This window comes from Gallibacterium melopsittaci (assembly GCF_042433085.1).
GTDB lineage: Bacteria > Pseudomonadota > Gammaproteobacteria > Enterobacterales > Pasteurellaceae > Gallibacterium > Gallibacterium melopsittaci.
The window spans coordinates 1-40,453 of the sequence record NZ_JBHLWA010000039.1 but is presented as its reverse complement, the minus strand read 5'-3'; the positions used below and the strand labels follow the sequence as shown (position 1 = coordinate 40,453).

Here is a 40,453-nt window from a genome sequence, read left to right as displayed (position 1 = left end):
AATAATTACCAACTTTTTTGTCCTATAGACAATGAAAATAGATAAAGACCAACTTTTTTGTCCTATATGCCCAGCATTAGTGGTTTTAGTAACACCGCCTTTAGTTGATAAAATAGTAATGATTTGCATAGGGTAACTCTTTGTCAAAAGTGAAAAAGTAATACCAAATACAAAGTAAAAAGGACTGCTTATAGTTTTGGAGGCGTGTACCGGAATCGAACCGATCTACATGGATTTGCAATCCAGTGCATAACCGCTTTGCTAACACGCCATAATTGAGATATTGATGGGTTTCAATTTTGAATGGTGCCCGAAGCCAGACTTGAACTGGCACGCCCCGAAAGGCGAGAGATTTTAAATCTCTTGTGTCTACCGATTCCACCACCCGGGCAGTTTGGAGCGGGAAACGAGGCTCGAACTCGCGACCCCGACCTTGGCAAGGTCGTGCTCTACCAACTGAGCTATTCCCGCAAAATATTTTTTAGTTTTAAAATGGTGCCCGAAGCCAGACTTGAACTGGCACGCCTCGAAAGGCGAGGGATTTTAAATCCCTTGTGTCTACCGATTCCACCACCCGGGCAGTTTGGAGCGGGAAACGAGGCTCGAACTCGCGACCCCGACCTTGGCAAGGTCGTGCTCTACCAACTGAGCTATTCCCGCTTTGATTAATTTTGCTAACAGCATCGCTAATCAACGAGGCGCATTTTACGGAATTGAATTTTTTTGTCAAACGATAATTCTCACTTTTTTGCTTGATTGATGAAAAAAAAAGCTTATTACCAATAAAGAGAGGAATAATGCTGTTTTTTTATGCGTAAATAGCTGAAATTTTGTGAACTATGGTGATTTGCTTTTCTGTCATTAAAGTTTATGCAAGAATGATAGCTTTCGTAATATAAATAATGATAGGAATTATTATGGCACAACAATCAATCGATACTTTATTAGTTCAATTAGGAAATCGTACTGATTCTAGTACAGGTGCGGTTGCTACACCAATTCATCTTTCTACTGCATTTGGTCATACTGATATTAAAGGAATTTCAACAGATAATTTTGATTATATTCGTACAAAAAACCCAACCAGAAATGTATTAGAAAATGGTATTGCGTTATTAGAAAAAGGCGATCGTGGGTTTGCTTGTTCTTCTGGTATGGCGGCAATTCAATTAGTAATGAGCTTATTTACGAGTCCAGATGAATGGATTATTTCCAGTGATGTCTATGGGGGAACGTATCGTTTATTAGATTTTTGTTATAAGAATAACCATGGCGTGAAGCCAGTTTATGTGAATACCGCTTCATTAACAGCGATTGAAGAAGCTATCACTCCTAATACTAAAGCGATTTTTATTGAAACTCCATCAAATCCATTAATGGAAGAGTGTGACGTTGATACGATTGCGAAAATTGCAAAAGCACATAATTTGTTATTAATTGTAGATAATACTTTTTTAACACCAGTATTATTCCGTCCGATTGAACATGGTGCGGATATTGTGATTCATAGTGGTACAAAATATATTGCTGGTCATAATGATGTGTTGGCGGGATTGATTGTGGCAAAAGGACAAGAACTTTGTGACAAACTCTACTATATTCAAAATGGTGCTGGTCCTGTATTATCTCCGTTTGATTGTTATTTAACCATTCGTGGATTGAAAACGTTGGCATTACGGATGGAAAGACATCAACAAAATGCACAAAAAATTGCAGCATTTTTAGCAGAACAAGAAGAAGTGGCGGATGTTTTGTATCCTAATAAAGGTGGTATGCTTTCATTCCGCTTACAAAAAGAAGAGTGGGTAGTGCCATTTTTGAAAGCATTAAAATTAATTACTTTTGCTGAAAGCTTAGGTGGAACAGAAAGTTTTATTACCTATCCAGCGACCCAAACACATATGGATATTCCTGAAGCAGAACGGATTGCACGCGGTGTTTGTAACCGTCTTTTACGTTTTTCTGTTGGCTTGGAAAATGTTGAAGATATCAAGGCAGATGTATTGCAAGCTATTCAAGTTGCAAAATCACCCCGTTAGGTGAAAATAGTTGGCGTGCAAAATAGAATAAGCACGCCATTATTTTATGAATAACAAGATTAAGAAAGGCTTAGGTTTATGTTAAACTTAGCCACTTTTTGCAAAGTCATTTAGTATTTAGTATTTAGTATTAATGAAAAAACTTCTTACGCTTTTAATTTTATTATTAGTTGGTCTGGGCGGAGGTGGTGCTTATGTTTACCACCATCTTAGTCAATTATTAACCTTACCTATTACTCACACCGCAGAACAGTTGCTTACTATTGAAAAAGGCACGAGTAGTAAGCAGTTTGCCGATAAATTAGTTCAGCAGGGACTGTTAAAAAAATCAGTTTGGGGATTGCCATATTTATTTAAATTACATCCAGAATATACATTAAAAGCCGGAACTTTTTCGTTAGAAAAAATAGAAAATTTACAGCAATTACTAATGTTAATTCACAGTGGTAAAGAGGCACAATTTGCCTTAACGTTGCCCGAAGGAAGTACATTTAATCAATGGCGTAAAGTGTTAGCAGAAGCACCTCATTTGCAACATACTTTAAAGGATAAAAGTGAGGCTGAAATTTATCAATTATTACATTTGCCAACGGAATCAGTAGTAAAAGATAAAATGGAAGGATGGCTTTATCCAGATACTTATTACTATACGGTTAATTCCACTGATCTTGCTCTATTACAACGTGCTGCAGACAAAATGCAAAAAACGCTACAACAAGTTTGGCAACAAAGAGAGCAAACTTTACCATTAAAATCTGCATATGAATTATTGATTTTGGCATCAATTATTGAAAAAGAAAGTGCGGTTGCAAGTGAGCGTCCTGAAATTGCGGCAGTGTTTATTAATCGTTTACGCAAAGGTATTAAGTTACAAACCGATCCAACAGTGATTTATGGCATGGGTGAAAAGTATCAAGGAAATATTACAAAAAAAGATTTAAATACAGATACACCCTATAACACTTATATGATTGATGGTTTACCACCAACACCAATTGCAATGCCCGATAAAAGTTCATTAGAAGCTGCTGCGAATCCTGCGAAAAGTGATTATTTATATTTTGTTGCAGATGGTAGTGGTGGACATAAATTTAGTCGTACATTAGCTGAACATAATCGTGCAGTACAGGATTATCTACGCTGGTATCGTAATTGGAAAAATCAACAGGAAAATAAATAATGAAAGGCAAGTTTATTGTGCTTGAAGGGCTAGAGGGTGCAGGGAAAACCACTGCAAAAAATGTTGTTGTTGAGAAATTACAACAACTAGGGATAAATGAATTTGTCTTTACGCGAGAACCTGGTGGTACACCGTTAGCGGAGCAGTTGCGTCAATTAATTAAGCAAGGTGTGGGTAATGAGTTTGTAACAGATAAAGCAGAATTGTTGATGTTATATGCAGCTCGTATTCAATTAGTTGATAATGTGATTAAACCAGCATTACAACAAGGAAAGTGGGTAATTGGTGATCGCCACGATCTTTCTTCACAAGCCTATCAGGGCGGTGGTAGACAAATTGATGCACAATTATTAACAACATTGAAGCAGACTGTTTTAGGAGATTTCCAGCCTGATTTAACGCTTTATTTAGATGTAGAGCCAGAAATTGGCTTGGCTAGGGCAAGAACACGCGGTGCCTTAGATCGAATTGAACAACAACAAATTGAATTTTTTGAGCGAACTCGGCAGCGTTATTTACAACTCGTAGCAGCTGATCCAAACAGTATTACGATTAATGCTAATCTGTCAGAAACAGAGGTAGCGGAGCAAATTAATCAGGCAATAACACAATGGTTTCAACAGCAGAATTAACGCATTTAACGTGGTTGTATCCAGTTTATCAACGGATTACACAGGCTTTTTTAGCTGGACATGGGCATCACGCTTTATTGTTGCGTAGTCCAAATGATAATGGGGCAGAAATATTCTGTCAGATATTGGCACAATGGTTGTTATGTGAACATAAACAAGCAGAGCAAGCATGCGGTCATTGTCGGCAATGCCAACTTTTCCAACATCAATCTCATCCTGATTTTTATTGGATTAGTGCAGAAAAAGGCAAAAAAATCAGTATTGAAAATATTCGTGACGTTATAGATAAACTTTCGCGTCATAGTCAGCAGTCAACAGCAAAAGTAGTTTATATTCAAGGGGTTGAGCAGCTTACAGAAGCCGCCGCAAATGCCTTATTAAAAACATTAGAAGAACCAACAGAAAATTGTTATTTCTTATTGCAAACGGATGTTGAACATCAGTTACTCGCGACAATTTACAGTCGTTGTCAACTTTGGGCATTGCCACTACCAAATCAAGCTCAGGCAGTAAAATGGTTAACTGAGCAAGGTTTTCCTCAGACGGAAGAATTGCAAATTGCATTGACGATGAATTATTATCGCCCTTTTGCCACAATCAATAGTTTGAAGCAGGGAGAAGTCGCACAGCGATTAGCTTTTTTACGCCAATTTTGGAAGTTTTATCGTAGCAAGAATATTTTGATGTTATTACCTTATTTTCAGTTAGAAAATCCAATCACACAGTTAAATTGGTTAGAGGCTTTTTTGATGGATACATTAAAAGGTGCATTAGGTATTCATACAGGTTGGCAATGCCAAGATTTACGACAAGGTGTGGAAACATTAGTTCAACAATTACCTGCATTAAAACTTTATCAAGGCTTATCCATTATTCGTCAGATGCGGACAGATTTATTGTCAATTAATGGCGTAAATCAAGAGTTAATTGTGGCTGATGGTTTAATTAAAATGATTGAAGAAGTATTTGAAGGTTAAAAAGATGTTTATTGTAGATTCACATTGTCATTTAGATGCATTAGATTATGAAAATTTGCATAAAGATGTAGATGAAGTATTGGCCAAAGCAAAACAGCGAGATGTGAAACATTGTTTAGCGATTGGGGTAGGGATCGCAAGATTTCATCAGTTACAACAGATGTTAGGACAGCGAAAAGATGTTTCTTTTTCTTGTGGCTTACATCCATTAGATATTGAAGATGAGGTTTTCGATCCTGTTAAATTACGTGAGATTATTGCATTGCCTGAAGTGGTTGCAGTAGGCGAAATTGGTTTAGATTATTATTACAGTGCGGAAAATAAGCAGGCACAACAGGCGTGTTTTGCTGAACAAATTAATATTGCGAATGAATTTAACAAACCAGTGATTATTCATACACGCTCGGCGAGAGAAGATACAATACAGATATTAAAAGCACAACAGGCAGAACGCTGCGGAGGAGTAATTCATTGTTTCACGGAAAATCAGTGGTTTGCAGAACAAGCACTGGATTTAGGCTTTTATATTTCCGTATCAGGCATCATTACATTTAAAAATGCAGAAGATATTCGAGATGTTATCCGTTATGTCCCATTAGATCGTTTATTAGTTGAAACAGATTCACCTTATTTAGCTCCTGTTCCTTATCGAGGAAAACAAAATCAACCTGCTTATGTGAGAGAAGTTTGTGAATATGTTGCAACCTTAAAAGGTGTATCTGTTGAAGCATTGGCAGAGATCACAACACAGAATTTTAGTCAGTTATTTGGCGTTAATTTGTCACAATAATATGCTAGGATAAGAAAACTTTTGGAATAAAAAGAGGAAATAACCATGGCGCAACAATCTACTATTCGACGCTTTTTTATGTGGTTCTTTATTGCTGTTGCATTAGGTGTACATGTGATATTGGCAGCTGGTGTGAACTATGTTTTTCCAAGTTATGCAGTTGCTCAAATCACAGGGGTAGAAGTAAAACGTGTTGATAAAGATGGTCCTATTAGTAAAGCAAACCCAGCAGATGGTCCAACACGAGATGTTTATTATATTTATACCCAAGATCCAAAAACAGAAAAAGTAATGGTTTATCGTAATGAAGATACACGTTGGGGATTTCCATTCTATTTCAAATTTGATTCCGCTAATATCCAAGCAAAAGCGCAAGCGTTAGCCAATGAGAAAGCATTAGTTGAAGTGAAGTATTATGGTTGGAGAATTACGATGTTAGATGAGTTTAGTAATGTCGTTTCAGTAAAAGAAACGACAGCAGACGCTTCCGTCTCTCATCCAATTGTGAGTTATATTCTCTATGTTGTATTACTCTTAACGCTATTTTTATCAATTCAATTTGTGCGTGGTTGGTTTGATAGTGAGTAAACAAGGAGTCATTAAAAATATGAACAAGCGATCGTTATTGGGGCGAATTTGTTTGGTAGCAGGAATGTTTTTTATTGGACAAGTTCAAGCTGATAATAGTGTATCAACTCAGTCAGATACTTTAAGTAAAGTAAGTTATCAAGTTACAACAGAATCTGTGGTTAAAGAAGATAAGGTTCAAGTTGTATTAAATACTCAAGTGCAGACAAATAAACTGACAAAAAAAGCAAGACAAGCACTCGAACAACGTATTGATGAATTGATACCTCAGTTAGCAAAGCATTATCCTGCTTTAAAAGTGGTAGGAAATCAACGTAATAGTTATGCAAATTATAATAATGAGGGTAAGGTTGTTGGTTGGACATTAGAGGCAAGTCTTACATTAGAGAGTGATGATTTTGCTGAAGTGTCTATTTTTATTTCTGAATTACCTAATGAGTTTAGGGTACAAAATACAAATTTCTTTGTTTCTACAGAAATGCGTAAACAGCAAGAAGCAGAAATGGTAAAAACATTATTAGCGTTAGCACAACAGCAAGCAGAAGTTATTAAAACTGAATTGCACCGTGAGCAATATCATATTATCAATATTAATTTAAATAATTCGGGATATATGGCGACTAGAGCTACACCTATGCGTTTAGCGAAAGCACAAGATGTTGAAAATAACTTAGGATTTACACCTGGTGAAACTCGACTCACAATGAGTGCTGATGTCGTGATTTCACTATCAGAAAAATAGAAATTCCGTTACAATTTATTTCCTTTGCGTAACTTATTGGAGAAATGAATGAAAGTTGCAAAAAATCATGTGGTAGGCATTGCTTATCAAGTTCGTACAGAAGATGGTATTTTAGTTGATGAAGCGCCTGCTAACCAACCATTAGAGTATTTACAGGGTCATAATAATTTAGTGATTGGTTTAGAAAATGCACTAGAAGGTAAAGCTGTTGGTGAAAAATTTGATGTAAAAGTTAAGCCAGAAGAAGCCTATGGTGTTTATAACGAAAATTTAGTGCAACGTGTGCCAAAAGATGTCTTTGTTGGTGTTGATGAATTAAAAGAAGGTATGCGTTTTATTGCAGATACTGATCTCGGACCGTTACCTGTTGTAATTACTGAAGTGAGTGATGAAGATGTTGTGGTTGACGGTAATCATATGTTAGCTGGTCAAACTTTATTATTTACCGTAGAAGTGGTTTCTGTGCGTGAAGCAACTGCAGAAGAGATTGCCCACGGTCATTTACATCAAGAAGGTGAAGGTTGTTGTGGTGGTCATCATCATGATCATGATGATGAAGACGGTTGTTGTGGTGGTGGCCACGGTGGCTGCGGTTGTGGTGGACATCATCACCACCATTAATCTTAACGATTTACATAGGACAAAAAGGAGCAAATTTAAATGCTCCTTTTTTTGTTGATATTAATTAATATGTTTTCAATATAGTTAAAATTTCGTCAGGAATCACTTTTGGAGCAGTAATAAAAATTTGTTTATGCCGAGCTAACTCCCCTTTACGTAATTCAATTTGGTTTTTAGCAACTTTGAATTGCTTACTAAGAAATTTAATGAGATGAGCGTTTGCTTGCCCATCGATTGGTGGGGCAGTAATGGTGATTTTAAGTTCATCACCATGTAAACCGATGATTTGATCTTTGCTAGCTTTGGGCTGGAGATAAATATTTAACAACAGCCCTTGTGCAGTTTGTTGAATTGCCATTTATGCAATTAACCAAAGTTGTCCAAATATGTCGAACAAGACATTATTTAAAAGAATCAACAAGATACCAAGAACCATTACAGAAAAATCTAACATTCCTGTGCTTGGTAAAATACGGCGAATTGGGGCAAGTAGTGGTTCACTGATTTGATAAAGTACATAATCCAGTGGATTATTACCACGGCTGAACCAACTCATAATTGCACGTAAAAAGATTGCCCAGAAGATCATCTCGCCCCAAGCCTTAGCAATGGATAAAACACCTAATAATACGATATAAATTAGATCTAGTGAGAAGCGTTCGGACATTAACCAATAAAGAATTGGTAATTTAAGTGCTCCTAAGACAAACGCAACAAATAATGCAGAAAAATCAATATTGAATTTCATTGGAATAACTTTGCGTACAGGTGCTAATACTGGTTGTGTTAGTTTGATTAGCGTTTGTGAAAGAGGATTGTATGCATTAACACGACAATACTGTAACCAAGTTTTGGCAACCAAAATAAACAAATAAACTCCAATGATGGTTTGTATTAGGAATTGCAATGTATTCATTAAATCTCCTGTTGGTTAAATAATGCGTGAAAATTGTTGACGTTTAGCTTGTTGACGTGAATAGGTGTCAAAACACATACAAATATTACGAATTAATAAACGCCCTTTAGCTGAAACGGTAATATTGTCTGCATTAATTTGTAATAATCCGTCTTCAACTAGTGGAGCTAGTAATGCTAAATCTTCGGTAAAATGTTGTTTAAAATCGATATTATATTGTTGTTCAATCGCTGCAAATGGCAATTTGAAATTACAAATTAAGGCTTTAATTACATCACGACGTAAGCAATCTTCATTGGTCAACACTAAACCTTTATGCAGTGCAATACCACGAGTTTCTACATCTGCATAGTAACTTTTGAGTTCTTTTTGGTTTTGTGCATAAGTATCACCTAACAAACTAATCGCAGATACACCTAAGCCGAGTAAATCACATTCTTGTTGTGTGGTATAACCTTGGAAATTGCGATGTAATTCACCTTTTGCTTGAGCGATGGCTAATTCATCATCTGGTTTTGCAAAATGATCCATACCAATAAATTGATAACCAGATTGTTGTAGGAACTCAATAGTGTTTTGCAAAATAGCGAGTTTAGTTTCTGGTGAAGGTAACTGTTCATCTTTGATTTTGCGTTGTCCTGCAAAGCGGGTTGGTAAGTGAGCATAGTTAAAGACACTCAAACGATCAGGATTTAATTCAATCACTTTTTGTAATGTGAACATAAAACTATCGAGCGTTTGTAGTGGTAAACCATAGATTAAATCGATATTAGTCGATTGAAAACCAAGCTCTCTTGCACGTTGCATTAAGGCAAAAATAAAGTCTTCATCTTGCTCACGGTTGATTGCTTTTTGTACATCTTTATTAAAATCTTGGACTCCCATACTAATACGGTTGAATCCGATATTATGTAGATGTTCAAGCATCGAGAGTTCAATCTCACGAGGATCCATTTCAATGCTAATTTCGGCATCATCACTGATAGTAAAATTACTGCGTAGCATAGCCATTAAACGAGCAGATTGTTCTTCAGTGAGATAGGTTGGTGTACCACCACCCCAGTGAATTTGCGTTACGATCCGCTGTTTAAATAGTTTGGCTCGAGTGTTAATTTCTTTTTCTAAATAATCTAAATAGATGTCTGCCTTATGCTGATGACGTGTAATTACCTTATTACAGGCACAGAAGTAACAAAGTTTATGGCAAAAAGGAATATGCACATATAAAGATAATGGGCGAGATGGGTAGCGTTCTGCTGCCATCACAAAATCATCATTGTTATAAACTTCATTAAATTCTAATGCAGTTGGATAAGAGGTATAACGAGGCCCTGATTGGTTATATTTACGAATCAGATTATGATCCCAGAGTATTTCAGACATAATTCATTCCCCACTATTAATTATTTGATAGCCTCAAGTAATTGAGGTAACTCCAATTTAATTTGTTGTTCTAATTTTGCTTCGCTACTTTCGCGTGTTAAATCCAATTTACGACGTTCTTTTTTGGCTAATGCTTGGCGTTCTTCTTTAATCGGCATATCTCTTACGGTGAGATAAAGCTGATTCATTGCAGGATAAGCATTCAGTTGGATTTTTCCATAGGCTTCAAGTAGCGGTTTCAATCGTAATACCCCTTCTGAATGATTACATTCATCTGTCATCATTGCTTTTGCAATAATAATAATGCTTTCTTGCAAACGATCTAGGCGTTGTTGATAAGCTGCTTGGATAGTACGTTTTTGTTTTTGAATGGCAAGAAGTAACCAAATTAGATAACTAACCATGCCAATGACAATTAAACTGCCAACACTAAATAATAAAACAGAAAAATTCATAATTATTTAAATTGATTAATATTGATGTTTTCAAATTGTTGATAGAGATCTTGGTCTTCATCCTCTTCTTCAATACCTAACTCTTGCATTAATTCTTCTATTCTTGCTAGGCATTGATCAACAAATTGTTGATCTTGTTTTGATAATGTTTTACCTGCATCTAATTGATCGAGTAATTCATTGAGAGCAAGATTATTTTCTAATTCAAATAACTCCTGTTCTGGTGAAATAACTTTTTTCGTTGCTTTTACACTCTGATCGACAACAACAGTTTGACGATTCACTTCTTCAATAATAAGAGGTATTTTTTTACGGCTACCAACACGAGGATCTTTAGCAACTTGGAGATTATTATCCTGTTTTTCGCTTACTGGGCTGTAACGGTTACCCGCAGGACGTCCTTTATGTTTTTTCTTACGTTTTTCTTCCCATGCTTTATTATCTAATTCGTAGCGAGTTGGTTTTTTCCCTTTTTTTGCTAAGGCAGGCTCTTTTTTATCCTGCTTGCGTACAGGCATTAAATCACTAATTTTGCGTGTTTTCTTTTGACGACTCATAGTAAATATTAATAATTAAACAGTTATAAGATAATGATATAGGTTGCGATTATAGCATTGAATTGTAAAATTTAGCATCTACTGCTTTAGGTATATTGCTTGAAATCTATTGAATAAAAGGATCAAATGATGATGAAAAAAATAGGTTATCTGATGTTGGTTTTAGGTTTAACAGCTTGTACCAGTAAAACTGTCAATAAACCTGTTATTGAATTAACGCCAGAACAGATTGTACAAACTTCCTATGCACCAGCGTATGAAGCCACTCAACAAACTTATCAAGGGCGTGTGAATGATAAATTTAATGTTGACTCTTTTGCTCATGGGGTTGTTGATTGGTTTAATGGTAAATATAAACAGCCAATCTCGGAATTAAAGCATCAGTTATATGATCAAGGCAAAGGCTTTGATGCATATGTCTATGATTATTATAGTGGTATGATTTTTGCAGCGGATTTACAAACTAATTTCCAACATTTGAATTGTTGGCAAGGTGTGAATGTACCAAGTTTGCAGCAAGGAATTTATGATGCATTACGTGATTTACAAGCACAGCGTTCCGCAAAAAATATGGATTGGATTGCACAAGGTAGTGAAAAATTTGCAAGGCAATGCCGTCCATAAAAAACGATTAAATGGCGAAATTTACTGCGAAAAGATGCGAGATAACTAGAGGTATTTTCTAGGATTTAATGCCCTTTTCTGCTATAATTTCGCCCAATTTTTTGAGCAAAAACTAGAGAATAAAAATTATGTCAGATCAAACATCAAATTCTTACGATTCATCAAGTATTAAAGTATTAAAAGGGCTTGATGCCGTGCGGAAACGTCCAGGAATGTATATCGGTGATACAGATGATGGAACTGGGTTACACCATATGGTGTTTGAAGTGGTTGATAATGCGATTGATGAAGCATTAGCAGGCTATTGTAAAGATATTGTGGTAACAATTCACGAAGATAATTCTGTTTCTGTACAAGATGATGGACGGGGAATTCCTGTCGGTATCCATGAAGAAGAGGGCGTATCAGCAGCAGAAGTTATTATGACTGTGCTTCATGCAGGCGGTAAGTTTGATGATAATTCTTATAAAGTATCTGGTGGCTTGCATGGTGTAGGTGTGTCAGTTGTTAATGCGTTATCTGATAAATTACAGTTAACAATTCGCCGTGAAGGACACGTTCATGAACAATTCTATTGTTTAGGGGAACCTCAAGCACCATTAGCTGTTATTGGTGAAAGTGACAAAACGGGAACAACCGTACGTTTTTGGCCAAGTCCAACTATTTTTAGCAATGTTGAATTCCAATATGAAATTTTAGCGAAACGCCTAAGAGAACTCTCTTTTTTAAACTCAGGAGTTTCGATTAAATTATTTGATAAACGGACAGATAAATCTGATCATTTTCATTATGAGGGCGGGATTCAAGCCTTTGTTGAGTATCTTAATCGTAATAAAAATCCAATTCACCAAAAGCCATTCTATTTTATGACTGAAAAAGATGGCATTGGTGTAGAAGTCGCATTGCAGTGGAACGATGGCTTCCAAGAGAATCTCTACTGTTTTACCAATAATATTCCACAACGAGATGGTGGTACGCACTTAGCTGGTTTTCGTGGTGCGATGACCAGAACATTAAATAACTATATGGAAAAAGAAGGGTATAACAAGAAAACCAAAATTTCGATGGCTGGTGATGATGCACGTGAAGGGCTAGTGGCGATTGTTTCCGTGAAAGTACCAGATCCGAAATTCTCTTCCCAAACAAAAGACAAACTTGTTTCTTCTGAAGTAAAAGGTGTGGTGGAATCCACAATGGGAGAGCGTTTACAAGAATACCTATTAGAAAATCCAGCAGATGCCAAAATTATTGTCGGTAAAATTATCGATGCAGCAAGAGCAAGAGAAGCGGCTCGCAAAGCAAGAGAAATGACACGCCGTAAAGGTGCATTAGATTTGGGTGGTTTGCCAGGTAAATTAGCCGATTGCCAAGAACGTGATCCCGCACTTTCTGAACTCTATATCGTGGAGGGTGATTCTGCTGGGGGTTCAGCGAAGCAAGGGCGTAACCGTAAGAATCAAGCGATTTTGCCATTAAAAGGTAAAATCTTGAATGTTGAAAAGGCTCGTTTTGACAAGATGCTTTCTTCACAAGAAGTGGCAGCATTAATTACTGCCTTAGGTTGTGGTATTGGGCGAGATGAATACAATCCAGATAAATTGCGTTATCACAATATTATTATTATGACGGATGCGGATGTTGATGGATCGCATATTCGTACATTGTTATTGACATTCTTCTATCGTCAAATGCCAGAATTAATTGAGCGAGGACACGTCTATATTGCTCAACCACCGTTATATAAAGTGAAAAAAGGTAAACAAGAGCAATACATCAAAGATGATGATGCAATGACACAATATGAGTTATCAATTGCTTTAGATGGGGCAGCGTTATATGTACACCCAGATGCACCTGCAATGCAAGGTTTACCATTAGAAAATTTGGTGGCGGAATATAATCGTGTGAATAAAATGATTCAACGTATTGCACGTCGTTATCCAGCACCAATTTTACAAGCATTAGTTTATCATCCAGATCTAGATAAAGCATTAATGCAACAAGAACAAGCTGTGCAACAATGGGTAGAAAGTTTGGTTGAAACCTTAACCAAGAAAGAGTTGCACGGTAATCATTATGCAGCAAAAGTACAATATAATGCAGAACGTCATCTGTATGAGCCTGTGATTACGGTACGTACTCATGGTATTGATATGGATTATGCACTTGATTTCCATTTCGCCGAAGGTAGTGAATATGCGTTAATTTGTAAATTAGGTCACCAGTTGCGTAATTTACTTGAAGATGGTGCTTATGTGATGCGTGGTGAACGTCGTCTGAATGTGACAAGTTTTGAACAAGCGATTGAATGGCTTGTGAAAGAATCTCGCCGTGGCTTATCAGTACAACGCTATAAAGGATTGGGGGAAATGAATCCTGAGCAGCTTTGGGAAACAACAATGGATCCAGAAGCACGCCGTATGTTAAAAGTGTCAATTCGTGATGCGGTAGCAGCAGATCAAATCTTTACTACCTTAATGGGAGATGAAGTTGAACCTCGCCGCGACTTTATTGAAACTAATGCATTACACGCAAATTTAGATGTTTAAATTTGAGTGAGTTTATTTGAAAAATAACGCCCTTGTTTGGGCGTTATTTATTTATGAGTACATGAGGTAAATGTACTCTATGCTCTAAAGTTATAAAGTAACACCACTTTTGAAAATGGCTAACTCACGGAATTCATTGATCTCATTTTTGGCTGGTTTGCCATTTACAATTTCAATGACTTTCTCAATAAAATCATTAAGTAATTGCGACATACTAACATCTTCAACTAAACGCCCAGCATTGAAATCAATCCAGTTTCGTTTGCGTTGAGCTAATTCACTATTTGTTGCAATTTTCATGGTTGGAACAAAACCACCATATGGGGTACCACGTCCCGTAGTAAATAACACCATATGACATCCCGCTGCTGCTAAAGCACTCGTTGCGACCGCATCATTGCCTGGTGCCGTTAAGAGATTTAAGCCTGGCTGAGTTAAACGCTCACCATATTTCAACACATCAACGACTTGGCTATGGCCTGCTTTTTGAGTACAACCAAGCGATTTATCTTCTAAGGTTGTGATACCACCTGATTTATTACCTGGTGAAGGGTTTTCGTAAATTGGTTGTTGATGTGAAATAAAATATTGTTTGAAGTCATTGACCATATTCACTGTTTTTTGGAATGTAGCGTGATCACGACAATGACTCATCAAAATTCTTTCTGCACCAAACATTTCAGGCACTTCTGTCAAAACCGTTGTTCCACCATGAGAAGTAACGTAATCAGAGAAATTTCCTAATAATGGATTAGCGGTAATACCTGATAAGCCGTCAGAACCACCACATTCTAAACCGAATTTAAGTTCACTTAGTTTACCGCTTTCACGTTGATCATAACGCATCGCTTCATAAAGTTGTTGTAACAAGGTTAATCCTTGCTCAACTTCATCTTCAAAGTGTTGTGAAATCATAAATTTCACGCGATTAGGATCATATTCGCCTAAGGTTTCTCGAAAAATATCAACTTGATTATTTTCACAACCTAATCCAATTACCAAAACTGCACCAGCATTAGGATGCTTTACCATATTTTGCAGAATGATTTTGGTATTTTGATGATCATCGCCTAATTGAGAACAGCCATAGCTGTGAGCAAAGGTAAACACGCCATCAATGTCTGTAGCAGGATTTTTAGCTAAAAAACGTTGACGAATTTGGTTGGCAATTCCGACAACACATCCCACAGTTGGAATAATCCAAAGCTCATTGCGAATTGCAACATCACCATTGGTTCGACGATAAATTTGTACTTCACGATCTGCTGGTTGTGTAGCGACTGTCGTGGTTTCTGGCTGATAAGTATAATCGTTAATATCACTTAAATTGGTTTTTACATTATGGGTGTGTACATAATCACCAATTTGAATATCTTGGGTCGCATGACCGATAGGATAACCGTATTTCACTACATTTTGTCCATTTGCAATCGTTTGTACAGCAAATTTATGCCCTCTAGGGATATCCTGATTTAACGTAATAACGATATCATTAAGCTCAATTTGCTGCCCTACAGATAAATTTTGTAGAGCAACGGCGACATTGTCTTGTGTTTGAATTTGAATAAATTGCTTCATATTTACACCTGACAATATTGAGTTAAGGCAGGACGCATACCATTTTCCAAAATCACAGCAAGTTTTTCAGTTACATCATTTACGAGATGTGGTAACTGTGTTAAATCTTGCTGCCAATGTTCAGTTTGACTCAGTACATTGTGGACTAACTGGGTTAAACTTAATTGTTTTTGATCGAATTTTGTCCACCAATCGGCAAAATTATCTAACCAAATTTGATCATCCTGCAAAGGAATCGTTTGTTCATCTCGTTGACCACGATAAAAAGCAATTAATGCAGCTAATGCAAATGTTAAACGTTGTGGTAAACGTTGATATTTTTGTTGATATGTTAAAAGTTGAGGCAAAATCCGTGTACGATATTTAGTCATACTGTTTAAGGCAATGGAGAGTAGAGCATGTTGAATAAATGGATTTTGGAAACGGCTAATCACGGCATCAGCAAAATGTTGTAATTCTTCTTTTGGTAAAGATAGTGTTGGAATAATTTCTTCTGCTAATGTTTGCATGACAAATTGGCAAAGCTGTTGGTCTTGCATAGCATCGCCAACGTAGTCAACGCCAGCCAAATAAGCAACAGGTACTAATGCGGTATGTGCACCATTCAAAATAGCAACTTTGCGTTCTTTATAAGGCTTGATGTCATCAACAACTAAGATATTCAGTTTTAATTGATCAAGATGGAAAAGTTTTTCTAATGATTTTGGTCCTTGAATAACAAAGAGATAAAAATATTCGGCTGTATCTAAGAAGGTATCTTGATACCCTAATTCAGTAGTTAGTTGTTCAACTTCATTACGAGGATAACCAGTTACAATTCTATCCACTAAGGTGGAGCAGAATGTATTTGCTTCATTTAACCAAGTAATAAAATCTTCAGTAAGATGCCACTCTTGTGCATAGCGTAGCACTAAGTCTTTAAGTTGATCACCATTATAGTCAATTAACTCACAAGGAATAATGGTAAAGCCTTGTTGTTTATCACCATTTGTGAATAGAAAACGTTCATATAATAATTGGGTAAGTTTTGCTGGGTAACTGATTGCAGGACGATCAGTTAATTTATCACCTGCATGATAACTGATGCCTGCTTCAGTTGTATTAGAAAAAATAATTTTAATATCAAGGTTATGGGCTAAATTAATATAATCATCAAAATTTTGATAAGGATTAATTTCATTATTAACCGAGCGAATAATACGTACTTGTTTTACGGCTTCACCTTGTTCATTTAACCCACGAATAATCGTAGTATAAAGTCCATCTTGTGTATTGAGGAGTGGTGGAAAATCCGTATTAATCGGGCGAACAATAGTTACACCACTATTAAAATCAGTTTTTTCATTAAGTAAATCAATTTGCCAGTCGATAAATGCTCGTAAAAAATTACCTTCTCCAAATTGGATAATTTTGGTTGGATATTGATTTCCTGGGAAAGTTGTACGGTTGAGTTGTTGCATAGTTCAATCCTTGTTAATTTGCGATACCATAGACGAGGTTAGGTAACCAGGTTGAAATAGTAGGGATATAAGTGAGTAGTAATAATTCGATTAAGAGTAGAGCCCAGAAAGGAATTACATCTTTAATAAATTTTTCAATAGGTACTTCAGTGATGGAACAAGTAGTAAACATTACGGTTCCTAAAGGCGGAGTAATAGTTCCAATTGCACCATTGAAGATAAATACAATACCGAAATGAATTGGATCAATTCCATATGAGTTAGCTATTGGAGCTAACAAAGGAGCAAGCACGATCATAATAGCATTACCTTCTAAGAACATACCAAGAATCAGTAATGCGACGTTGACTAACATGAGGAATGTAATTGGGCTATCGACAACAGTAGTCATCCATTGAGCAAGGGCTTGAGGTACTCTTTCCCATGTTAAAAATTTAGAGAAAGCTACAGCCATACAGATAATCAGTAATACATTAGCAGCTCCTAATGCAGATTCTCTTGTTGCTAACCATAATTGTTTTAAGTTCATATTACGGTAGACAAGAGTGCCTAAAATGATTGCATAAATAACAGCAACGGCACCAGCTTCTGTTGGAGTGAATACTCCCATACGGATGCCACCAATGATGATAATTGGTAACAAAAGTGCTAATACAGCATCTTTAGCGGATAGTACTACTTCTTTGCAAGTAGCTCTTTTTTCTCTAATTGGTAAATACCCACGTTTTTTAGAAATAATTGAAACTAAAATCATCATTAAGATGCAGAGCATTGTTCCTGGAATAACGCCTGCAAGGAATAATCTACCAATAGATACATTATTCACATAACCATAGATAATCATTGCGATTCCAGGTGGAATAATAGGCGTAATTAATGAGCCAGCAGCTGTTACGGCAGCAGAGAATGAAGGACTGTATCCTCGAGCAACCATTTGAGGGACGAGTAACTTGGAATTCATTGCAGCATCAGCGATATTTGAACCTGATAATCCTCCCATTAATGTACTTAAAGCAACATTGACTTGTGCTAATCCACCATTCATATGTCCAGTAAGTACTTCACAGAATTTTAATAATCTTGCACTAATACCAGTATGATTCATGAAAACACCAGCCATAATGAAAAATGGTATTGCTAAGAGTGTAACTGATTCAAGTCCTCCAGCAAGACGTTGAATAAGCATAATCATAGGTTGGTTACTCATTAAGAAATAGCTTAATGTTGAGATAAAGATACAAAATGCGACAGGAGTGCCAATGATGAAAAGTATCAATAGAATCGCAATAGGAATAATAACACTCATGATCTATTACCTCTGTTAATTTTGAAAAAGTAGTAAATTTTTCTTATTTCATAAAGGAACATGAAACAAGCACTGATAGGAATAATGGCGTAAATAGCTAAATAAGAAATATGCAAAGTAGGAGTAAAACGAACTTTTGACATTGGTAATAGTTTAAAACCTAAATACATCATGAAAATTAAGGCAAAAATCATAATGCAAGGTTGAATAACACCATCAATAAAGTTTGCAACTTTATGGGGAAGTTTAGTTAATAAAAAATCAATTCTAATTAATTCGTTGTTTTTGCATAAAGCACTTGAAGCTAAGAAAGTAAACCAAATAAAAAATACAATGCATATTTCTTCAACCCAAGCACTAGGGGAGTTAAGAAAGTAGCGCATTACTACACCATAACCAGAAAGTAATACGATAAGTGCAAGGAAAAAAGAAGCAAGAATTTCATCAATATCACTGAGCCAAAATTTCTTTTGTTGAGGTTGTGAATTCATTTATACATTCCTCCTGGAATAATTCTTATAGCGTGTAAATACACGCTACAAGTTGTTTTAATATTTTTCTAATTGAGCTTGAATGTTTTTATATAGATTAGGTGACCATTCAGGAAAAGCTTTTTGGATAGCTTCACCAACAACATTAGAAAATGCTTTGATATCTACTTGGTTAATAGTTACTCCTGCTTTTTTAAGTTTATCTAAAGCATCTTGTTCGGCTTCTTGAGCTTGTGAAGCTCCATAGGCAACCATTTCATTACCAGTTTCCAAAATAATTTTTTGTTGTTCTGGAGTTAAACTTTCCCAAAAAGCAGTACCAGTAACAAATGGGGACATATGTGTGGAATGGGCGGTTAAATCTAAGTTTTTTGCGACTTCAAAAAATTTACCGCCATAAAGAACTGCTGGAGGATTTTCTAACCCATCAATAATACCTTCTGATAAGCCAGGGTATACATCAGCTAAAGACATTGGAGTGGGCACACCACCCATGGCTTTAATGGTTTGTAATGGTACTCGTGAGTTCTGAACACGGATCTTCATACCCTTTAGATCCTCAGGTTTGGTGACAGGTTTTTTAGTTAATAAATGGCGAGTGCCATAGATAACATCAGGAATAACTATATGAATATTTTGTTTGTCCAATTGTTGGCTTAATCCTTTAAACCAGTCTGAATGAAGAAGTTTTGATTTCTTTTCAAAAGATTGTGAGAGGTATGGGGCATTAATAACACCTAGATCAGGTACTATATCCATTAATGCACCATAATCGCCAATAGTTATAATATTGGCTCCAAATCTAGCTTGTTCTAAAACTTCTGTTTCACTTCCTAATTGGCTAGATGGAAAAAGTTTAAAAACAATGTCGCCATTAGATTTTTCTTTGACTTTATCAGCCCAAAAGTGCATTGCTTTATCAATTGGTTCACCAGGCTGGTTACCATAAGCAATCATAATTTCAGTTGCAGCTAAAGAATTAATTGAAAGGCTTAATAAGCCTAAGGATAGGGTTATCAAAGATTTTTTGAATAAACGCATGGTTTTTACCTCGCTAAGTAGTAGTAGAAAGAATTACAATGATATTCACTGTAATAGGGTTAAATAACTATCAAAAATAAATTGATAAAAATAACTAAAGCTGCAGCATGGGCAGATTTTTAACTGTTTTTTATTTAAAAGTAATAACACTCTTGATTAAAGATTTGTTATTAACGACTTGTTCAGCATAAATTTCAGCTAGTTGTTCAAAATCAAAAGTATGCGTGAGCATCATAGATGCTGATAATTTCTTTTGAGCCATAAGTTGTTGCACTTTAGAGAAATCTTCGTAAGTAGCATTACGACTGCCTAATAAAGTTGTCTCTTTTTTATGAAAATCTGGATCGGAAATTGAAAAATCACCTTTAAATAGGCCTACAAAAACAATTCTTCCTCCATGGCGAATTAGATTGACAGCATTATTCATTGCTTTTTGATTACCTGTTGCATCAATAACGACGAGAGGAAGTTTTCCATTAAAATAGTTTTCAGCTTTCTCTGTAATAGGATCAAATGAAGGGAGTTTTAATTGTTGTTCAATATGCTGTCTTCGTTCTGCACTTGTATCTGCAATAACAACATTCGCTCCATCTGCAGCAGCAATTGCTGCTGCTCCTAATCCAATTGGACCAGCTCCAACAACTAATACATCGTCATGTGGTTGTATATTTGCTCTTCGAACAGCATGAGCACTGATAGAAAATGGTTCAATCAGTGCGGCACTAATATCATCAACGTTATCATCAATAGCTAAAATATTCTTTTCTGGAACTGAAAGATATTCTCTAAAACATCCATCTTCATGTACCCCAATAACTGAAATCTTTTCGCAACAATTTGTCTTACCACTTCGACAAGCATCACATTGATCGCAAGAAACATAAGGAATTAATGCAACTCTTTGCCCAACTTTCCAATTAGTCACATTATTACCAATAGCTGTTATTGTTCCACTAGCTTCGTGCCCTAATATACGAGGGTATGTAAAAAATGGCTGATTACCAGCAAAAGCATGAATATCTGTACCACAAATACCTACAGCAGAAACTTTTAATAAAACTTGGTCTTCTTTTGGAGTAGGTATATCTACGTTTTGGTAAGAAAATTCAAAGGGCTTATTACAAATTAATGCTTTCATTTTATCTTTCCTTTTTTAATATGCTTAAATAGTGAAAGTATTATTATGTGGATTTAGTAAAAATTTCTGATAAGGATTGTAGTAATGTGAATATGAAAATGTTTTAATGTTTTTTATATGTTTTTTATTAGTAGGGATAAGAATATGAGTAGAGATTTTGAATTAAGACAAGAAGTAAGTAATCAAATGATAGATGCATTAATTGAAAATGTTTTATCTTCTCCGTTACCCTCTCAGATGATTTTAGCATCTTTATATAATGTTAGCCGCACAACAATTCGACACGTTTTATCATATCTTTTGGAAAGAAAAATTTTAGAAAAACAAGGAGATACATATATTGTTATACGACTACCAACAGAAGAGGATAAGTTTCAAAAGTTTAAGACAAAACGACATGATCCAAAATCAGCAAAGAAAATTGAAACATATTTTAAAGGTGCAGTTCAATCAAAAGTTATAAAACCAGGAGATCAAATATCAGAATTATGGTTAGCAAAAAATGCAAATGTTGATATTTTTTCTGTAAGAGAGTATTTAATTCAATTTTCTCGTTTTAATTTAATTAAGAATTTAGGTAGAGGTAAATGGCAGTTAGTTTCTTTTACGCCACATTATGCTGATAAATTATTTGAATTGAGAGAAATGTTAGAGTGTCATGCTTTGAATTGTTTTATGAACTTACCTTTATCAGATGTTCGATGGAGTAAAATGAAGATGCTTCTACAAGAACATCGTATGTTACGAGAAAATATCTCTGAACGATTTACTGATTTTTCTAAGTTAGATCATGAATTCCACTCATTGATCTTATCTGCGGCAGATAACCCATTTATTAATGATTTTATTGAATTAATATCAATAATTTTTAATTTTCATTATCAATGGGATAACAGGGATTTGAAAACAAGAAATATATTAGCGGTAGAAGAACATTTGGCTGTACTAGTAAAAATTATTAGTCGAGATGATTTAGGTGCAATTACTGAATTGAAGCATCATTTAAGTACTGCTAAAAAGTCATTAATGAATAGTATTGATAAAGTCACTCAGAATTAATTAAAAATCCGATCTCCCCTTTAATTCGTTAATATCAACCTATCAGATTCAAGAATCTATATGGATACTATTTTTTAAGTATTCTATTTGACCAAAATGCCTTGTTAATGGGGATATTTTTTATCTCTTTTTCTATTTTATTTCCACAGGATTCAGTGAGTTAAATCACAGTTTTTTATTTAAATCGCTCTGTTTAGCTATTTATTGTATTTAAAGGGTAAAAAACAGAAGGAATCACTTGCAATCCTCTATTTCAGAGAATAGACTAACGAAAGTGGTAAATTGTGGTAAATAGTGGTAGAAAATTCTTCATTTCAACTAATTAGTGGGTAACGAGTTATGTTTCGAGGAGCATCGTTGATTAATCTTGATGCAAAGGGTCGTTTAGCGATCCCAACTCGTTATCGCACCGAACTCCAAGATAAAGAACAAGGGCAACTTATCTGTACAGCAGATATTCGTCAGCCTTGTTTGTTGTTATATCCCCTTTCTGAGTGGGAAATCATAGAGCAGAAATTATTACAATTACCGAATTTTGATGAAACTGGACGACGTTTACAACGTGTTATGTTGGGATATGCAACGGAATGCGAATTGGATAAGACTGGTCGAATTCTACTTAGCCCCGCATTAAGACAACATGCCGCCCTAGAAAAAGAGATTATGCTTGTTGGCCAACTTAATAAGTTTGAAATTTGGCAAGCTGAAAAATGGCAACGGCAAATTGCAGAAGATATTCAAATTGGTAGCAGTGGTACGATGGCGACGTCTGATGAGTTAAGAACTTTGTTTTTGTAAGCGAGTTTTATTCATATGGAACAAGTAACCTATTCAGATCCTGCACACTTTACTGTTTTATTAAATGAAGCAGTAGAGGGATTGTCTATTAAGCCGAATGGTATCTATATTGATGGTACTTTTGGTCGTGGTGGACATTCTCGAAAAATTTTATCTGAATTAGGTGAAAATGGGCGTTTAATTGCGATTGATCGTGATCCTGAAGCAATTTTGGCAGCACAGGCGATCAGTGATAAGCGTTTTTTGATTGAGCATAATACCTTTTCTGAAATTAAATCAATCTGCGAAAAACATAATTTAGTTGGCAAAATTGATGGCATTTTGCTTGATCTGGGTGTGTCTTCACCTCAACTAGATAATGCGGAACGTGGATTTAGTTTTATGCAAGATGGTCCTTTAGATATGAGAATGGATAGTTCTAAAGGATTGTCTGCTGCAGAGTGGCTGCAACAAGTATCAGAAAGTGATTTGGCATGGGTATTAAAAACCTTTGGTGAAGAACGTTTTGCTAAGCGTATTGCTCATAATATTGTTGAGTACAACCGTCAGGCTTTGTTAAATCAAACGGAACCGCTAACCAGAACATTACAATTAGCACAATTAATTGCACAATCCATTCCAGTAAGAGAAAAACATAAGCATCCAGCAACTCGCAGTTTTCAAGCTATTCGTATTTTTATTAATAGTGAATTAGAAGAGTTGGAAAAAATCTTAAATTCGGCAATCGATGTATTGGCACCAGAAGGAAGATTAGCCATCATCAGTTTCCATTCTTTAGAAGATCGTCTGGTAAAACGGTTTATCAAGAAACAGAGTAAAGGTGATGAGATTCCAAAAGGGTTGCCTTTAACAGAAGATCAAATTGAACGTAATCAAAAATTAAAAACGATTGGTAAAGCCGTAATGCCAACAGAAGCAGAAATTGCAGTAAATAGCCGATCAAGAAGTGCCGTATTACGTGTGGCGGAGAGATTAAAATGATTTTTAAAACTTATGATCGTTATCCGTTATGGCGAATTATTGTCGATGATATTTTCCAAGCAAATAAGACAGTAATGTTGCTATTGATTGCTTTGTTAGTAACAGCAGTTTCTACTATTTGGATAACTCATTTAACCCGTTTAGCGATTAATGAAAAAAATCAGTTACAAACGGAATATCAAGCATTACAAAGTGAAGCCTTAAATCTACGTTTAGAAGATAGTGCATTAAGTGATCGTACGCGTATTGAAGGCATTGCTCGTCAATTAGGAATGCAATCAACTCAGGATGACCAAGAAGTATTAATTATTGAATAAAAATGAAATAACTAGGTAACACAATGGCTCGAACAAAAAGTAAATCATTACAACAAGTAAGTAGTTTTTCTAAGGGACGCTATGTTGTCACTATTGTACTCATTATTGCTGGTTTGATCGCATTAATCGCACGTGCTGCCTATGTTCAATTAATTAATTCTGATTTTTATATTGCAGAGGGAAATAAACGTTCATTGCGTACTGAACAAATTCCGTATATTCGTGGCGATATTTTGGATCGTAATGGTGAACTATTGTCAGTGAGTGTAGAAAATTATTCCATTATTGCTGATCCGAAAGAGATTTTTGAAAAGAATTCATTAATGGAAAAAGAACGTTGGCAGCGTTTAGCTGAAACGCTCAATATGTCATTATCAGAGTTGATTGCACGATTAAATAAAAATCCAAAATCTCGTTTTGTCTATTTAGACCGTCAAATTTCTCCAACTATGGCGAAATACATTCACGATCTAAAGATCACAGGTATTTCAATGCGCAAAGAGTATCGCCGTTTCTATCCAACGGTGGAAGAGTCTGCACAGTTATTAGGCTATACCAATATTGATGGTCAGGGAATTGAAGGAATCGAAAAGAGTTTTGACTCTTTATTAATTGGTAAAGCAGGTTCAAAAACTTATCGTCGTGATAAATCAGGCAATATTATTGAGAATATTTCTAGTACACAAAAGTATGATGCACATGATGTAACCTTGAGTATCGATCGCCATTTACAATCAATGGTATTCCGTGAAATTAAAAAAGCCGTTGCAGAAAATAAAGCTGAATCGGGAACAGCAGTGCTAGTAAAAATTAGCACAGGTGAAATTTTGGCAATGGCAACCGCACCATCTTATAATCCGAATAATATTTTTGGTTCACAAGCAGAATTACGCCGTAATCGTGCGATTACTGATACGTTTGAGCCAGGTTCAACAGTAAAACCATTTGTTGTGTTAACGGCATTGAGTCAAAAAATTATTTCACCAGATACGGTGATTAATACTAAACCATTTGTTGTTAATGGACATACTATTCGAGATGTTGCACCTCGTAATGAATTATCTATTACAGGGATCTTACAAAAATCCAGTAATGTTGGGGTAAGCCGTTTATCCTTACAAATGCCAATTTCAGTATTGATGAACACTTACCATAAAGCTGGTTTTGGAATGCCAACTAATTTAGGATTAGTGGGTGAACAATCAGGAACATTACCTCTCAATCGTAAGCGTTGGGCAGATATTGAACGTGCGACAGTTGCTTATGGTTATGGTTTAACAGTGACTCCATTACAGCTAGCACGAGCCTATGTTGCTTTAGGTAGTTTCGGTATTTATCGTCCTCTTTCTATTACCAAAGTTGATCCACCTGTTATTGGCGAGCGTATTTATTCAGAAAAAATCACACGTGAAGTCGTGCATATGATGGAAAGTGTGGCACAACCTGGCGGTGGTGGTATTGCTGCAGCGGTTCCTGGATATCGTGTCGCAATTAAAACCGGGACAGCGAAGAAGCTAGAAAATGGGCAATATGTGGATAAATATATTGCTTATACAGCAGGAATTGCACCAGCAAGTGATCCACAATTTGCATTAGTGATTTTGATTAATAACCCAACTGCCGGTAAATATTACGGTGGGGCGATCTCTGCACCTGTCTTCTCAAAAATTATGGGACATACTTTACGTGCTAAAAATATTACTCCAGATGGTATTGAGGGTGATGTGAAGAGCGCAAAACGTATTGTACGTATTGATACTCCTAAGAGTGAAAATCAACGCAACAATTAAGGAAAATATAGCATGCAGCGTTTAAGCCGTTACTTTGGTCTAACTTTACCAGAGCAGAAGTTGCATACGATGCAATTAGATAGTCGAGCAGTAACAAAAGATGATGTTTTTGTTGGTTTAATTGGACATCAAGTTGACGGCAGACAGTTTGTTCCCCAAGCGATAGCAGCAGGTGCAGCAGCGGTTATTTTAGAGAGCGAAGATCCACAAGATAATCCTCGTTTAAGTTGGCAAGGGAATGTGCCTGTTATTTATGTTTATCAATTAGCAAATCAGCTTTCAAAATTAGCAGGTGAGTTTTATCAACAGCCTTCTAGCCGTTTGAGTTTAGTGGGTGTAACAGGGACAAATGGTAAAACGACAGTTGCTAATTTATTGACTCAGTGGAATTACCTCTTAGGCAAGCGTAGTGCTGTAATGGGAACCATTGGTAATGGGTTTTATCAACATATTCAACCAGCAACCAATACCACAGGATCGGCAGTAGAAATTCAACGTAATTTAGCCGAGTTTGTTGCACAAGGTGCGGAATTTGTTGCAATGGAAGTATCTTCACATGGTTTAGTTCAACAACGTGTAGCTGCGTTGCAATTTAATGCAGCGGTATTTACTAATTTAAGCCGAGATCATCTTGATTATCACCATACTTTAGAAGCCTACGCAGCAGCGAAAAAAACACTTTTTACCGATCTTTCAGTACAACAACGTATTATTAATGCAGATGATGCAGTAGGTAAACAGTGGTTACAAACATTGCCAACAGCTGTTGAAGTGAGCTTAAATCCAGCTTTCCAACCACAACACCAACAATGGTTAAAAGCAGAGAAAATTGAATATCACCCACAAGGTGCCACTATCTCTTTTACGTCCAGTTGGGGAAGTGCCGTTTTCCATTCTCAATTAATCGGTGAATTTAATGTATGTAATTTGCTACTAGCGACGGCAGCATTATTATCACTTGGTTATTCATTAACACAACTAGCAGAAACCGTAAGTAAGCTAGAAGGTGTTTGTGGCAGAATGGAACGTTTTACCGCTCCACATAAACCAACAGCAGTAGTAGATTATGCTCATACACCAGATGCACTAGAAAAAGCGTTATTAGCTTCTCGTTTACATTGTCATGGGGAACTATGGTGTATTTTTGGCTGTGGTGGGGATCGTGATAAAGGGAAGCGTCCACAAATGGCGAAGATTGCAGAGCAACTCGCTGATAAAGTAATTATTACAGATGATAACCCTCGAACTGAAGATGCCGCTGCAATTATAAATGATATTGTTCAAGGGCTAGACTTTCCAAATAACGCTACTATAATTCATCGCCGTGAACAGGCATTAGCGTATGCATTTTCTCATGCTAAAGAGAACGATTTAATTTTAATTGCTGGTAAAGGGCATGAAGATTACCAGATTATTGGGCATACCAAGCATCATTTTTCTGATCGTGAAATTGTTTCACAATTACTTGAACTGACTTAATTGATAAAGAAGAATAACAATGATCAAAATTAATTTTTCTACTTTACAAAGTGTATTAGCTGCACAGATAGTAAATCCTCCTCAAACAGATTTTGAAGTAGAAAGTGTAACAACCGATAGCCGCACAAATTGTTGCGGCAGTATTTTTTTTGCTTTACGAGGAGAAAGTTTTGACGCTCACCAATTTTTAGAGCAGGTGTATCAACAAGGTGCAAAAGTTCTGGTTGTCGAGCAAGCGAATCCAACTATTCCAGTGCCACAATTAGTGGTTAGCGATACGAAGAAAGCACTAGGAAAATTAGCTGAGTGGGTGAGATTACAGGTTAATCCTAAAGTAGCCGCAATGACAGGATCATCAGGTAAAACAACCGTAAAAGAGATGACCGCAGCGATTTTACAGCAAACAGCAGGTTCTGAAGATGAGGTGTTGTTCACTGCTGGTAATTTTAATAATGATATTGGTGTGCCATTAACTTTATTGCGTTTAACACCAGTACATCGTTATGCGGTGATTGAACTTGGTGCTAACCATGCAGGAGAAATTGCTTATACAACACAATTAGTTCATCCAGATGCGGCGTTAGTGAATAATGTCGCTCCAGCACACTTAGAAGGCTTTGGTTCTGTTGAGGGAGTGGCGAAAGCAAAAGGTGAAATTTATCAAGGTTTAACTGCGAAGGGTATGGCGATTGTGAATGCAAACTGCCAATATCTCAATATGTGGCAAGCAAATATTGGTACACACTCAATTCAGCAATTCTCATTGAATAATGCTCAAGCAGATATTTATGCAAAAGCGATTGAACCTGATGCCGAAGGTTATCGTTTTACCTTATGTACACCACAAGGTGAAATTGAGATCAATTTACCTTATTTAGGTGAACATAATATTAGCAATGCGTTAGCGGCAACCTCTTTAGCAATGGCATTGGGGGCTTCATTAGAAGATGTGAAAGTTGGACTGTCATTGGGAAAACGTGTGAAAGGGCGATTATATCCAGTAAAAGTGAATTCACAATTTACAATCCTAGATGATACCTATAATGCCAATGTAGATTCATTAAAAGCAGCGATTGCGGTATTACAACATTCTGCACAAACCGTCAAAATTCTTGTGGTTGGTGATATGGCAGAGTTAGGGGAGAGTACAGCACAATGCCATCAGCAAGTTGCTGTTGCTGCACAACAAGCAGGTTTAACACAGGTATTGAGTTTTGGGCATCATAGTAAGGTCATCAGTGCAGCTTGTGGTGGTGAACATTATCAACAAAAAGCAGAATTAATTTCAGCATTACAACAATGTATAACGACACAATTACAAGCAGGAAAAACAATTCTATTATTAGTGAAAGGCTCTCGTTCTATGAAAATGGAAGAAGTCGTTGCAGCATTTAAAGGTTTTGAGCAATGTTAGTTTGGATTAGTGAATTTTTAGTTAAGTACCATACATTTTTTAATGTTTTTTCTTATATTACTGTTCGAGCGATTTTAGCATTATTAACTGCGTTATTGTTCTGCTTATGGATTGGACCTAAAGTGATTACACGTTTACAAATGTTGCAAATTGGGCAGGTCGTGCGTGATGATGGACCGCAAAGCCACTTTAGTAAACGTGGTACGCCAACAATGGGCGGTATTATGATCCTTGCTTCTATTGGGGTAAGTACATTACTTTGGGCAAATTTAGAAAACCCTTATGTTTGGTTTACCTTATTTGTGCTATTTGGTTATGGTGCAGTAGGGTTTATTGATGATTATCGGAAAGTGGTACGCAAAAATACGGATGGCTTAATTGCTCGTTGGAAATATTTTTGGCTCTCTTTTATTGCATTAATTGCTGTGTTCGGTATGTACTGGATTGGCAAGGGAACGAATGCGACAGTATTAGTGGTGCCATTTTTTAAAGAAATTATGCCACAACTCGGCGTGTTTTATATCGTTCTTGCCTATTTTGTGATTGTGGGAACCAGTAATGCAGTAAATTTAACGGATGGCTTAGATGGATTGGCAATTATGCCAACCGTCTTAGTTGCAGCAGCTTTTGCCTTGATTGCCTGGGCAACAGGGAACTTTAATTTTGCTGATTATCTGCATATTCCATATATCAAATTTAGTGCAGAGTTAGTGGTCGTTTGTACCGCAATCGTAGGGGCAGGATTAGGTTTTCTTTGGTTTAATACCTATCCAGCACAAGTCTTTATGGGCGATGTGGGGTCGTTATCATTAGGCGGAGCGATTGGTACGATTGCAGTATTAGTCAGACAAGAGTTTTTATTAGTGATTATGGGTGGGGTATTTGTGATTGAAACCTTATCTGTAATTTTACAAGTAGGGTCATACAAATTGAGGAAACAACGTATTTTTCGTATGGCACCTATTCACCATCACTTTGAATTAAAAGGTTGGCCAGAACCACGAGTAATTGTCCGTTTTTGGATTGTTTCCTTGATTTTGGTGTTATTAGGATTAGTAACGTTAAAACTACGTTAAACATTGGGGGCAAAGATGAATGCTCGTGGAATAGATTACACTGGTAAGAGAGTAACCATTGTTGGATTAGGCAAAACAGGACTTTCTTGTGTCGATTATTTTTTAAATAAGTCAGTTAAATTACAAGTAATGGACACTCGTCAGCAGCCAGCTGGCGTAGATCAATTACCTAGTGATGTGCCTGTGCATACTGGTGGGCTAAATGCAGAATGGTTAGTGAATAGTGATTTAATTGTATTAAGTCCAGGAATTGCATTGAAGACACCTGAAATTCAACAAGCGATTGCAGCAGGTGTTGAAGTAGTTGGTGATATTGAACTTTTCTGCCGTGAAGCGAATGCTCCTATTGTGGCGATTACTGGTTCGAATGGGAAAAGTACCGTTACCACATTGGTTTATGAAATGGCGAAAGCGGCCGGTATGAATGTGGGTATCGGTGGTAATATTGGTATTCCAGCTCTTTCTTTATTAGATAAAAACTGTGAGTTATTTGTACTGGAATTATCCAGTTTCCAATTAGAAACCACTTATAGCTTAACTGCTGCAGCGGCAACTATTCTCAATATTTCAGAAGATCATATGAATCGTTATCACGATTTAGCAGATTATCGCCAAGCGAAATTACGTATTTATCACCAAGCTAAAACATTAATTGTTAATCATGAAGATCGTTTAAGTTATCCAGATAATCAAGAATCTGGACAACAAATACTTAGTTTTGCAGAGCAAGATGCAGACTACTATTTAACAAAAGAACAGGATAAAACCTATTTAACTACGCCACAAAAACGATTATTGGCTGTTGATCAGATTAAATTGAGTGGGCGACATAATTATATGAATGCATTAGCAGCGATTGCATTGGCTGAGGCAGTAAATATTCCTGAAATGGGAGTCGTGAAAGCATTAAAAAACTTTGGTGGATTAGATCATCGTTTTCAAACGGTACATGAGGAAAATGGCGTACGTTGGGTAAACGATTCAAAAGCGACTAATGTAGGTAGTACCCAAGCAGCATTAAATGGGTTAGAAGTTGCAGGACGATTATATTTATTGCTAGGTGGTGATGGTAAGGGTGCTGATTTCAGTGAATTGAAACCATTAATTAATAAACCAAATATTTTTTGTTACTGCTTTGGCCAAGATAAACAAGCCTTAGCAGCGTTATCCACACAAAGTGTAATCGTTGATACGATGGAACAAGCTATTCAAGCAATTCGTCCATTGTTAAAGGCTGGGGATATGGTCTTGTTATCACCTGCTTGTGCAAGTTTAGATCAATTTGCAAATTTTGAAGTGCGAGGGCATGAATTTGCTCGTTTAGCCAAACAATCCACATAAGTAGATAGGTTAGATGTAATGTTAGCGAGAATAAAAGATGGGTTTTGGCGTTGGGGTCGTATTACACCACAATCGTCTTTATATGATCGTACTTTATTTTTACTCTTTATCATTTTGCTTTTCATTGGTTTTATTGCAGTAACTACGGCTTCCTTTACTACTGCAGCCAAGCTCTTTGATGATCCACTCTATTTTGCAATTCGTGATGCAATTTATATTGTAGCTGGATTAATCTGCTTCTTTTTTGTATTACAAATCCCAATGGAAAAATGGGAAAAATGGAGTACATGGCTCTATCTAATTGCTTTAGCCTCACTTATTGTAGTGTTAATTGTCGGACGTAATATTAATGGGGCAACGCGTTGGATTTCATTAGGTTTTGTAAACTTTCAACCAGCAGAATTAGCAAAGTTAGCTTTAATCTGTTATTTATCAAGTTTTTTTGTACGTAAATATGATGTGGTTACGACCAGACAACTTATTTTTATCCGACCAACTATTGTTTGTGGTGTATTGATCTTATTTTTATTATGCCAGCCTGATTTAGGAAGTAGTGTTGTTCTATTCGTCATTACCTTCGGTATGTTGTTTGTTGTTGGGGCAAAAATTTTCCAATTCTTTTTATTAATCGGTATGGGAGCGAGTATGTTAATGTTTTTAATCATTATCTCGCCATACCGAATGAAACGGGTAACATCATATATGGATCCCTTTGCGGATGCATTTGGAACGGGTTATCAGTTATCTAATTCATTAATGGCTTTTGGGAATGGTGAATTCTGGGGACAAGGTTTAGGGAACTCCGTTTTAAAATTAGAATATCTTCCAGAAGCACATACCGACTTCGTATTGGCAATTATTGGTGAAGAGTTTGGTTTTATCGGTGTTTTAGTTATCGTATTCTTACTATTTGCATTAGTATTTAGAGCCTTAAAAATAGGCAAAGAATCTTTAAAATTAGAACAACGTTTTCGCGGTTTTTTTGCTTTTGGTATTGCTTTTTGGATCTTTTTCCAAGGATTTGTGAATCTTGGTGTAACTATCGGCTTATTACCAACGAAAGGTTTAACATTTCCACTTATTAGTTATGGTGGTTCAAGTTTAATTATTATGTGTATTGCAATTGGTATTTTAATGCGAATCGATCATGAAAACCGATTAGCCAGTGGCCATGCACATCTACGGGATGATTAAGAGTAAGGTATGACAAAACGTTTATTAGTGATGGCTGGTGGTACTGGTGGTCATGTTTTTCCTGCGATTGCGGTGGCACGAGTTTTACAGCAACAAGGTTGGGAAATTGAATGGTTAGGTACAAAAGATCGAATGGAAGCTCAATTAGTGCCAAAACATGGTATTCCTATTCATTTTATTGAAATTTCAGGATTGCGTGGTAAAGGCATAGCTGCGTTATTAAAAGCACCTTGGCGCATTTTTAAGGCAGTGCTGCAAGCTCGTAAAATCATTAAAAGCTACCGTCCAGATGCAGTACTTGGAATGGGAGGTTATGTGTCAGGACCAGGCGGTGTAGCAGCAAAATTATGTGGTGTGCCAGTCGTTTTACATGAGCAAAATGCTGTTGCAGGGTTAACAAATAAATGGTTAGCCAAAATTGCTACTCGTGTGTTACAAGCCTTTCCGACTGCATTTTCAGATGCTGAAGTGGTAGGAAATCCAGTAAGAGCAGATATGTTTTCTTTACCAGTACCTACACAGCGTTTTCAAACTAGAGAAGGTGCATTGCGTGTGTTAGTGGTGGGAGGTAGCCAAGGCGCGAGGGTGTTAAATTTATTAATGCCACAAGTTGCTGCACAATTAGGTGACAAAATTACGATTCGTCATCAAGTTGGGCAAGGGAATAGTGAGGCTATTAATAAGTTATATCCAGAACAAGCACAGGTTAAAGTGACAGATTTTATTGATGATATGGCAGAAGCCTATGCGTGGGCAGATGTTGTGATTTGTCGTTCAGGAGCTTTAACTGTCTGTGAAATTGCTGCTGCTGGCGTACCAGCCATTTTTGTGCCATTTCAACATAAAGATCGCCAACAATATTTAAATGCTCGTTATTTAGCGGATGCAGGTGCAGCGGAAATTATTGAACAAGCTGAACTTTCTGCTGACAAAGTGGTGACGTTATTAAAACAATGGGATCGCCAGCAGTTATTAGTTATGGCAGAGAAAGCACAAACTAAAGCTACTCCACAAGCGGCACAACAAGTCGCAGAAACCATTATTTCAGTTACAAAGTAAGAGAACAACATGGACGATAAGATTAAACAAAATTTTCAACATCAAGTGCGTATGGTTATCCCTGAAATGCGCCGAGTCAAACAGATTCATTTTGTAGGTATTGGCGGTGCTGGTATGGGCGGAATTGCGGAAGTATTGTTGAATGAAGGGTACCATATTACAGGATCAGATATTCAAGAGAATGCTGTAACGTTACGTTTATCAAGTTTAGGGGCAAAGATTTTTTTACAACATGCTGCAACTAATATTGCAGGGGCAAGTGTAGTAGTGGTGTCTAGTGCCATTAAGCCAGATAATCCAGAGGTTATTGCTGCACATGAAGCACGTATTCCAGTGATTCAACGAGCACAAATGTTAGCTGAGATTATGCGTTTTCGTCATGGAATAGCGGTAGCTGGGACACATGGCAAAACAACAACAACAGCAATGATTGCGATGATTTATGCGCAAGCAAAATTAGATCCAACCTTTGTGAATGGTGGGTTGGTGAAATCGGCTGGTACGAATGCACATCTTGGCTTAAGTCGTTATTTAATTGCAGAAGCAGATGAAAGTGATGCATCATTCTTACATCTCCAACCAATGGTATCTGTGGTAACAAATATTGAACCAGATCATATGGATACTTATCATGGCGATTTTGAGGAAATGAAGCAAACTTATATTAATTTCTTACATAATTTGCCATTTTATGGATTAGCGGTGTTATGTGCAGATGATCCTGTGTTGCAAACACTTCTCTCTAAAGTTGGGCGACAAGTGATTACTTATGGTTTTAGTGAACATGCTGATTATCGCATTGAAAATTACAGTCAGACAGGTTTTCAAGGGCACTATACTGTAATTTGTCCAAATGGAGAAAGGATCGAAGTGTTGCTAAATGTGCCTGGACGACATAATGCATTAAATGCTACGGCAGCATTGGTGGTGGCTAAAGAAGAAGGAATTGATAATGAGGCGATTTTAGCTGCGTTAGCTGATTTCCAAGGGGCGGGCAGACGTTTTGATCAATTAGGTTCGTTTATTCGTCCAAATGGTAAAGTGATGTTAATTGATGATTATGGCCATCATCCAACAGAAGTGAATGTAACCATTCAAGCCGCTCGACAAGGTTGGGAAAATAAACGAATTGTAATGATTTTCCAGCCACATCGTTATAGTCGTACCCGTGATTTATTTGATGATTTTGTGCAAGTATTATCACAAGTTGATGTATTAATTATGTTAGATGTTTATCCAGCAGGTGAAGCACCAATTACTGGTGCTGATAGTCGCTCTTTATGCCGTTCAATTCGTAATTTAGGTAAAATTGACCCAATTTTCCTTGCTGATCCAGCCCAATTACCAGAAATTATGGATCAAGTATTACAAGATGGTGATCTTATCTTGGCACAGGGTGCAGGTAGTGTAAGTAAACTTTCTCGTCAGCTCGTAGAATTATGGAGTAAATAATGGATATTCAACAATTAAAACAAGAAAAAATTGCCGTATTATTGGGCGGAAATTCTGCGGAAAGAGAAGTGTCATTAGTATCTGGTGCAGCCGTATTAGAAGCATTACGTTCAGAAGGATTTGATGCTCATCCTGTTGATCCTAAAACCTTTCCAGTAGAAGAGTTAAAAAAACAAGGATTCCAACGTGTGTTTAATATTTTGCATGGACGTGGCGGAGAAGATGGTTCGTTACAAGGATTGTTGGAACAATTAGGGATTCCTTATACAGGTTGTGGTGTGATGGCATCGGCATTAACGATGGATAAAATGCGTACTAAATTACTCTGGAAAGCAGTGGGGTTACCTACTGCAGAAATGGAAGTGATCACTAAACAAACTCGTACAGAATTAAACCCAGAAGCTATTGTTGCTAAATTAGGGCTACCATTAATGGTAAAACCATCATTAGAGGGATCAAGTGTTGGTTTAACAAAAGTGAAAAAAACTGAAGAACTCGCTGCAGCGGTCGATTTAGCGTTAACACATGATGATACGGTATTGATTGAAGAGTGGTTAGCGGGACAAGAATTTTCTATTCCTGTATTAGATGGTGAAGTATTACCTTCAATCTTAATTAAACCAGCAGGTGAGTTTTATGATTATGAAGCGAAATATATTTCTGATAAAACGCAGTATTTCTGTCCATCTGGTTTGAGTGAGGAACGAGAAACAGAACTTCGTCAATTAGTCAAACGTGCTTATGATATTGTTGGTTGTCGTGGGTGGAGTCGCATTGATGTGATGACTAATGCAAATGGAGAATTTAGATTAGTTGAAGTCAATACTAACCCAGGAATGACCAGTCATAGTTTATTCCCTATGGCGGCAAAAGTTGTTGGTTATAGTTTTTCTCAATTAGTGGTTAAAATTTTGGAGTTAAGTGCTGAATGAGAAAACGTTCGAAATATACTTCTCATGCTAGCCGTAAACCTGCATCTGTTATTTACCATAATTATAGCAGGCAAGAAAAAAGCGAGCCTTTGATTAGTATAAAAGGTTGGATTAAGTTAATTGTAGCATTAGTTGTGGTTGGAATAGCGTATTATGGTTATTCTCATCGTCTTGATCTATTTGAAAAACTTGATCCATCGCCAATTCGTTCATTTAATTTGATGGGTAAACCATTATTTACTACAAATGACGATGTGCGAGAGATGTTGAAAAAGTATGCTGATAGTCATCAAGGATTAAGAGGATATTTCGGACAAGATGTTGAGTCGATTGAGAAAATGTTTGAATCCTTATCTTGGATTAAGTCAATTTCAATTCGTAAAATTTGGCCAGCACAGTTAAATATTAGTGTGACAGAGTATATTCCAGCTGCAAAATGGAATGATGTAAATTATTTAACCTCTGATGGGACAATTTTTAGTTTACCAAAAGGTAAAATTAATGATGATAATTTGCCACATCTCTCTGGACCTGATTTTCAGGGCGTAACGGTTTTAAAAACTTGGTATGATTTAAGTAAAATTCTACAAGCAAAAAATATCAATTTAAAATTTGTGACGATTGATGATAGGGGCTCGTGGAACGTAACGTTATCTAATGATATTATATTGAAGCTTGGGCGAGGCGAATGGAAAGATAAGATTGACCGTTTTTTGACTATTTATCCACAAATTGAAATTCCAGAAAATAAGAAAATCGCTTATATTGATTTGAGATATAATACTGGTGCAGCAGTGAGCTTTACTGATGCACCACAAAATACAGAAAAAACAGAAGATAAAATAAGTGAATAATAATTATGGCTAAAATTGATGAACCACAAATCATTGTCGGATTGGAAATCGGCACATCGAAAGTCATTGCAGTTGTTGGCGAATTATTGCCTGATGGTGTAGTGAATGTTATTGGTGTAGGAAGTTGTCCTTCAAAAGGAATTGATAAGGGAAGTATTACTGATTTAGAAGCTGTGGTGAATTCTATTCGACGAGCGATTGAAGCAGCAGAATCTGTTGCTGATTTAAAATTAATTGCACGTGTCACTTTAGCAATTACTGGTGAACATATCCAAAGTTTAAATGAGAGTGGTTTTGTTGCTTTATCTGGTGAAGTTACACCAGCAGATATTGATGAAGCAATGCATATTGCTAGCTCAGTTAAGGTGGGAGATGGTTTAACGGTATTGCATGTTATTCCACAAGAGTATTCTGTTGATCAGCAAATGAATATTAAAAACCCACTTGGTTTACAGGGGGTTCGTTTAACGGCTCAAGCACATTTAATTGCTTGCCATCAAGACTGGTTAGTGAATTTGCGTAAAGCTGTGGAACGCAGTGGTTTAAAAGTTGATGATATTGTGTTCTCAGGATTAGCATCTAGTTATTCTGTATTAAGTGAAGAAGAAAAAGAACTTGGTGTTTGCCTAATTGATATTGGTGCAGGCACAATGGATATTTTAGTCTTCACAGATGGTGCATTACGTTATAGCAAAGTGATTCCTTATGCTGGAAATCGTGTAACAGATGATGTAGCTCAGGGTATTTTTACTTCTCGAACTAACGCAGAAAATATTAAAGTAAATTATGGTAGTGCTGTATTGCTTTCAAACCCTGAAAAACGTAATGCTTCTTCTGAAAAAATTATTGAAGTACCTGGAATCGGTGGACGTCCATCTAGAGTGTTAACTAAAGAATCATTATCTATTATTACTTCGGCTCGTTATAAAGAGCTATTAACTTTAGTAGATAAAGAGTTATATCAATTAAAACGTCATTTAAAAGAGAATAATGTTTCTTCTGAATTAATCGCTGGTATTGTATTAACAGGCGGTGGTGCATTAATTGATGGGATGTTGGAGTGTGCAACGGAAGTATTTGGGCAACAGGTTCAAGTCAAGATTGGTACTCCATTAAATATTACTGGATTGACGGATTATGTGGATAAACCACAATATGCGACAGTGCTAGGTTTATTACAATATACCTATCATCAGTCATCAGGAGTACAGCCACAAATTAAAGGTATGAGTGGAGAATCATTAAAAACGAATAAACTAGGCAATTTATTTAAAAAATTTATTGATAAAGTGAAGTCTGAATTTTGATATTCTCAGTTTTTGGCATACAATAGACGGAATATCATAATATTTTTAAATGGTTATATAAGAGAGAGCAATTATGTTATTTGAACCTATTGACGAGATAGTTCAAGATGCAGTTATTAAAGTCATCGGCGTAGGTGGTGGCGGTGGTAATGCATTAAACCACATGGTACAAGATGAATTCAAAGGTGTTGAATTCTTTTCAGTAAATACTGATGCACAAGCACTTCGTAAAAGTTTAGCTCAACAAACCATCCAAATTGGTGCTGAAATTACCAAGGGACTTGGAGCTGGTGCAAAACCAGATGTTGGTCGCCAAGCAGCAGAAGAAGATCGTGAAGCCCTCCGTAATATGTTAGAAGGGGCCGATATGGTATTTATTGCTGCTGGTATGGGAGGTGGCACAGGAACAGGTGCAGCGCCGATTATTGCTGAAATTGCAAAAGAATTAGGTATTTTGACTGTTGCAGTTGTGACGAAGCCTTTCCAATTTGAAGGTAAAAAACGGATGCAATTTGCTGAAGCGGGTATCCAAGAATTGTCGAAATATGTTGACTCTCTAATTACTATTCCCAATGATAAATTATTAAAAGTATTAGGTAAAAATATATCATTCCTTGAGGCATTAGGCGCAGCAAATAATGTTTTACGGAATGCAGTACGCGGTATTTCAGATATCATCACTTCTCCAGGTTTAATTAACGTTGACTTTGCTGATGTTAAAACTGTAATGTCAGAAATGGGATATGCGATGATGGGAACCGGAATTGCTTCTGGTGAAGTAGGTGAGGGGCGTGCTGAAAAAGCAGCACAAGAAGCTATTGCAAGTCCATTATTAGAAGACATTGATATTTCTGGTGCGAAAGGGGTATTAGTAAATATCACAACTAATGGATTTAATTTTACTATGGGTGAGTTTCAAGCCGTTGGTGACACTGTATACGCTTTTGCAGCAGAAGATGCTAACGTGGTAATTGGTACCAGTGTGAATCCAGACTTACCAGAAGATGAGTTACGTGTAACGATTGTAGCAACAGGGATTGGTGGACGCAATGTAAGTGGTGAACCACGCATTGAAATTGTGGCTAACAATACCCAAACTCAGGATGCCAAATCAAATTCATTTGGTTATAAATTACCACCATTAGGTGAAACTACGCGAGTCGATCAATTTAATCGAGTAACTGAAGGATCAGTAGGTACTTCAAATAATGGTAATGCAGTGAAGAAAACTGCATTGGATGAGTCAAAATTATTTGACTTACCAACATTCTTGCGTGAAAACGCAAATTAACTTAACAATGAAAAGTTTCAATGAGCGTTAATCATTGATAACTGGAGTAATTATGATTAAACAAAGAACGTTAAAACAAAGTGTGAAAGTAACAGGAATTGGGCTTCACAGTGGTAAGAAAGTAACGCTTACCTTACGTCCTGCTCCTGTAAATACAGGTGTCATTTATTGCCGTACTGATTTACCGGAAGTAGTTTCTTTTGCAGCAGATCCACATTTGATCCGTGATACCACACTTTGTACTTGTATGATCAATGATGATGGTGTGAGAATTTCCACAGTTGAACACCTTAATTCAGCGTTGGCTGGATTAGGTATTGATAACATCATTATCGAAGTTGATGCACCAGAAATTCCAATTATGGATGGTAGTGCAAGTCCCTTCGTTTATTTATTGTTAGATGCTGGTATTGAAGAACAGGAAGCAGCAAAGAAATTTATTCGTATTAAGAAGAATATTCGTGTTGAAGATGGCGATAAATGGGCGGAATTTAAACCATATAATGGTTTTAAACTGGATTTTACAATCAATTTCAAACATCCAGCAATTAGCAATGATGTAGCCCATTATCAATTAGATTTTTCAACCAAAGCCTTTATTCAACAAATTAGTCGTGCAAGAACTTTCGGTTTTATGCGTGATATTGAATATTTACAATCTCACGGTCTTGCATTAGGCGGTAGTTTAGATAATGCAATTGTATTAGATGATTATCGTATTTTGAATGAAGAAGGTTTACGTTTTAAAGACGAACTGGTACGTCATAAATTGCTTGATGCGATTGGTGATCTTTATATGGCAGGACACAATATTATTGGTGAGTTTACCGCATATAAATCAGGTCATGATCTTAACAATAAATTAATTCGTGCAGTATTGGCTGATCAAGAGGCTTGGGAACTTGTGTCATTTGATGAAAAAGAACAAGCAACACAAGGTTACTTAGCAACCAATCAAGTATTGATTTAATGGCATAGTAGACAAAATTGTTGCTAATCTGTCAAAAACTATGCCAAGTGGACAAAATTGTGGCTAATATTT

At 36.4% G+C, this 40,453-nt stretch carries 38 protein-coding genes and 5 tRNA genes; 27 read left to right on the top strand and 16 right to left on the bottom strand.

What is annotated here, in order from left to right; genetic code table 11:
* Window positions 1–197: 197 nt before the first annotated feature.
* The 5 genes from ACFFHT_RS08820 to ACFFHT_RS08800 form a co-directional block, all read right to left on the bottom strand.
* Window positions 198–271: transfer RNA gene (locus ACFFHT_RS08820), tRNA-Cys, on the bottom strand.
* Window positions 272–304: 33 nt separating this feature from the next.
* A tRNA-Leu gene (locus ACFFHT_RS08815) sits at window positions 305–391 on the bottom strand.
* Window positions 392–395: 4 nt separating this feature from the next.
* Window positions 396–471 (bottom strand) — tRNA-Gly (locus tag ACFFHT_RS08810).
* A 22-nt stretch (window positions 472–493) separates the two neighbouring features.
* Window positions 494–580, bottom strand: a tRNA-Leu gene (locus ACFFHT_RS08805).
* 4 nt (window positions 581–584) lie between these two features.
* A tRNA-Gly gene (locus tag ACFFHT_RS08800) sits at window positions 585–660 on the bottom strand.
* 257 nt (window positions 661–917) lie between these two features.
* Here ACFFHT_RS08800 and ACFFHT_RS08795 point away from each other — a divergent pair.
* The 8 genes from ACFFHT_RS08795 (at window position 918) to slyD (ending at window position 7,569) form a co-directional block, all read left to right on the top strand.
* The gene (locus tag ACFFHT_RS08795) at window positions 918–2,039 is read left to right on the top strand and encodes a methionine biosynthesis PLP-dependent protein (RefSeq protein ID WP_382375402.1); all 1,122 of its coding nucleotides are present in this window, start codon (window positions 918–920) and stop codon (window positions 2,037–2,039) included.
* A gap of 133 nt (window positions 2,040–2,172) precedes the next feature.
* Window positions 2,173–3,219: an endolytic transglycosylase MltG gene (gene mltG, locus ACFFHT_RS08790; RefSeq protein ID WP_382375400.1), complete on the top strand. Its 1,047-nt coding sequence runs from the start codon at window positions 2,173–2,175 to the stop codon at window positions 3,217–3,219.
* Window positions 3,219–3,851 carry a dTMP kinase gene (gene tmk / locus ACFFHT_RS08785; protein ID WP_382375398.1) on the top strand — a complete coding sequence of 211 codons (633 nt, stop codon included), beginning with the start codon at window positions 3,219–3,221 and terminating at the stop codon, window positions 3,849–3,851. Before mltG ends, tmk begins: the two co-directional genes overlap by 1 nt.
* Window positions 3,830–4,828: a DNA polymerase III subunit delta' gene (gene holB / locus ACFFHT_RS08780; RefSeq protein ID WP_382375396.1), complete on the top strand. Its 999-nt coding sequence runs from the start codon at window positions 3,830–3,832 to the stop codon at window positions 4,826–4,828. The genes tmk and holB overlap by 22 nt, the downstream gene beginning before the upstream one ends.
* 4 nt (window positions 4,829–4,832) lie before the next feature.
* Window positions 4,833–5,618, top strand: coding sequence for a YchF/TatD family DNA exonuclease (locus ACFFHT_RS08775; protein WP_382375394.1), 786 nt, complete (start codon window positions 4,833–4,835; stop codon window positions 5,616–5,618).
* Between the two features lie 63 nt (window positions 5,619–5,681).
* Window positions 5,682–6,206, top strand: coding sequence for a DUF1523 family protein (locus ACFFHT_RS08770; protein WP_382375404.1), 525 nt, complete (start codon window positions 5,682–5,684; stop codon window positions 6,204–6,206).
* A 19-nt stretch (window positions 6,207–6,225) separates the two neighbouring features.
* Window positions 6,226–6,948: an SIMPL domain-containing protein gene (locus tag ACFFHT_RS08765; RefSeq protein ID WP_382375392.1), complete on the top strand. Its 723-nt coding sequence runs from the start codon at window positions 6,226–6,228 to the stop codon at window positions 6,946–6,948.
* A gap of 48 nt (window positions 6,949–6,996) precedes the next feature.
* On the top strand, window positions 6,997–7,569 hold the full coding sequence (slyD, locus tag ACFFHT_RS08760; RefSeq protein ID WP_382375390.1) for a peptidylprolyl isomerase: 573 nt from the start codon (window positions 6,997–6,999) through the stop codon (window positions 7,567–7,569).
* A gap of 64 nt (window positions 7,570–7,633) precedes the next feature.
* On the opposite strand, the gene yggU is transcribed toward slyD, so the two are convergent.
* From yggU to yihI, 5 genes are read right to left on the bottom strand one after another with little or no spacing between them, the layout of a single operon-like run.
* Entirely contained in the window at window positions 7,634–7,927 is a 294-nt protein-coding gene (gene yggU, locus ACFFHT_RS08755) for a DUF167 family protein YggU (RefSeq protein ID WP_382375388.1), read from the bottom strand.
* Window positions 7,928–8,485: a YggT family protein gene (locus ACFFHT_RS08750; protein ID WP_382375386.1), complete on the bottom strand. Its 558-nt coding sequence runs from the start codon at window positions 8,483–8,485 to the stop codon at window positions 7,928–7,930.
* Between the two features lie 15 nt (window positions 8,486–8,500).
* The gene (gene hemN / locus ACFFHT_RS08745; RefSeq protein WP_382375384.1) at window positions 8,501–9,868 is read right to left on the bottom strand and encodes an oxygen-independent coproporphyrinogen III oxidase; all 1,368 of its coding nucleotides are present in this window, start codon (window positions 9,866–9,868) and stop codon (window positions 8,501–8,503) included.
* Between the two features lie 20 nt (window positions 9,869–9,888).
* The gene (locus tag ACFFHT_RS08740; RefSeq protein ID WP_382375382.1) at window positions 9,889–10,323 is read right to left on the bottom strand and encodes a DUF2489 domain-containing protein; all 435 of its coding nucleotides are present in this window, start codon (window positions 10,321–10,323) and stop codon (window positions 9,889–9,891) included.
* A 2-nt stretch (window positions 10,324–10,325) separates the two neighbouring features.
* Entirely contained in the window at window positions 10,326–10,880 is a 555-nt protein-coding gene (yihI, locus tag ACFFHT_RS08735) for a Der GTPase-activating protein YihI (RefSeq protein ID WP_382375380.1), read from the bottom strand.
* A 129-nt stretch (window positions 10,881–11,009) separates the two neighbouring features.
* Here yihI and ACFFHT_RS08730 point away from each other — a divergent pair, with 129 nt between their 5' ends.
* Window positions 11,010–11,504, top strand: coding sequence for an HI_0449 family lipoprotein (locus ACFFHT_RS08730; protein WP_382375378.1), 495 nt, complete (start codon window positions 11,010–11,012; stop codon window positions 11,502–11,504).
* 128 nt (window positions 11,505–11,632) lie between these two features.
* Window positions 11,633–14,053 (top strand): DNA topoisomerase (ATP-hydrolyzing) subunit B, encoded by a 2,421-nt coding sequence (gyrB, locus tag ACFFHT_RS08725; RefSeq protein WP_382375376.1) that lies wholly within the window; start codon window positions 11,633–11,635, stop codon window positions 14,051–14,053.
* 90 nt (window positions 14,054–14,143) lie between these two features.
* Here gyrB and ACFFHT_RS08720 read toward each other — a convergent pair whose 3' ends face one another.
* The 6 genes from ACFFHT_RS08720 to ACFFHT_RS08695 form a co-directional block, all read right to left on the bottom strand.
* On the bottom strand, window positions 14,144–15,631 hold the full coding sequence (locus ACFFHT_RS08720) for a UxaA family hydrolase (RefSeq protein ID WP_382375374.1): 1,488 nt from the start codon (window positions 15,629–15,631) through the stop codon (window positions 14,144–14,146).
* A gap of 2 nt (window positions 15,632–15,633) precedes the next feature.
* The gene (locus tag ACFFHT_RS08715) at window positions 15,634–17,091 is read right to left on the bottom strand and encodes a tagaturonate reductase (protein ID WP_382375372.1); all 1,458 of its coding nucleotides are present in this window, start codon (window positions 17,089–17,091) and stop codon (window positions 15,634–15,636) included.
* A 13-nt stretch (window positions 17,092–17,104) separates the two neighbouring features.
* Window positions 17,105–18,397, bottom strand: a complete 1,293-nt coding sequence (locus ACFFHT_RS08710) for a TRAP transporter large permease (RefSeq protein WP_382375370.1) — start codon at window positions 18,395–18,397, stop codon at window positions 17,105–17,107.
* Window positions 18,394–18,888 (bottom strand): TRAP transporter small permease, encoded by a 495-nt coding sequence (locus tag ACFFHT_RS08705; protein ID WP_382375368.1) that lies wholly within the window; start codon window positions 18,886–18,888, stop codon window positions 18,394–18,396. Before ACFFHT_RS08705 ends, ACFFHT_RS08710 begins: the two co-directional genes overlap by 4 nt.
* A 57-nt stretch (window positions 18,889–18,945) precedes the next feature.
* Entirely contained in the window at window positions 18,946–19,929 is a 984-nt protein-coding gene (locus ACFFHT_RS08700) for a C4-dicarboxylate TRAP transporter substrate-binding protein (RefSeq protein WP_382375366.1), read from the bottom strand.
* 130 nt (window positions 19,930–20,059) lie between these two features.
* Window positions 20,060–21,067 (bottom strand): zinc-binding alcohol dehydrogenase family protein, encoded by a 1,008-nt coding sequence (locus tag ACFFHT_RS08695; RefSeq protein ID WP_382375364.1) that lies wholly within the window; start codon window positions 21,065–21,067, stop codon window positions 20,060–20,062.
* A 144-nt stretch (window positions 21,068–21,211) separates the two neighbouring features.
* On the opposite strand from ACFFHT_RS08695, the gene ACFFHT_RS08690 reads away from it, so the two are divergent.
* From ACFFHT_RS08690 to lpxC, 17 genes are all read left to right on the top strand, one after another.
* Window positions 21,212–22,126 carry a GntR family transcriptional regulator gene (locus tag ACFFHT_RS08690; RefSeq protein WP_382375362.1) on the top strand — a complete coding sequence of 305 codons (915 nt, stop codon included), beginning with the start codon at window positions 21,212–21,214 and terminating at the stop codon, window positions 22,124–22,126.
* A gap of 339 nt (window positions 22,127–22,465) precedes the next feature.
* Entirely contained in the window at window positions 22,466–22,924 is a 459-nt protein-coding gene (mraZ, locus tag ACFFHT_RS08685) for a division/cell wall cluster transcriptional repressor MraZ (protein ID WP_382375360.1), read from the top strand.
* A gap of 15 nt (window positions 22,925–22,939) precedes the next feature.
* Entirely contained in the window at window positions 22,940–23,905 is a 966-nt protein-coding gene (gene rsmH / locus ACFFHT_RS08680) for a 16S rRNA (cytosine(1402)-N(4))-methyltransferase RsmH (RefSeq protein WP_382375359.1), read from the top strand.
* The gene (gene ftsL, locus ACFFHT_RS08675) at window positions 23,902–24,222 is read left to right on the top strand and encodes a cell division protein FtsL (RefSeq protein WP_382375357.1); all 321 of its coding nucleotides are present in this window, start codon (window positions 23,902–23,904) and stop codon (window positions 24,220–24,222) included. The genes rsmH and ftsL overlap by 4 nt, the downstream gene beginning before the upstream one ends.
* 23 nt (window positions 24,223–24,245) lie before the next feature.
* Window positions 24,246–26,012 carry a penicillin-binding transpeptidase domain-containing protein gene (locus ACFFHT_RS08670; RefSeq protein ID WP_382375355.1) on the top strand — a complete coding sequence of 589 codons (1,767 nt, stop codon included), beginning with the start codon at window positions 24,246–24,248 and terminating at the stop codon, window positions 26,010–26,012.
* A gap of 12 nt (window positions 26,013–26,024) precedes the next feature.
* The gene (murE, locus tag ACFFHT_RS08665) at window positions 26,025–27,491 is read left to right on the top strand and encodes a UDP-N-acetylmuramoyl-L-alanyl-D-glutamate--2,6-diaminopimelate ligase (RefSeq protein WP_382375353.1); all 1,467 of its coding nucleotides are present in this window, start codon (window positions 26,025–26,027) and stop codon (window positions 27,489–27,491) included.
* Between the two features lie 19 nt (window positions 27,492–27,510).
* On the top strand, window positions 27,511–28,905 hold the full coding sequence (gene murF / locus ACFFHT_RS08660; RefSeq protein ID WP_382375351.1) for a UDP-N-acetylmuramoyl-tripeptide--D-alanyl-D-alanine ligase: 1,395 nt from the start codon (window positions 27,511–27,513) through the stop codon (window positions 28,903–28,905).
* Window positions 28,899–29,981 (top strand): phospho-N-acetylmuramoyl-pentapeptide-transferase, encoded by a 1,083-nt coding sequence (gene mraY, locus ACFFHT_RS08655; RefSeq protein WP_382375349.1) that lies wholly within the window; start codon window positions 28,899–28,901, stop codon window positions 29,979–29,981. The genes murF and mraY overlap by 7 nt, the downstream gene beginning before the upstream one ends.
* Window positions 29,982–29,996: 15 nt before the next feature.
* On the top strand, window positions 29,997–31,322 hold the full coding sequence (gene murD, locus ACFFHT_RS08650; protein WP_382375347.1) for a UDP-N-acetylmuramoyl-L-alanine--D-glutamate ligase: 1,326 nt from the start codon (window positions 29,997–29,999) through the stop codon (window positions 31,320–31,322).
* Window positions 31,323–31,340: 18 nt separating this feature from the next.
* Window positions 31,341–32,516, top strand: a complete 1,176-nt coding sequence (gene ftsW, locus ACFFHT_RS08645) for a putative lipid II flippase FtsW (RefSeq protein WP_382375345.1) — start codon at window positions 31,341–31,343, stop codon at window positions 32,514–32,516.
* 9 nt (window positions 32,517–32,525) lie between these two features.
* On the top strand, window positions 32,526–33,575 hold the full coding sequence (murG, locus tag ACFFHT_RS08640) for an undecaprenyldiphospho-muramoylpentapeptide beta-N-acetylglucosaminyltransferase (protein WP_382375343.1): 1,050 nt from the start codon (window positions 32,526–32,528) through the stop codon (window positions 33,573–33,575).
* 9 nt (window positions 33,576–33,584) lie between these two features.
* Window positions 33,585–35,027: a UDP-N-acetylmuramate--L-alanine ligase gene (gene murC, locus ACFFHT_RS08635; protein ID WP_382375341.1), complete on the top strand. Its 1,443-nt coding sequence runs from the start codon at window positions 33,585–33,587 to the stop codon at window positions 35,025–35,027.
* Window positions 35,027–35,959, top strand: coding sequence for a D-alanine--D-alanine ligase (locus ACFFHT_RS08630; RefSeq protein WP_382375339.1), 933 nt, complete (start codon window positions 35,027–35,029; stop codon window positions 35,957–35,959). The genes murC and ACFFHT_RS08630 overlap by 1 nt, the downstream gene beginning before the upstream one ends.
* Window positions 35,956–36,813, top strand: a complete 858-nt coding sequence (locus ACFFHT_RS08625; protein WP_382375337.1) for a cell division protein FtsQ/DivIB — start codon at window positions 35,956–35,958, stop codon at window positions 36,811–36,813. The genes ACFFHT_RS08630 and ACFFHT_RS08625 overlap by 4 nt, the downstream gene beginning before the upstream one ends.
* Before the next feature lie 5 nt (window positions 36,814–36,818).
* Window positions 36,819–38,120, top strand: coding sequence for a cell division protein FtsA (gene ftsA / locus ACFFHT_RS08620; RefSeq protein WP_382375335.1), 1,302 nt, complete (start codon window positions 36,819–36,821; stop codon window positions 38,118–38,120).
* Between the two features lie 73 nt (window positions 38,121–38,193).
* Complete coding sequence (gene ftsZ, locus ACFFHT_RS08615; RefSeq protein WP_382375333.1) at window positions 38,194–39,411, top strand: cell division protein FtsZ; 1,218 nt, start codon at window positions 38,194–38,196, stop codon at window positions 39,409–39,411.
* Window positions 39,412–39,463: 52 nt separating this feature from the next.
* Window positions 39,464–40,381 carry a UDP-3-O-acyl-N-acetylglucosamine deacetylase gene (lpxC, locus tag ACFFHT_RS08610; RefSeq protein WP_382375331.1) on the top strand — a complete coding sequence of 306 codons (918 nt, stop codon included), beginning with the start codon at window positions 39,464–39,466 and terminating at the stop codon, window positions 40,379–40,381.
* Window positions 40,382–40,453 lie beyond the last annotated feature (72 nt).

Bases quoted from the DNA above. Each gene is read 5' to 3' on its own strand.
- ACFFHT_RS08795 (WP_382375402.1), top strand. From the start codon at position 918: ATGGCACAACAATCAATCGATACTTTATTAGTTCAATTAGGAAATCGT.
- mltG (WP_382375400.1), top strand. From the start codon at position 2,173: ATGAAAAAACTTCTTACGCTTTTAATTTTATTATTAGTTGGTCTGGGC.
- tmk (WP_382375398.1), top strand. From the start codon at position 3,219: ATGAAAGGCAAGTTTATTGTGCTTGAAGGGCTAGAGGGTGCAGGGAAA.
- holB (WP_382375396.1), top strand. From the start codon at position 3,830: ATGGTTTCAACAGCAGAATTAACGCATTTAACGTGGTTGTATCCAGTT.
- ACFFHT_RS08775 (WP_382375394.1), top strand. From the start codon at position 4,833: ATGTTTATTGTAGATTCACATTGTCATTTAGATGCATTAGATTATGAA.
- ACFFHT_RS08765 (WP_382375392.1), top strand. From the start codon at position 6,226: ATGAACAAGCGATCGTTATTGGGGCGAATTTGTTTGGTAGCAGGAATG.
- slyD (WP_382375390.1), top strand. From the start codon at position 6,997: ATGAAAGTTGCAAAAAATCATGTGGTAGGCATTGCTTATCAAGTTCGT.
- yggU (WP_382375388.1), bottom strand. From the start codon at position 7,927: ATGGCAATTCAACAAACTGCACAAGGGCTGTTGTTAAATATTTATCTC.
- ACFFHT_RS08750 (WP_382375386.1), bottom strand. From the start codon at position 8,485: ATGAATACATTGCAATTCCTAATACAAACCATCATTGGAGTTTATTTG.
- hemN (WP_382375384.1), bottom strand. From the start codon at position 9,868: ATGTCTGAAATACTCTGGGATCATAATCTGATTCGTAAATATAACCAA.
- ACFFHT_RS08740 (WP_382375382.1), bottom strand. From the start codon at position 10,323: ATGAATTTTTCTGTTTTATTATTTAGTGTTGGCAGTTTAATTGTCATT.
- yihI (WP_382375380.1), bottom strand. From the start codon at position 10,880: ATGAGTCGTCAAAAGAAAACACGCAAAATTAGTGATTTAATGCCTGTA.
- ACFFHT_RS08730 (WP_382375378.1), top strand. From the start codon at position 11,010: ATGATGAAAAAAATAGGTTATCTGATGTTGGTTTTAGGTTTAACAGCT.
- gyrB (WP_382375376.1), top strand. From the start codon at position 11,633: ATGTCAGATCAAACATCAAATTCTTACGATTCATCAAGTATTAAAGTA.
- ACFFHT_RS08720 (WP_382375374.1), bottom strand. From the start codon at position 15,631: ATGAAGCAATTTATTCAAATTCAAACACAAGACAATGTCGCCGTTGCT.
- ACFFHT_RS08715 (WP_382375372.1), bottom strand. From the start codon at position 17,091: ATGCAACAACTCAACCGTACAACTTTCCCAGGAAATCAATATCCAACC.
- ACFFHT_RS08710 (WP_382375370.1), bottom strand. From the start codon at position 18,397: ATGAGTGTTATTATTCCTATTGCGATTCTATTGATACTTTTCATCATT.
- ACFFHT_RS08705 (WP_382375368.1), bottom strand. From the start codon at position 18,888: ATGAATTCACAACCTCAACAAAAGAAATTTTGGCTCAGTGATATTGAT.
- ACFFHT_RS08700 (WP_382375366.1), bottom strand. From the start codon at position 19,929: ATGCGTTTATTCAAAAAATCTTTGATAACCCTATCCTTAGGCTTATTA.
- ACFFHT_RS08695 (WP_382375364.1), bottom strand. From the start codon at position 21,067: ATGAAAGCATTAATTTGTAATAAGCCCTTTGAATTTTCTTACCAAAAC.
- ACFFHT_RS08690 (WP_382375362.1), top strand. From the start codon at position 21,212: ATGAGTAGAGATTTTGAATTAAGACAAGAAGTAAGTAATCAAATGATA.
- mraZ (WP_382375360.1), top strand. From the start codon at position 22,466: ATGTTTCGAGGAGCATCGTTGATTAATCTTGATGCAAAGGGTCGTTTA.
- rsmH (WP_382375359.1), top strand. From the start codon at position 22,940: ATGGAACAAGTAACCTATTCAGATCCTGCACACTTTACTGTTTTATTA.
- ftsL (WP_382375357.1), top strand. From the start codon at position 23,902: ATGATTTTTAAAACTTATGATCGTTATCCGTTATGGCGAATTATTGTC.
- ACFFHT_RS08670 (WP_382375355.1), top strand. From the start codon at position 24,246: ATGGCTCGAACAAAAAGTAAATCATTACAACAAGTAAGTAGTTTTTCT.
- murE (WP_382375353.1), top strand. From the start codon at position 26,025: ATGCAGCGTTTAAGCCGTTACTTTGGTCTAACTTTACCAGAGCAGAAG.
- murF (WP_382375351.1), top strand. From the start codon at position 27,511: ATGATCAAAATTAATTTTTCTACTTTACAAAGTGTATTAGCTGCACAG.
- mraY (WP_382375349.1), top strand. From the start codon at position 28,899: ATGTTAGTTTGGATTAGTGAATTTTTAGTTAAGTACCATACATTTTTT.
- murD (WP_382375347.1), top strand. From the start codon at position 29,997: ATGAATGCTCGTGGAATAGATTACACTGGTAAGAGAGTAACCATTGTT.
- ftsW (WP_382375345.1), top strand. From the start codon at position 31,341: ATGTTAGCGAGAATAAAAGATGGGTTTTGGCGTTGGGGTCGTATTACA.
- murG (WP_382375343.1), top strand. From the start codon at position 32,526: ATGACAAAACGTTTATTAGTGATGGCTGGTGGTACTGGTGGTCATGTT.
- murC (WP_382375341.1), top strand. From the start codon at position 33,585: ATGGACGATAAGATTAAACAAAATTTTCAACATCAAGTGCGTATGGTT.
- ACFFHT_RS08630 (WP_382375339.1), top strand. From the start codon at position 35,027: ATGGATATTCAACAATTAAAACAAGAAAAAATTGCCGTATTATTGGGC.
- ACFFHT_RS08625 (WP_382375337.1), top strand. From the start codon at position 35,956: ATGAGAAAACGTTCGAAATATACTTCTCATGCTAGCCGTAAACCTGCA.
- ftsA (WP_382375335.1), top strand. From the start codon at position 36,819: ATGGCTAAAATTGATGAACCACAAATCATTGTCGGATTGGAAATCGGC.
- ftsZ (WP_382375333.1), top strand. From the start codon at position 38,194: ATGTTATTTGAACCTATTGACGAGATAGTTCAAGATGCAGTTATTAAA.
- lpxC (WP_382375331.1), top strand. From the start codon at position 39,464: ATGATTAAACAAAGAACGTTAAAACAAAGTGTGAAAGTAACAGGAATT.